The 57,671-nt window shown below is 36.2% G+C and carries 57 protein-coding genes and 1 tRNA gene (1 of these 58 running past the window's edge); 17 read left to right on the forward strand and 41 right to left on the reverse strand.

Going from position 1 to position 57,671, the window contains the following annotated elements; genetic code table 11:
- Positions 1-396: 396 nt before the first annotated feature.
- Positions 397-801 carry a helix-turn-helix domain-containing protein gene (locus DEU40_RS16340; protein WP_110010829.1) on the reverse strand — a complete coding sequence of 135 codons (405 nt, stop codon included), beginning with the start codon at positions 799-801 and terminating at the stop codon, positions 397-399.
- Positions 802-1,013: 212 nt separating this feature from the next.
- Here DEU40_RS16340 and map point away from each other — a divergent pair, with 212 nt between their 5' ends.
- From map to DEU40_RS16355, 3 genes are all read left to right on the forward strand, one after another.
- The gene (gene map / locus DEU40_RS16345; protein WP_110010830.1) at positions 1,014-1,778 is read left to right on the forward strand and encodes a type I methionyl aminopeptidase; all 765 of its coding nucleotides are present in this window, start codon (positions 1,014-1,016) and stop codon (positions 1,776-1,778) included.
- 313 nt (positions 1,779-2,091) lie between these two features.
- Positions 2,092-3,624: a M20/M25/M40 family metallo-hydrolase gene (locus tag DEU40_RS16350; protein WP_110010831.1), complete on the forward strand. Its 1,533-nt coding sequence runs from the start codon at positions 2,092-2,094 to the stop codon at positions 3,622-3,624.
- 830 nt (positions 3,625-4,454) lie between these two features.
- Positions 4,455-5,150 (forward strand): hypothetical protein, encoded by a 696-nt coding sequence (locus tag DEU40_RS16355; RefSeq protein ID WP_110010832.1) that lies wholly within the window; start codon positions 4,455-4,457, stop codon positions 5,148-5,150.
- A gap of 121 nt (positions 5,151-5,271) precedes the next feature.
- On the opposite strand, the gene DEU40_RS16360 is transcribed toward DEU40_RS16355, so the two are convergent.
- The 4 genes from DEU40_RS16360 to DEU40_RS16375 all read right to left on the reverse strand — a co-directional run bounded on the left by DEU40_RS16360 (position 5,272) and on the right by DEU40_RS16375 (position 8,235).
- Positions 5,272-6,066: a DUF2490 domain-containing protein gene (locus tag DEU40_RS16360; protein ID WP_181397986.1), complete on the reverse strand. Its 795-nt coding sequence runs from the start codon at positions 6,064-6,066 to the stop codon at positions 5,272-5,274.
- A 571-nt stretch (positions 6,067-6,637) separates the two neighbouring features.
- Positions 6,638-6,889: a hypothetical protein gene (locus DEU40_RS22675; protein WP_228406538.1), complete on the reverse strand. Its 252-nt coding sequence runs from the start codon at positions 6,887-6,889 to the stop codon at positions 6,638-6,640.
- Positions 6,890-7,076: 187 nt separating this feature from the next.
- Positions 7,077-7,163 (reverse strand) — tRNA-Ser (locus DEU40_RS16370).
- A gap of 55 nt (positions 7,164-7,218) precedes the next feature.
- Positions 7,219-8,235, reverse strand: coding sequence for an asparaginase (locus DEU40_RS16375; RefSeq protein WP_110010834.1), 1,017 nt, complete (start codon positions 8,233-8,235; stop codon positions 7,219-7,221).
- Between the two features lie 162 nt (positions 8,236-8,397).
- Here DEU40_RS16375 and DEU40_RS16380 point away from each other — a divergent pair, with 162 nt between their 5' ends.
- Entirely contained in the window at positions 8,398-9,078 is a 681-nt protein-coding gene (locus DEU40_RS16380) for a TrmH family RNA methyltransferase (RefSeq protein ID WP_110010835.1), read from the forward strand.
- A 47-nt stretch (positions 9,079-9,125) separates the two neighbouring features.
- Here the strand turns inward: DEU40_RS16380 and DEU40_RS16385 are convergent, their stop codons facing one another.
- From DEU40_RS16385 to tsaD, 3 genes are read right to left on the reverse strand one after another with little or no spacing between them, the layout of a single operon-like run.
- Positions 9,126-9,821, reverse strand: a complete 696-nt coding sequence (locus DEU40_RS16385; protein ID WP_110010836.1) for an RsmE family RNA methyltransferase — start codon at positions 9,819-9,821, stop codon at positions 9,126-9,128.
- Complete coding sequence (locus tag DEU40_RS16390) at positions 9,818-10,213, reverse strand: hypothetical protein (RefSeq protein WP_110010837.1); 396 nt, start codon at positions 10,211-10,213, stop codon at positions 9,818-9,820. The genes DEU40_RS16385 and DEU40_RS16390 overlap by 4 nt, the downstream gene beginning before the upstream one ends.
- Positions 10,210-11,226 carry a tRNA (adenosine(37)-N6)-threonylcarbamoyltransferase complex transferase subunit TsaD gene (tsaD, locus tag DEU40_RS16395; RefSeq protein ID WP_110010838.1) on the reverse strand — a complete coding sequence of 339 codons (1,017 nt, stop codon included), beginning with the start codon at positions 11,224-11,226 and terminating at the stop codon, positions 10,210-10,212. Before tsaD ends, DEU40_RS16390 begins: the two co-directional genes overlap by 4 nt.
- 4 nt (positions 11,227-11,230) lie before the next feature.
- Here tsaD and DEU40_RS16400 point away from each other — a divergent pair, with 4 nt between their 5' ends.
- The 3 genes from DEU40_RS16400 to DEU40_RS16410 all read left to right on the forward strand — a co-directional run bounded on the left by DEU40_RS16400 (position 11,231) and on the right by DEU40_RS16410 (position 17,073).
- The gene (locus tag DEU40_RS16400; RefSeq protein ID WP_110010839.1) at positions 11,231-16,021 is read left to right on the forward strand and encodes a translocation/assembly module TamB; all 4,791 of its coding nucleotides are present in this window, start codon (positions 11,231-11,233) and stop codon (positions 16,019-16,021) included.
- Positions 16,022-16,155: 134 nt separating this feature from the next.
- Entirely contained in the window at positions 16,156-16,626 is a 471-nt protein-coding gene (locus DEU40_RS16405) for an Lrp/AsnC family transcriptional regulator (RefSeq protein ID WP_002984446.1), read from the forward strand.
- Between the two features lie 69 nt (positions 16,627-16,695).
- Positions 16,696-17,073 (forward strand): hypothetical protein, encoded by a 378-nt coding sequence (locus DEU40_RS16410; protein WP_110010840.1) that lies wholly within the window; start codon positions 16,696-16,698, stop codon positions 17,071-17,073.
- An 84-nt stretch (positions 17,074-17,157) separates the two neighbouring features.
- On the opposite strand, the gene gwsS is transcribed toward DEU40_RS16410, so the two are convergent.
- The 11 genes from gwsS to DEU40_RS16480 form a co-directional block, all read right to left on the reverse strand.
- On the reverse strand, positions 17,158-18,228 hold the full coding sequence (gene gwsS, locus DEU40_RS16415) for a grasp-with-spasm system SPASM domain peptide maturase (RefSeq protein ID WP_110010841.1): 1,071 nt from the start codon (positions 18,226-18,228) through the stop codon (positions 17,158-17,160).
- Between the two features lie 172 nt (positions 18,229-18,400).
- Positions 18,401-19,303: a grasp-with-spasm system ATP-grasp peptide maturase gene (gene gwsG, locus DEU40_RS16425; protein WP_110010843.1), complete on the reverse strand. Its 903-nt coding sequence runs from the start codon at positions 19,301-19,303 to the stop codon at positions 18,401-18,403.
- Entirely contained in the window at positions 19,300-20,196 is an 897-nt protein-coding gene (locus tag DEU40_RS16430) for a hypothetical protein (RefSeq protein WP_110010844.1), read from the reverse strand. The genes gwsG (DEU40_RS16425) and DEU40_RS16430 overlap by 4 nt, the downstream gene beginning before the upstream one ends.
- 101 nt (positions 20,197-20,297) lie before the next feature.
- On the reverse strand, positions 20,298-20,510 hold the full coding sequence (locus tag DEU40_RS16435; protein ID WP_110010845.1) for a TIGR04139 family peptide modification target: 213 nt from the start codon (positions 20,508-20,510) through the stop codon (positions 20,298-20,300).
- 347 nt (positions 20,511-20,857) lie between these two features.
- Positions 20,858-21,763, reverse strand: coding sequence for a grasp-with-spasm system ATP-grasp peptide maturase (gene gwsG, locus DEU40_RS16445; RefSeq protein WP_110010846.1), 906 nt, complete (start codon positions 21,761-21,763; stop codon positions 20,858-20,860).
- On the reverse strand, positions 21,760-22,608 hold the full coding sequence (locus tag DEU40_RS16450) for a hypothetical protein (RefSeq protein ID WP_228406540.1): 849 nt from the start codon (positions 22,606-22,608) through the stop codon (positions 21,760-21,762). The genes gwsG (DEU40_RS16445) and DEU40_RS16450 overlap by 4 nt, the downstream gene beginning before the upstream one ends.
- 115 nt (positions 22,609-22,723) lie before the next feature.
- Positions 22,724-22,909, reverse strand: coding sequence for a TIGR04139 family peptide modification target (locus DEU40_RS16455; protein WP_110010848.1), 186 nt, complete (start codon positions 22,907-22,909; stop codon positions 22,724-22,726).
- Positions 22,910-23,301: 392 nt separating this feature from the next.
- Positions 23,302-24,204 (reverse strand): grasp-with-spasm system ATP-grasp peptide maturase, encoded by a 903-nt coding sequence (gene gwsG, locus DEU40_RS16465; RefSeq protein ID WP_110010850.1) that lies wholly within the window; start codon positions 24,202-24,204, stop codon positions 23,302-23,304.
- A complete protein-coding gene (locus DEU40_RS16470; protein WP_137905128.1) occupies positions 24,201-24,992 on the reverse strand; it encodes a hypothetical protein in 792 nt (263 codons plus the stop codon). The genes gwsG (DEU40_RS16465) and DEU40_RS16470 overlap by 4 nt, the downstream gene beginning before the upstream one ends.
- A gap of 136 nt (positions 24,993-25,128) precedes the next feature.
- On the reverse strand, positions 25,129-25,338 hold the full coding sequence (locus DEU40_RS16475; protein WP_110010852.1) for a TIGR04139 family peptide modification target: 210 nt from the start codon (positions 25,336-25,338) through the stop codon (positions 25,129-25,131).
- Between the two features lie 615 nt (positions 25,339-25,953).
- The gene (locus DEU40_RS16480) at positions 25,954-27,804 is read right to left on the reverse strand and encodes a helix-turn-helix transcriptional regulator (protein WP_110010853.1); all 1,851 of its coding nucleotides are present in this window, start codon (positions 27,802-27,804) and stop codon (positions 25,954-25,956) included.
- A gap of 238 nt (positions 27,805-28,042) precedes the next feature.
- On the opposite strand from DEU40_RS16480, the gene DEU40_RS16485 reads away from it, so the two are divergent.
- The 4 genes from DEU40_RS16485 to DEU40_RS16500 all read left to right on the forward strand — a co-directional run bounded on the left by DEU40_RS16485 (position 28,043) and on the right by DEU40_RS16500 (position 30,187).
- The gene (locus tag DEU40_RS16485) at positions 28,043-28,363 is read left to right on the forward strand and encodes an import component protein (protein ID WP_110010854.1); all 321 of its coding nucleotides are present in this window, start codon (positions 28,043-28,045) and stop codon (positions 28,361-28,363) included.
- A 179-nt stretch (positions 28,364-28,542) separates the two neighbouring features.
- A complete protein-coding gene (locus DEU40_RS16490) occupies positions 28,543-29,076 on the forward strand; it encodes a DUF4303 domain-containing protein (protein WP_110010855.1) in 534 nt (177 codons plus the stop codon).
- 135 nt (positions 29,077-29,211) lie between these two features.
- A complete protein-coding gene (locus DEU40_RS16495) occupies positions 29,212-29,691 on the forward strand; it encodes a hypothetical protein (protein ID WP_110010856.1) in 480 nt (159 codons plus the stop codon).
- Positions 29,669-30,187, forward strand: a complete 519-nt coding sequence (locus DEU40_RS16500; RefSeq protein ID WP_228406541.1) for a hypothetical protein — start codon at positions 29,669-29,671, stop codon at positions 30,185-30,187. Before DEU40_RS16495 ends, DEU40_RS16500 begins: the two co-directional genes overlap by 23 nt.
- A gap of 170 nt (positions 30,188-30,357) precedes the next feature.
- On the opposite strand, the gene DEU40_RS16505 is transcribed toward DEU40_RS16500, so the two are convergent.
- The 3 genes from DEU40_RS16505 to DEU40_RS16515 form a co-directional block, all read right to left on the reverse strand.
- Positions 30,358-31,302 carry a transketolase family protein gene (locus DEU40_RS16505; protein ID WP_110010857.1) on the reverse strand — a complete coding sequence of 315 codons (945 nt, stop codon included), beginning with the start codon at positions 31,300-31,302 and terminating at the stop codon, positions 30,358-30,360.
- A gap of 99 nt (positions 31,303-31,401) precedes the next feature.
- Complete coding sequence (locus DEU40_RS16510) at positions 31,402-32,286, reverse strand: transketolase (protein ID WP_228406544.1); 885 nt, start codon at positions 32,284-32,286, stop codon at positions 31,402-31,404.
- Between the two features lie 77 nt (positions 32,287-32,363).
- Entirely contained in the window at positions 32,364-32,882 is a 519-nt protein-coding gene (locus DEU40_RS16515; RefSeq protein WP_110010859.1) for a hypothetical protein, read from the reverse strand.
- 324 nt (positions 32,883-33,206) lie between these two features.
- Between DEU40_RS16515 and DEU40_RS16520 the strand changes: the two genes are divergently transcribed.
- Entirely contained in the window at positions 33,207-35,441 is a 2,235-nt protein-coding gene (locus DEU40_RS16520) for a reprolysin-like metallopeptidase (RefSeq protein ID WP_181397987.1), read from the forward strand.
- 75 nt (positions 35,442-35,516) lie between these two features.
- Here the strand turns inward: DEU40_RS16520 and DEU40_RS16525 are convergent, their stop codons facing one another.
- From DEU40_RS16525 to DEU40_RS16590, 14 genes are all read right to left on the reverse strand, one after another.
- A complete protein-coding gene (locus DEU40_RS16525; protein WP_110010861.1) occupies positions 35,517-37,076 on the reverse strand; it encodes a sodium:solute symporter in 1,560 nt (519 codons plus the stop codon).
- Between the two features lie 185 nt (positions 37,077-37,261).
- A complete protein-coding gene (locus DEU40_RS16530; RefSeq protein WP_171006298.1) occupies positions 37,262-37,549 on the reverse strand; it encodes a GNAT family N-acetyltransferase in 288 nt (95 codons plus the stop codon).
- 1 nt (position 37,550) lies between these two features.
- The gene (locus DEU40_RS16535; protein ID WP_110010862.1) at positions 37,551-37,946 is read right to left on the reverse strand and encodes an OsmC family protein; all 396 of its coding nucleotides are present in this window, start codon (positions 37,944-37,946) and stop codon (positions 37,551-37,553) included.
- Entirely contained in the window at positions 37,946-38,164 is a 219-nt protein-coding gene (locus tag DEU40_RS16540; RefSeq protein ID WP_110010863.1) for a (4Fe-4S)-binding protein, read from the reverse strand. Before DEU40_RS16540 ends, DEU40_RS16535 begins: the two co-directional genes overlap by 1 nt.
- A 1-nt stretch (position 38,165) precedes the next feature.
- Complete coding sequence (locus tag DEU40_RS16545) at positions 38,166-38,744, reverse strand: TMEM175 family protein (protein ID WP_110010864.1); 579 nt, start codon at positions 38,742-38,744, stop codon at positions 38,166-38,168.
- Positions 38,745-39,275 carry an NADPH-dependent FMN reductase gene (locus DEU40_RS16550; protein WP_110010865.1) on the reverse strand — a complete coding sequence of 177 codons (531 nt, stop codon included), beginning with the start codon at positions 39,273-39,275 and terminating at the stop codon, positions 38,745-38,747.
- Positions 39,276-39,292: 17 nt separating this feature from the next.
- Complete coding sequence (locus DEU40_RS16555) at positions 39,293-40,192, reverse strand: pirin family protein (protein WP_110010866.1); 900 nt, start codon at positions 40,190-40,192, stop codon at positions 39,293-39,295.
- A gap of 60 nt (positions 40,193-40,252) precedes the next feature.
- Positions 40,253-40,564, reverse strand: a complete 312-nt coding sequence (locus tag DEU40_RS16560) for a GNAT family N-acetyltransferase (protein WP_110010867.1) — start codon at positions 40,562-40,564, stop codon at positions 40,253-40,255.
- Between the two features lie 154 nt (positions 40,565-40,718).
- Positions 40,719-41,594 carry a pirin family protein gene (locus tag DEU40_RS16565; protein ID WP_110010868.1) on the reverse strand — a complete coding sequence of 292 codons (876 nt, stop codon included), beginning with the start codon at positions 41,592-41,594 and terminating at the stop codon, positions 40,719-40,721.
- Positions 41,595-41,754: 160 nt separating this feature from the next.
- Entirely contained in the window at positions 41,755-43,158 is a 1,404-nt protein-coding gene (locus DEU40_RS16570) for an MFS transporter (RefSeq protein ID WP_110010869.1), read from the reverse strand.
- A 138-nt stretch (positions 43,159-43,296) separates the two neighbouring features.
- On the reverse strand, positions 43,297-44,139 hold the full coding sequence (locus tag DEU40_RS16575; protein WP_227944262.1) for a hypothetical protein: 843 nt from the start codon (positions 44,137-44,139) through the stop codon (positions 43,297-43,299).
- 424 nt (positions 44,140-44,563) lie between these two features.
- Complete coding sequence (gene asnB, locus DEU40_RS16580; protein WP_110010871.1) at positions 44,564-46,231, reverse strand: asparagine synthase B; 1,668 nt, start codon at positions 46,229-46,231, stop codon at positions 44,564-44,566.
- Between the two features lie 321 nt (positions 46,232-46,552).
- Complete coding sequence (locus tag DEU40_RS16585) at positions 46,553-48,220, reverse strand: GLPGLI family protein (RefSeq protein ID WP_110010872.1); 1,668 nt, start codon at positions 48,218-48,220, stop codon at positions 46,553-46,555.
- A gap of 186 nt (positions 48,221-48,406) precedes the next feature.
- The gene (locus DEU40_RS16590) at positions 48,407-49,612 is read right to left on the reverse strand and encodes an RsmB/NOP family class I SAM-dependent RNA methyltransferase (protein WP_110010873.1); all 1,206 of its coding nucleotides are present in this window, start codon (positions 49,610-49,612) and stop codon (positions 48,407-48,409) included.
- A gap of 612 nt (positions 49,613-50,224) precedes the next feature.
- Here DEU40_RS16590 and DEU40_RS16595 point away from each other — a divergent pair.
- Positions 50,225-50,569, forward strand: coding sequence for a zinc ribbon domain-containing protein YjdM (locus tag DEU40_RS16595; protein ID WP_062675403.1), 345 nt, complete (start codon positions 50,225-50,227; stop codon positions 50,567-50,569).
- Between the two features lie 245 nt (positions 50,570-50,814).
- Here the strand turns inward: DEU40_RS16595 and DEU40_RS16600 are convergent, their stop codons facing one another.
- Positions 50,815-51,750, reverse strand: coding sequence for a sulfate/molybdate ABC transporter ATP-binding protein (locus tag DEU40_RS16600; RefSeq protein ID WP_110010874.1), 936 nt, complete (start codon positions 51,748-51,750; stop codon positions 50,815-50,817).
- Positions 51,751-51,825: 75 nt separating this feature from the next.
- Here DEU40_RS16600 and DEU40_RS16605 point away from each other — a divergent pair, with 75 nt between their 5' ends.
- Both DEU40_RS16605 and pheS read left to right on the forward strand, forming a co-directional pair.
- Entirely contained in the window at positions 51,826-52,485 is a 660-nt protein-coding gene (locus DEU40_RS16605) for a YceI family protein (protein WP_110010875.1), read from the forward strand.
- A gap of 126 nt (positions 52,486-52,611) precedes the next feature.
- A complete protein-coding gene (pheS, locus tag DEU40_RS16610; protein ID WP_110010876.1) occupies positions 52,612-53,622 on the forward strand; it encodes a phenylalanine--tRNA ligase subunit alpha in 1,011 nt (336 codons plus the stop codon).
- A 268-nt stretch (positions 53,623-53,890) separates the two neighbouring features.
- On the opposite strand, the gene DEU40_RS16615 is transcribed toward pheS, so the two are convergent.
- Positions 53,891-54,661, reverse strand: a complete 771-nt coding sequence (locus DEU40_RS16615) for a DUF3108 domain-containing protein (RefSeq protein ID WP_110010877.1) — start codon at positions 54,659-54,661, stop codon at positions 53,891-53,893.
- 153 nt (positions 54,662-54,814) lie between these two features.
- Between DEU40_RS16615 and DEU40_RS16620 the strand changes: the two genes are divergently transcribed.
- Positions 54,815-55,870: an NAD(P)/FAD-dependent oxidoreductase gene (locus tag DEU40_RS16620; RefSeq protein WP_110010878.1), complete on the forward strand. Its 1,056-nt coding sequence runs from the start codon at positions 54,815-54,817 to the stop codon at positions 55,868-55,870.
- A 12-nt stretch (positions 55,871-55,882) separates the two neighbouring features.
- Entirely contained in the window at positions 55,883-56,212 is a 330-nt protein-coding gene (locus DEU40_RS16625) for a 2Fe-2S iron-sulfur cluster-binding protein (RefSeq protein WP_034697026.1), read from the forward strand.
- A gap of 64 nt (positions 56,213-56,276) precedes the next feature.
- On the opposite strand, the gene DEU40_RS16630 is transcribed toward DEU40_RS16625, so the two are convergent.
- The 3 genes from DEU40_RS16630 to DEU40_RS16640 form a co-directional block, all read right to left on the reverse strand.
- Positions 56,277-56,645, reverse strand: coding sequence for a hypothetical protein (locus tag DEU40_RS16630; protein ID WP_110010879.1), 369 nt, complete (start codon positions 56,643-56,645; stop codon positions 56,277-56,279).
- A 17-nt stretch (positions 56,646-56,662) separates the two neighbouring features.
- Positions 56,663-57,244: a TIGR00730 family Rossman fold protein gene (locus DEU40_RS16635; protein WP_110010880.1), complete on the reverse strand. Its 582-nt coding sequence runs from the start codon at positions 57,242-57,244 to the stop codon at positions 56,663-56,665.
- A 213-nt stretch (positions 57,245-57,457) separates the two neighbouring features.
- Positions 57,458-57,671: the end of an aminoacyl-histidine dipeptidase gene (locus DEU40_RS16640; protein ID WP_110010881.1), read on the reverse strand. It continues 1,229 nt past the right edge of the window; the window shows 214 of its 1,443 coding nt (coding positions 1,230-1,443); the start codon falls outside the window, past its right edge; its stop codon occupies positions 57,458-57,460.

Below are 57,671 nucleotides of genomic sequence, written 5' to 3' on the forward strand. Positions count from 1 at the left end.
AAACACCGATGCAGACGTTTTTAGATAGTAAACCTATGGCAAAAGAGAAATTATTGGAAACTCTTGCAGAGGAACAAAAAATCCTTACTTTTGGAAGTAAGGATAATATTGGATAACTGACAATTATTTTTAACCCCTAACTGTCAGATAAAGTCGTGGCTATTACAAATAATCCTCGCTGCCGCACGATTGAATCCCTCGCTTCCGCACGATTGTATCGTGTGGCAGATAAAACAAAGGGAGTGTCCGAAAAGTCGGTAACACATTCTGATATTCAGATATTTATATACTCCTCCTGTATAAGGGTACGAATAAAATCAGCAAAAATTGAGGCTGTCCGAAAAGTTTGGACAGCCTCTTTGTTATTTATTCTAAGATGCATTTTTATAAATTCCTTTACTTCTCAAGCAGCTTTTCCAATCTGCTCATCATTTCATCCTTTTCCTTCAGCATACGTTCATACAAAGCGATTTTTTCTTCGTGAAGCTGAACAATTTTATCAATAGGATTAATATTTTGAACTTCGATTCTATTATTAAACATTGCATTATCTGAAAATGTGCAGGAAATTAGGTTCACAGCCTGCTCCTCATCAAAATTTTGAAAAGCTTCTACAGGAATTTTCAGTACTTCGGATATTTTTTCGAGCAGCTGGTTTTCAATGGTTTCTTTTTGTTCAAGTAAAGAGATCTTCTTTTGGTTCCAGTCATCACCTAAATCAAGAGCTAATGCTTCCTGCTTGATGCCCAGCATTTCTCTGAAACGTTTTACATTTCTTCCCTGATGTATTTTGTGGTCCATTCTTTAATCAATTTGTGAAGATTCAAAGATAATACATTCTGTAAAGTAAAGGTGAAAAAATGTCCGGTAAAATATTCGCATTGCGGTTACTCTTTTCTTAAAGCATTACGAGCCACACCATAAACGCTCTCTGCTACTTTATGGAAACAGGCTATCTAAGAACGTTTTAATTTCCTAACTTTGTAATATTCAATAACAATCAAAACAAAACTATGTCAATCACCAACGAAGATCAGATGCTGGGAATGCAAAAAGTAAGTGAAGCCGTTGCCTATACTTTGAAGAAAATGATGGATTACGCTGAACCCGGCATGACCACAAAAGATCTGGACGAATATGGAGCCCAAATACTGGAAGGTTTCGGAGCAAAATCAGCACCTTATCTGACGTATGGATTTCCAGGCTGGACGTGCATCAGCGTGGATAACGAGTTCTGCCATGGGATTCCAACAGATCAAAGGATTTTGAAAGAAGGCGATCTGATCAATATTGATGTTTCAGCAGAACTGGACGGATATTGGGCAGATAACGGAGGTTCCTTTGTGATTGGAAAAGATATTCACGGACATCAGAAACTGGTGGAGGCATCCAAAGATATTTTAAGAAAAGCTATCGACAATATCAAAGGCGGTGTTAAAATAGCAGACATAGGACATTTAATGGAAACAGAAGCGAAGAAAAGAGGTTTTAAAGTTATTAAGAATCTTGCAGGCCATGGAGTAGGGAGAAGCTTACACGAACAGCCTGACGAATTGCTGAACTACAAAAACCGTTATGATTCCAGACGTTTTAAGAAGAACTCTGTCGTGGCGATTGAAACATTCATCTCCACCGATTCCAATATTGCTGTAGAATTAAAAGACGGATGGACTATGATAGGCAATAAAGGCGGTTATATGGCCCAGCATGAGCATACCATTGTAATTACTGATGGAAAACCTATCATTTTAACCGAAATGAACGAAATCCTGGATTAAAAGAAACCGCAAAACGATTGCCTTAAATATATATCAGTAATAAAAAACTTTGCCCCCTTGCGTTAAAGAAAAATACAAAGTACTAGAAAGACTCAAAGCTTCATCGAATCAACTTGTTGATTACTGCTTAGCTCTCTTATATTCAGTTTTAGGAATATAAAACTTTACGTTTACTATAAAAACGATCCGTCATCTTATACCCAAAAGAATCTGTTGTAAATGTTCCATTGATGAAAAAACCAGGCTTTAAATTGTTGGGCATAAAATACTTTGTTATATTTATAGAATAAAATCACTTCACAAACTATCCGCTATGAAAAAAATTCTTTTAATCCTTTTGGGAATCGTTGTCATTCTGGCTGCTGTCGTATTGATCAAAACCTACACCTATCCATTTAAGAAAAATAATATCGGAACAGACGAGGGCTGGAAACCGGTAAAAAATGATTCTGCAGTCATGAGACTTTCAGGAGGAATAAAAGTACCCACCGTTTCTACAGGAAGTTTGGGTGAATTTGATTATGCACCGTTTGAACAGTTCAAAACCTATTTAAAAACATCTTATCCGTTAGTCTATCAGAATACAGAAAATGTTGAGGTCAACCAATATGGACTGGTGTTCAGGCTTAAAGGAAGCAATCCTGCTCTGGAACCCATTTTATTTCTTTCCCATATGGATGTTGTTCCGCCGGGAGATGCAGATATTAAAAATAATGAACAAAATGTTTTCCGTCCGGATGATAAACCATTACAGCCTGTTTCAAAAGTTGCCGAAGACTGGGATTTTGCTCCTTTTTCCGGCGCTGTTGCCAACGGAAGAATCTACGGAAGAGGTGCCATAGATATGAAGGGAATGCTTTTTTCCTTGATGGAATCCATGAATTCTATGATTAAAAACAAACAGATTCCACAGCGTGATATTTATCTGGCTTTCGGTTTTGATGAAGAAGTAGGCGGAAAGAAAGGAGCGATTCAGATTGCCGATTATTTTAAGAAAAAGGGATTGAAGTTCGATGCGGTCTATGACGAAGGGGGATTGATTATGAGAAAAGGAAATGTAGCCGGAATTGATACAGACGTTGCCGTAGTAGGATGTGCTGAAAAAGGTTTTCTTTCTGCAAAGATAAAGGTTAAAGGACTGGGTGGGCATTCATCAATGCCACCAATGGAAAGTGCTATCGGGAAAGCAGCTGTTATCATGCAGCGTCTGGAAGATCATCAGATGAAGCCTGTTATTACCCCTTTAATCAAAGAATTTTTTACGAATATCGGAGGTGAAATGCCTTTTGCCACAAGAATGGCATTGGCTAATCAATGGCTTTTAAAACCGGTACTGATTTCCCAGCTTACCAAAAACAATACAACCAATGCTTTGGTGAGAACCACAACAGCTTTAACGATGATGAAAGGAAGTGATGGTACCAATGTACTTTCTCCCGAAGTGGAATTTGTTGTTAATTTCAGATTACTTCCCGGAAATTCGGTGAAAGATGTAAAAGATCATATTGCTAAAGCGACTGAAGGCTTTGATGTAGAAGTAGAAGAAATTGATAATACAAGGGAAGCTTCTGCTATTTCCCCAACCAATACAAGAGCTTTTAAAATGATAGAAGCCGGAGTGAAAGAAATTCATCCCGGAGCTATTGTTACGCCTTATCTTACTATGGCTGGAACCGATGCCGGTAAATATGAAATTGTAAGCAAAAACGTCTACAGGTTCATGCCGATCAAGATCAACAGTGCCGAGCAGCAGAGTATTCACAGTACCAATGAATACCTTAGTATTGACAACTATCTGAAGATGATTCACTACTTTGAGTACATCATGAAGAATTATGATAAATAAGTGTCAATGGTGAATGGGCAATTCGCTGCGCTTGTGAATTTTATAAGCTCGTATATAATTAAACGTGGTGTTCGCAAAGTTTTTATGATGTTTACTTTTTTTCGACCGCAGAGGCGTTTCACTCAGCAATGATAAGGCGTATATCCTGGCTGAACGAAGTGCCTTTGCGAGCCAATAAAATCTGCATATTGATAAACCTTGCGAACTTTAGCGTTAGTAATGATTGACGATTGACTTTGCGAAGCAAAAATTGACCATTGACAAAAATCTTTTTACAAAAAAATATATTACGTCAAGTTTTTGATACACTTACATAGATTTTAACACAAAGTCCACTACGATATTTTATTATAAAAAACGATCGCGAAGGCATTTCACTCAGCAATGTACACACTAATGTCTTGGCTGAACGGAGTGCCTTTACGAACTGATAAATTCTGTATATTAATAGACCTTGCGAACTTTAGCGTTAATTATAATTGACCATTGACAAAAATCTTTTTCACAAAAAATATATTGCGTCAAGTTTTTGATACACTTACATAGATTTTAACACAAAGTCCGCTACGATATTTTATTATAAAAAACGATCGCGAAGGCGTTTCACTCAGCAATGTACACACTAATGTCTTGGCTGAACGGAGTGCCTTTACGAACTGATAAATACTGTATATTAATAGACCTTGCGAACTTTAGCGTTAGTAATGATTGACGATTGACTTTGCGAAGCAAAAATTGACCATTGACAAAAATCTTTTTACAAAAAAATATATTACGTCAAGTTTTGTCGCATTACGGCTATAGCTTTGTCATATCAAAATTACAGAGCTATGGAATTGCCATTTTACTTAAACTTTAACGACTTTGAAAGTAATTATTACGATAACCTTGAAAAATGGTTTGAAGAATATCATAATACCAGCGAAACAGATTATCTGGAAGCGCTTGCTGAGCTTTACAGGCCCTATGTGTATTATAACTTTGCAGATGACATGCTAAAGCCAGATGCTTCCATTGAAGTGAAAGACTGCTTTTTTCCTTATCATGAAAAAATAGGAATCTCTTTCTGTATTGATTGTGATAGTGAAACTTCTCCATCCAATGGAATGAATCAGGTATTTGAATTTAAAAATATTTCCATGATGGAGTATGCCCAGCATATTCTGGATAAGATCAATAAATTCTGTTCAAAAAATGCTCATGCTCTTGATGGCAGTAAAAATATTCAGGACTATATTAATAATTACAGTATTATTACTTCAATGGAAGGAGTAGGGTATTGTATCAGCTACAACCGTCATCAGAAAGCCATTCCATTTTTAAAAGCTTATCTTCCCTATTATGGACAGACCGTTAATATGGCAGTATACAGGGATTTTCTTTTTTCTGTTGTTCAGATTGCAGAGTTTATAGACCAGAAATTAAAAACTGTGCATGCTTTTAAACAGACTATTTATGCACGCTCAAGAGCGGAAGCCAAATTCAATGTGCAGCTGAGCCGTCAGTTTCTGACTTTGTGCAACTAAATTTTACACCAAACATTCATACTTAATTATATTGCGGAAAACTTATGTTTTCAACCAAAAATCCCGGTCAGTAATGATCGGGATTTTGTATTGCAATTGTATGAATACTTGCTTATGTGTATTACTTGTTTTTTTTATAAGGAATATTCCATACCAGGTCGGCTGCCAGATAATGAACGCCTCCATGATGAATACTTCTGCTGTCTCTGATCAGATCGTCCATATATCCTATGTCTACAGTAAAAGGAGAGTTCGGAATTGTAAACATATAGTACGCCGCAATACGTATTTCACGATATCCAAACGAACTCCATTCAGAATCCTGCTCATTGAGATGGCTTATAGAAAACAGGGCTTCTGCACTCAAGGCCAGTTTCTGATTGTTTTTTGGAGATAAATTATAGGTGAGCTGATTCTTGATCCGTGTTCTCAACTGAAAATCCTCTTCGACTTTATGAAAGTCTGCATCGAAAAACTTCCTGAATTCCTGCCGTACGGTACTTTTAAGTTTCCATTTGCAGTCGAGATCAAAATTATAGGCATATCTTCCGTAAATTCTGAATTCCTGTTCCGTATTTTCCATAGCATAAGGAGCCGTATTTTCATATTGTGGTTGACGTCTGTAACTTAATGCATAACTATACTGCTGGTGTGGAGCAAAGGAATGGTAAACTTCATGATTTAAAACAATGATCGCTTGCTTCGAAAACAGATTATGATCATCCGGACTGCTTTTTCTTCCGATGGCAACATAGCTCAAAGTTTGCTTTTTTCCCAGGGAATCAAGTTGTCGCTTCACCCCGAAGGCTCCCCAGAACGCATTGTTGGCATCTCCTAATCCAGGTGGACTGATCTGCGCTTTGATCGATGTTCCTATACATCCCATTAAAAATAATGCTGCAAAAAATTTCTTCATGCTCAATAATTTGGATACCTGTTTTAGGGGTAATTTTAAATAACTGCGAAACCATATGACGGATGAGAATACTGTTGATACGCAGAGAGAATCTTTCGTGATAGCAAAATTAGAGGCTTTGTTCATAGAGTGTTTATTCAAAATCTTGTAATACTGTTTAAAAACAAGACAAAGTAAAGACCTGATTTAGGATAGAATTAGGAATAAGACTTCTAATGGAAAAACTGGATGTTTCAATAATATTTTAATTGTGGATAAAATGTGAGTAACTTGTTAGTAATTTATGGAAAAGCACTGTTTATTTATTGCTTTATTATATAATTGTTTGATTTTGTATGGTATATAAAGTAAATTGCCACAATATAAATACTGTGGCAAATTGGTTTATGGACTGGTTTATTTACTGTTAATTCTGTCTTACTCCGCACATAGCATCCCATGTTGTCCAGAAATGGGCATTAATAGCTCCGATAGGCGGATTGGTACTGTCTGCAACAATTCCTACCATAGAAGCACAGTTGGAATTACAGCCTATTTCATTATGACTTCCAGCCTGAGGTGGAATCTGGCGTCATGTACCGGTTGAACCGCTTAATAATTCTACTCTGATTTCAAAGATCCCGGAAAGATTGGGCGTCTGAATCTGTTTGGTAGGATTTTCACTTGAGATGAAGTCGCTCCAGTCTCCCTGTGAAAAAGTTACACGCCATGTAGAAATCATTTTAGAGGTATCGTTTTGTGGGGAAAGATACACCCAGAATTGTGCTCCGTTTCCAAGTACTAACTGACCTGAAGAATTTGCATTTACACTTGTTGATGTCATTTTGGTTTGGTTTTTAGTTTGTTAGATTATATTTCAAAGTAACGAAGAACAAGGCACCTGCAGTAGCGTATAAATGACCAATTATTAAACTGAGTATAAATACTTATAGGAATGCATGTAAAATAATCCGGAAATCTTGATCATAAAAAAGCCTGTGCTATTCATTAGCACAGGCTTTGGTTTCTTGCAGAAAGGAAGGGATTCGAACCCTCGATACAGTTACCCGTATACTACCTTTCCAGGGTAGCTCCTTCAACCACTCGGACACCTTTCTTTTTGAGATTGCAAAAATAGTGTATTTTCTGGAATATCCAAATTATTCTTACAAATTAATCTGTAATTTCTCCACAGAGGCTTCTGGTGAAATTATCAGCAAAGCTTCCGGAGTAGTTAGGGTTATCTATTAAGTGCATGGCTTTGGTAATCGCTGTTTCCGCTGTCATGTCTCTTCCGCTGATCGCTCCGATTCTGGAGAAAATATTACTGTTTTCATACTTTCCGAATGAGATGCCTCCTGAAATACACTGACTTACCACTACAATTTCAGTTCCGTTATCCCGGATTTCCTGAAGCGTTTCCTGCGTTTTTGCACTGCTGAAAATGGTTCCCGAACCAAAAACCTGAAGAATAAGAACCTTCATTTTAGGAATTTCCCTGAAGTGACTCAGATGCATTCCCGGAAAAATTCTCCAGAATAAAATATCTTCGGAAATATGTTCATCCACATGAAATTCTACGGTCGGATCACAACGGAACAGATTATCTTTAATAATATTCAAATGAACTCCTGATTGCCCGAGAATAGGATAATTCGGGCTTGCGTAAGCATCAAAATATTCTGCGGAATATTTCAGCGTTCTGTTTCCTCTTAATAATTTGTATTCAAAATAAATAGCAACCTCCTGAATGACTGCTTCGTCATTTTCATAAAGGCTGGCATAATAAAGGCTGGTCAGAAGGTTTTCCTTGGCGTCTGTTCTCAGGTCTCCAATCGGAAGCTGGGAGCCGGTCATGATGACAGGCTTTCTTAATCCTTTCAACATGAAACTAAGCGCAGATGCCGTATAAGACATGGTATCCGTTCCATGAAGAATCAGGAAACCATCGTAGTCGTTATAATTTTTTTGAATATAATTGGCGATCACTCTCCATTCCTCAGGTCCCATATCTGAAGAGTCCAGCGGTTTGGCAAAAGGATGAACAAAGACTTCGCATTCCATAAGCCTCATTTCAGGCATCTTTTCGAATATATTTCCAAAATCAAAGGCGCGGAGACTTCCGGTTTCATAATCTTTTTCCATTCCGATGGTTCCACCGGTATAGATGAGCAGGACTTTTCGCTTCATGTACTAATTTTATTAAGAATTGTAGCCCGATTAGGGTTCATAGGTCAAAATTACGTTAATTTGCAAAGATTTGAAAATGAATGAAACGTTTATCATGAAATTTTATAAAAATAGGATGAGAAATGAAAAGGTTTCATAGGGGCTATTGAAAAAAATAACGAAATGCAGATGAGTGATTTATCGCAAACTTTTGAATATTTAAAGCAGTTTTTAACGGAAGAAAGACTGACGAAAATTGAACATTTCTCGCAGGAAAGTTCAGACTTTGTACTTCCGGTTGTAGAAGATGTCTACCAGTTCAGAAATGCAGCTGCAATTGTACGCTCTGTGGAGGCCTGCGGTTTCCATAAAGTAGTGGCATTGCAGGAAGAATACAGCTTCGAACCCAATCTTCGCGTAACAAAAGGGGCGGATACGTGGGTTGAAGTAGAAAAGCTTCCCAGAAATATGGAATCTTTTCAGAATATTAAAGACAGAGGATATAAAATAGTGGCTGTTTCATTGGAGAAAAATGCTAAAATGCTGCCTGAATATGAAGTGACAGAACCTATTGCTTTGGTTTTCGGAACTGAAATGGAAGGGGTTTCCCAGGAAATTTTAGATTTTGCCGACGAGACACTGGCTATTCCAATGTATGGATTTACGAGAAGTTTTAACGTTTCTGTCGCAGCTTCAATCTGTATGTATGAATTAAAGCAAAAACTGATAAAGTCTGATATTGATTATAAATTAAATGAGGAAAAGCTTCTGAGAATGAAAATCCTTTGGGCTGTCAATTCAATCAGAAGCGGACAGCAGATTTTTGAAAAATATCTGAGAGAAAATAATATTGACTGGAAATAGTAATCTGAAATAAAAATGAGAAGGTTTTGTGCCTTCTCGTTTTGTATTTATATCATATTGTAATAATTCCATGCGGCCACAAAAACTCCCGCCGTTTCCGTTCTCAGTCTTTGACTTCCTAGAGAAACCGCTCTTACTTTGTTTTCTGCCAGAAATGCAATCTCCTTTTCAGAAAAATCACCTTCGGGGCCTATTAAAAAAGTAAGCTGCTTCAGCTGAGGAATATTTTTAAGATCAATTCTTTGCAGATTCTGATGGCAATGCGCTACAAAGGTATGCTCCGGATCAATATTTTTTAGAAAATCCGTCAGTTTTACAGCATCATTGATAACCGGAAAATGAAATCTCAGGCTCTGCTTGGATGCTGCAACAGCCTGTTTCCTGATTTTATCGATGTTGATGTTTTTACGCTCCGTTTTTTCAGTGATAATAATGCTTATTTCTGAAATCCCCATTTCCACTGCTTTTTCCACAAAAAATTCAATTCTGTCAATATTCTTGGTGGGAGCAATCGCAATATGAAGTTGAGGATTGAATTCCGGCAGATTTTCTTTGATCTCAGAAACTTCAATCCCCGCTTTCTTGCCTTCTATAATCAGTTTTCCGGAAGCCAGTTTTCCCTTTCCATCCGTCACGTGAATCGTTTCACCATCTCTCATGCGAAGAACTTTTACAATATGCTGCTGTTCTTCGTCGTTGATTATAACTTTATTTCTGTTGATGTCTCCGTAGAATAGTTTCATATATCCTGGTTTATAAATGCTACTCCTGTTTTGATGGTTGTATATATATCTGTATCACATTCCCGGTAAGAACACATGTATATTTCTTCTATCCATACATTATTAATGAAAATCAGATTTAAATATTCCTGTTTTCTCAAATTATTTTTGATGGATAAATAATCTCCTTCTTTTGGAATATAGGGAAAACTAAAAAGATGTTCAGAATTAATTAATTTTAAAACTTCTTCTTTGATATCCTGAATATATCCAGTCTCAGAACTTTCTCCGTTAAACTCTGAAAAAGTTTCTGAGCCCTCATGTCTTCCTGTGATAGTTTCCAATACCCAGTAATATTTTGAGTTCTTTTTAGAATGTGTTCCCAGTACTTTTTCTTCTAAGAGTATTTTCATAAATCGTATTTTGCCGTTGCGGAAGTTCTCAGATCGGTAAATTCTCCACGTTCAAACTTCAGTTTTGCTACCATGGCAATCATGGCTGCATTATCTGTAGTATATTCGAATTTTGGAATATAAATACTCCATCCCAGTCTTTCTTTATTGTCTTCCATTGCCTTTCTAAGTGCAGAATTGGCAGATACACCTCCTGCAATAGCGACCTGATTTACCTTGAGATCTTTGGCTGCTTTTTCAAGTTTATTCATCAGAATTTCAATAATTGATTTTTGTACGGAAGCACAAAGGTCATTAAGATTTTCCTTAATGAAATCCGGATTTTTTCTGACTTCTTTCTGAATGAAATACAGCACGGAAGTTTTAATACCGCTGAAAGAATAATCGTAGTTTTCCAGTTTCGGTTTGTTGAATGTAAAAGCATCGGGATTTCCTTCCTTAGCCAATCTGTCGATGATGGGGCCTGCAGGGTAATCAAGGTCAAAAATCTTTCCGATTTTATCAAAAGCTTCTCCTGCTGCATCATCAATGGTTTTGCCGATGATTTCCATATCAAAATAGTCTTTTACCAATACAATCATGGTATGTCCGCCGCTTACGGTAAGGCATAAGAAAGGAAAGGTAGGCGGCACAGGATTTGCATCCTCGATGAAATGGGCCAGAATGTGGGCTTGGAGGTGATTTACTTCAATCAAAGGTACATTCAGGCTCATCGCCAAAGACTTAGCAAATGATGTTCCTACAAGAAGAGATCCTAAAAGTCCCGGTCCGCGAGTAAATCCTATAGCAGAGATAGCATTTTGTTGTATATTTGCTTTAGAAAAAGATTTTTCAACAACGGGGATAATATTTTGCTGATGGGCTCGTGAAGCCAATTCAGGGACAACGCCGCCATATTCTTTGTGGATGGCCTGGTTCGCGGCAATGTTTGAAAGAATAGAATTTCCCTTGATGATAGCTGCTGAGGTGTCGTCACAGGACGATTCAATACCTAAAATTATAGAGTCGCTCATAATAATGGCAAAGTTAGAGAATAATAACGAGAATGAGAATAAAAAATCAGTAGCTGAAAACCTAGGGGATCAGGTACAGAAAACTGTTGAAAATGTAGAGGGAAAAGTAAGGGAAACAGTAAAAGAAGCCTCTGAGCTTGCTTCGGATGCGATACATCATCCTGTAGAAACAGCTGAAGAATTTGGGAAACAGGCTGTAAAGGATGTTACCAGCTATACCTGGTGGGCAAAACTGCTCCTGATTCTCTTTTGGCTGGGTATTTTCCTTGTAGGTGGAGTCCTTATTGCCATCAACCTTCCGGTAACAAAAAGATGGGCTGCTGATCAGGCTCTGAAGCTTGTTAATAACGATTTTAAATCTGATTTTTCTACAGAAAGTGTAGATGTAAATTACTTCGGTGATGTAACCATTAAAGGCTTAAAAGTAAAAGATTATAAAGGTTTTGATTTTATTACAGCCCGTGAGTTTCGCGCAGATTCTGACTGGATATCTCTGGCAGTAAATGCCATCTCAGGAAGCAGCAATTCTCTAAGTTTTAACTCTCTGGCTCTTGTGAATGCCGATGTAAAGGTGATTACTTATAAAGGAGACAGTATATCCAATTTTGTAAGGTTTGTAGAACTCTTTGACAATGGTAAGAAAAGAGATCCCAAGAAACCTCCTTTTCAACTGAATTCCAGAATTCAGATTATTGATTCTAAGGTTTCCATCGTTAATGAAAATTCTCCCGGAGAACAGGGAAAATGGCTTACCGCAACAAAATTCAATTTAAAAGCACCGAACGTAAAAGTCAACGGACCGAATGTTTCGGCGCTGATTAATAATATGTCATTTGTAACTTCGAGGTGGGGAAAATCTCACTTTGTGGATACCTTTTCAACAGAACTGTCTCTAACGAAGCAGTTTTTGTCGTTAAAAGACCTTACCCTGAATACAGATCATACCTTACTTCAGGGAGATATCAAATTTAATCTACACGACGGATCCTGGGCAGATTTTGCAGACAAAGTACGCTGGGATATGAATATTAAACAGGGAAGCCAGCTAAGCGGATATGATATCAGTTATTTTGTAACCAACTGGGATAATATTAAACCTTTTAATCTTTCAGGGGTAATGACAGGGCCATTGAATAAATTCCACCTGGAAAACTTTCTGATCAGAAATCCTGACGTCAATATTGCTACCAAAACGATGAAGGTTGACAATCTGCTGAAAGGAAATTTTGCTATTGAAACAAAAGATCTTTCCACAGATTTTACCTACAAGGATTTAAAAGCCATGATGCCTTCATTCATCTCCAAAAAGATGAAGAACTTTGCAGATGATTTCGGAAAACTGAAATATAACGGAACCGCAAAAGTGAATCCGGATCAGATTTATGTGGATAATGGTAACTTAATGACAGGAATCGGGCAGGCGAAAATTTCCAAACTTACCTTGACTGGCTACAGTACTGCTATGCCGAAATATTCCGGTTATCTTGATGTAAAAGATCTGAATACCTCAGTCATTACAAAGAATAAAGCAGTAGGTTTAATTTCCGGTAAATTTGATCTTAACGGACAAAGTTTTGATGTCAATACCATGCGTCTGACTACGACATCTCAGATTGCCAGTATTGAAATTATGGATAAAACGATCAATAATCTGTATCTGGATGGTTTATTGGATCATAAAAAATATAACGGACTCATCACTGTTAATGATGAGCAGGCTAAAGCTACAGTCAAAGGATTGATCGATTTCAGTACTTCAAGGATTGCTATGGACGTTAATGCAGACGTTACTTACCTGAACATGAATTACTTTACCAACAAGCCCGGCACTCAGGTGGTAAGTGGTCAGGTTGAAGGGAAAATGGCCATGTCTTCTATCAACGATCTTACTTTAGATGTAAATGCCAATAACCTTCACTTTGCTTCAGCTACTCAAAAATATAATATTCCGAATGCCAGGTTAAAAACGTTTGTTGAAGCAGGAGGTCGTGTCATTGATGTAGATGCTCCGGGAGCAGCGACAGGTAAAATCTCAGGAAAATATAACCTTGCAGATCTTGCAGGAATGGTAGAAAATGGAGTAGGGAAAATATTAGTAGGACCGCCGCCAAGAAAATTATACCGTGGACAGAATTTTGCGTTGAAGTTTGATGTCCAGCAGGGCCTTGTTAATTATTTCTTACCCGAATTGAGATTACCACAGGGAGCTCTTGTAGAAGGGGAATATGATGGGAATTCCAACAACCTGATCCTGAATCTTGATGCGGCATCTTTAAAATATATAATGACCAAGGAAGAGGAGATTACAGATGCTGACCAGGCGCTGGCATCTTCAAATCCTGATTATAAAATTAATGACCGAAAAAATCTCAGCAGAGACAGTGCAATGGTGGATAGTGTTAAAGTGAGAATTAACACAGGTGACCTTAACCAGCAATTGTATGCTAAAATCAACAGGGTCATTTATAATAAAAATGTAATTAAAGATTTTGAGCTTAAAGGGAATAATGAAAATGGAAATACACTTCATTTAGCAACCGTGTTCAAGCATGGAAGTCCTGATGATGAGCTTAACGAAAAGCTTAAGGAATACGCCATCAACGTAGATCAGTCTACGGATGCAGCTGGTGATTATGTATTCAGGTTTGAACCTACCGAGGTAAAATTCAATGAAGTTACCTGGGCTATAGATACAAGTCCTGAACTGAATCACTCTATTACCTACAGAAAGAAAACCGGAGATTTTGATATCAGGAATCTGAGGGTATATTCCGATAAAAGTGCTTTGTTTATTAAGGAAGCACAGTTTAAGTCAGCAAAAGACTTTTATGTAGATGCAGACATCAACGATTTTGCGGTAGAGAAGCTTCTTGAAATGCAGTCCGGAGGAAATACTATGGATATTAAAGGTCTTGCCAACGGAAGCGTTAAGATCAAAATGGATAAAAGTACACTTCAGCCACTGGTAGATCTTAACATTGATGATATTAAGATGAATGGTGATGATATGGGAGATATCTCTATTTCTGCCACCAATGGATTCTCGCTGAATGTGTATGATATTGATGTGAAAGTTCATTCTGCCGGCGTACTTGGAAACAACAGCCTTAACCTTACAGGAACAGTTAATAATAATACTTCTTCCCCGATTATTGATCTTACTGCGGAAATGCGTGATTTTGACCTTGCATTTACCCAGCAGTTTGTGCAGACGGTTTTCGGAAATCTTCGAGGAAAAGCTACAGGAGATCTTAAAATCAATGGAAAGCTTAACAATCTTGATTATAGCGGAGATATTGCATTAAAAGATTTTGGATTAAAACTATTGTTTACCGGGGTAGATTATTCATTTGATGATACTGTGATTCAGCTTTCCAGAGGACTTGCTATCCTCAATAATATTGAAGTACACGACGGAAGAACCAATTCCAAAGGGAATATCTCCGGAGCGATTCAGTTTGAAACCCTTTCTTCCATGGGGGTATCTCTCGTAATGAGAGCAGACAACCTGTTGATGCTGAATACCACGCAAAAAGATTTTGATCTGTTCTGGGGAAGAGTGTACGGACAGGGAGATCTGTACGTGGACGGACCTGTATCCGGATTAAGTATAACCACTCCAAATATGAAGGCGCTTAACGGAAGTACCTTTACCTTTAATTCCAGCTCAACGTCCAATGTAGAAGAATTTAAAATGCTCAGGTTCCTGAAAGAAGGAAAAGATGGTCTGATTACGCTTGAAGAAAAGAAGAAAACAGGAGCCAATATGAATATTGACTTCAATCTCGCGGTAGATAAAGGAACCACCGTAAATGTGCTGGTAGGAGACGATGTGGGAAATATAACGGTAAAAGGATCAGCCGATCCGTTGAGATTCCATATGAACAGACAGGGGAATATAGCGATGAGCGGTACCTATAAAGTAGATAACGGAACATTTGTCTCTAAGGCCATTCTTAATAAAACATTCCAGATCGAAAGAAACAGCAGTATAAGGTGGGATGGTGATGCGATGAAACCGATGCTGGATATTAATGCCAACTACATCAGAATGGTTTCCAATGCGGGAGAATATCTTAGTATGGGGAAACTGCAGCCTATCAGTATTCTGCTGCAGGCCCATATCACCCAGTCGTTGGTAGACCCTCAGATTGATCTTAATGTGACGGCAATGGATGTATCCAGTCAGGTAAGAGAAACACTAGCTGCGAAAATGAGCCAGGAAGGAGAGAAGGTTCTCCAGTTCGGATCTGTATTGCTATTGAGTACCTTTAACGTATCCAATACAGGTGGGTTCGATGTAAATGTAGGAAATGTAGCGGAATCCTCAGGATATAATATACTTCTGAAGCAGTTGGGATCTGTTCTTAATACGATGAGTAACGAATTTCAGATTGACCTTAATTATGTAAAAGGAGATCAGAACTCGAATTATGGAGACAGGGCCAATGCGGGAGTAAGTGTAGCCCTTTCCCCGAGAGTCAATATCAAGACTGGTTTGGGTATTCCGTTATCAAAAACGGATGGTGCACAAAACAATTATCTTTCCACGGAAGGATCTGTAGAATATGATCTGTCTAAAAAGAATGATGGCTCATTGGTGATACGTGCGTATTCCAAGCCTACAAACATCGGAATGGTGAGTACAAACGGTTCTGCTAATCAAGCTTATGGAGGAGGGGTAGTGTGGAGTAAAAGCTTCAATTCTTTGTTTAAAAAGAAGAAAAAAGACAAAAAAACTTCAGACGCAAAAGGTGAAATAAAAACAGATTCTATAAAATCGAATGGTAAATAATTAGAATATTTTAATGATTTTTATCATCTGTGTTAATTATTGTTAATATTTGATATATATTTTTTAGTTAAATTATTTTTCGTAAATTTGCAAAAAATACATAGATTTTTTAAAGAAATTGTAATTTAACTAATATGAACTATCAACTGGACGAAATAGACAAGAAGATTCTTGATTTCTTAGTAGAAAACACAAGAATGCCTTTTACTGAAATTGCAAAGCAGATGGATGTTTCTGCTGGAACAATTCACGTAAGAGTGAAAAAGATGGAAGATGCAGGTATTATTTTGGGATCATCTCTTAACATCGATTATGGTAAGCTGGATTATCACTTTACAGCTTTCATAGGTATCCTTTTGACAAAATCAAACCGTACTCAGGAAGTATTGAAAGAATTGTCAACTATTCCTAACGTAATCGAGGCTAGCGTTATTTCAGGAAAATATAATATTTTCTGTAAAGTAAGAGCTAAGAATACTGATGATGCCAAAAGAATTATTTACCAGATCGACGACATTCAGGATGTAATGAGAACTGAAAGTATGATCTCTATGGAGGAATTCTTAAGTGACAAAAACAGACTGATCAACGCAATCTCTGTGTAAGTCAAATTTTAAACGAATAATTATAAAAGAACTTATGAAATCTCTCATAAGTTCTTTATTTTTGTAGGTATGGAAGAATACAGCTATTTTGACGAAGACCCAAAGAAAGGATGGGGATTTATACTGGCATTTGCAGCCTTGATGTTGTTTACTATTATGGGACTTGGTATTGATGTGGATGAATATCTGCAGCATGAATACCTTCAGATTCCGAGGTGGTACTTCTATGTGATTTTTTCTATTGATGTCCTGATGATGATAGGGCTTGTGCTGATGTTCTTCTATAAAAAGGCAGGAATCTTTATGTTTCCGGCTTTACTGGTGCTGCATTTCTTTATGCACAATTACTATCTGTCTACATTTTTGTATACGGATGTCACCAATCTTTTTCTGTTTACAGGATTCGGAATGCTTGCCATTATCCCAAAATGGAAGTTTTTTAAATAAAATTTAATCAATACGATAAGATAATAAACCGCTTTTAAATCTAATTTAAAAGCGGTTTTCAATTAACAGGGATTATGAAAAAAATTATCTGAGTACCAGGGAATTAAAAATTTCTTGTTTTAAAGGGTTTTTTGACCAGTCATCCCAGATGCCTGTATAAGGATTATAGCCACATTTCAGAGGTTTTGATATATTCAGGCCTTCTTTGTTTTTTAACGTGTTTTCAGTATATGCCCTGCAGTCTGTGCAGACATAACGGAACTCACAGTCTTTGCATATTTCAATTTGATCTTTGGTGAGGTTCCAGTATTTTGTGAATTCAGGTTGATTGATAGCTTCTTCAAGACTTTTGTTATCAACGTTCCCAAAACTTTCATTCATCAGTGGACAATTTTTGATGTCACCTTTTCTATCGATACCTATCTTTTTATACAGGCAGGAATTGTGGTTCACTGCTTCTATAACTTTAGTAATATTGGTATTGAAGTATTTGAGTTCTACTTTTCCACAGGCAGATATTTTCAGGTCTTCTTTCAGAAAACGGAGCGAGAATCTGTATTCATCTTTAGCTTTGAAAGGAGGCTTCGGACAATTATAAAAAATAAGACTGTATATTCTGACTGTATTTTTTTGAAGAGCCTGTATAAAAGATAGGTTGACTTCCTGGTGAAACGGTGAGAAAATTTCTATTCCTGACAACACTGAGGTTTTAAAAATTTCATCAATTTCTATACAATCTTTTAAGGGTAAAGGTTTCAAGCTGTAAATAACCAAATGCTTAATCCCAAGATTTTCTATTGACGGATATATCTTCTTTATGATCCCGATATCTTCCATTTCAATAAAGAGATTGGTGATAGCGCTGGGCTCATGATGTTCAAAAGAAAGGGGAGGAAAATTTCTGTCCCAATCATTCTTTGTAATAAATCCATATTCTTTTTCCAACAGAAGATTGATGTATTCCTGAATAATTTCTCTGGATTCTTCATCATAACTTGTCATCAGGTCTTCAACGGATTTGTTTTTCAGCTCTTCTATAATTTCATACAACTCCAGCGGATACAGTTCCGATACATTTCTCTGTAGATCTGAAATGAGAATTCTGGTGGCTCCTTTGGTGATAAGGATGTTTGAGAATAAATTGAAGTGTTTCATAGTAGCCGGTTCAATGATTTGATAGGTCTTTCTCTTATATAATAATTTGTCTGATATTTTTTGCACTCTAAAACATAGACGACATCATTAGGCTTTTTAAGCTTTTGATCATTGAACGGCTCTATATGTTTGAAGGTAAGCGGAAGTTTGTTTTTTTCTTTAACTTTAATTTTCATAAATAATCTGCTATTTTTTTAAATAGGGGGTAATTACAATGATAATCTACATTAGCAAATTGTCCCACAGGATTAATTTCTAAGAAATAATATTTATCATCACTTTTAATAAAGTCAAGTGAACCACAATTTAGATCCAATATTTGCATAAGCTTATGAATTTTTAATTCAATATCCTGAGGAAGTTTATATGGTATGTTCCTATTAGGCTTTTTTGTGTTATATTTTCTGAAATCAGTTTTTGTTTGTTCATCATTTTGAGAAAAAATAGCCATTGAAAAGCATTCACCATTGATATAAAATGTCCTTATTTCGAAATCCTTTTCTATTTTCTCTTGGAAAAAAGAAACGAAAAAACTTTGTCTCTCCATTTTCTTTACTATAGTTGTATACATGATACCATTCTGGTTATCAAATATATTATCTAATATTACATTTCCCGTAATTGCTTTTGTAATTGTTTGGTTTAATGGGATTTCGTCCGTAGTTTCAGCTAAGAAATAAAAGGGTACATCAAAACCTGTTTTTTGGGCATACTCCAATACTAAAAGCTTATTAATGTGAGCTCTGGTTTGTTTATTCACATGGTTTTTAGATTCTAAAGTACGAAGTACATAGTCTTCAAGCCAATGTTGGGCTTCATTCATATGAATATTTATAGAGGTATTATTGTATTGTAGACGTTTAAATTGTAATCCACCTCTTCTATACCACACACTATAAATATCATCAAGAAAAAAACTATTTTTCTGACTTTGTAATAAAAATCTCTTTTTTATAATTTTTATTTCAAAAACTTCATCTTCATGAATATGAATAAAGTCTTTATTCATTGAAGTGAGATAACGCATAACTTCAATCGCTGTTCTGTCATTATCATTTGAGAAAATCAGTATCATTTGGTTTTTAAACTATCGGCTAAATCTTTTGCTAATTTATTTCGGTATGCTAAACTTGGAAGTCCAATATCTTTTCGGTTATGGTTTACTTTTGATGAATCTTTTATATTTTCATATCCCTGATAAACTCCATAGGTATAAGGGACTTTGTGATGTAAGTTATTTCGATCTATCATAGCAGCATAGTCTCGAGGTCTGCATTTACCTGATTTTACATATTGTAATATTTTAGTTTTGAAATAAGTATAATATTCATCATAATCTGCCATATGTAGTAATAATACCCCCATAGGCATAAAAACATTTCCATTCCATAAACCTATTTTTTGCATCGTTGGGAAGTCATGGTTTTCAAATGTCCATTTAAGAAGCTCAGCATTCTTTTTATCATTCTTAAAAATATCCAATTTGTTTGTTCGTTCTCCATATTGGTCGCGCTTAAATGCAACAGTAAAGGAATCCACCAATTTTCTATCAAGACTTTTTTCCCATTTTGCGACTTGTTTTTCTATTTTAAGACTATCAATATTATATTTCTTATAAAGTTTGATGAAATGCACATCTTGTTTTTTATATCTCCAATAAGGAGCTACTAAAGGAATTAGTTTGTAAAGACTTTTTTTTCCTCCGAATTTTTTATGGTATTTGTCGGCAAGTCTGATGTAGGTTTCATATTCTTCAATACGTTCCTGATTCAAAGGGTGATATCTTCTAAACAATTTCTTATATAAGCCTACAGCTTTTTCAGGTTGTTTTCCTATCCTGTAGGTACTATCAATCTCGTTTACTTTATTATAATATTGAATATAATTTCGATTTTTGCAGGAACTAGAGAATAAACAAAGAATCAAATAGCTTATATATTTTAAATGAATATTTTGATTTTGTTTCATATTGCATTATTATTGGGAGCAGAAGGATTTATTAATTTGGAAGTAACTTATAAAGACAGGACTGTAGATTGATTATACAGTCCTGTTGATTTTACTTCCTGTTAATAAGGAGTGGTTGTACTAGGACCTTCAATCGTTAAAGTCATTGTCTTAACACCATCTTTGTAATAAGCTGTATCAGAACAATTATTGCCACATTGACTAGGCTCTGAAGTTCTTGCTGTATCATCTCCCCCGTGAATGTTTTGCAGGTTTTTCAATTTCTTGTTTTCCAAAGAAGAGAAATCTCTCTTCATTCCATTTAATTTTTTCATGTGTGTAATTTTTAATTGTTTTTATATAAATCATTTGTGTCAAATTAACCCTTGACTTTGGGTGAATAATTCTTCCTGTTTATTATACACTGTACACTTGTATTGTAATCCGAAATGAGAATTCTGGTAGTTCCCTTGATGATGAGGATGTTTGAGAATAATTGAAGTGTTTCATAGTAGCCGATTCAATGATTTGATAGGTCTTTCTCTTATATAATAATTGGTCTGATATTTTTTGCACTCTAAAACATAGACGACATCATTAGGCTTTTTAAGTTTCTGATCATTGAACGGCTCTATATGTTTGAAGGTAAGCGGAAGCTTATTTTTTTCCTTAACTTTAATTTTCATAAATAATCTGCTATTTCTTTGTCCAATGAATAGTTACAGGTATGAGACAATCCCAGAAACTGCCCAATAGTATTGACTTCTAAAAAATAAAATTCACCATCTTTTCCTTTGATAAAATCTAATGATCCGCAATTAAGATCTAATGCCTGCATCAGAAGGTGTATTTTTTCTTCAATGTCAAATGTTAATTTATAAGGAACATTTCTATTGGGTTTTTCTAAATTATATTTTCTGAAATCTGTTTGGGTTTGTTTATCATTTTGAGAAAAAATAGCCATCGAATAGCATTTTCCATTGAGATAAAATGTTCTGATTTCAAATTCTTTATCAATCTTATCCTGAAAGAATGTAATGAAGAACTTTGCTTTCTCTCTTTTGTGTACCGTTGAGGTATACATGATACCATTTAAATCTTTATCAATGTCATCCAAAATAGGATTTCCGCCAATGGTTTTTATAATAGTCCTATCCAGGGAAACCTGATCAGTATTATCTGCCAGAAAATATTCCGGAATTTTTAAACCTATTTTTTTAGCTTCTTCCAATACCAGGAGTTTATTAACATCATTATTACTTTCTTTGTTGATATATTTTTTGGACTCCAGTATCGCTCTTACATAATCTTCCAGCCAATGCTGTACTTCATTCATATGAGCATTTACAGAAGGGTTTTCATACCTTAAGCGTTTGATTTTTAATCTGCCTCTCCTGTACCACACACTTGCGATCTCATCCAGAAAAAAAGAACTTCTGCTACTCCTTAACAGTATTTTTTTGTTCTCCACTGTAATTTCAAAAATTTCATCTTCATGGATACGGATGAATTCCTTTTCCATTTCAAGAAGCCATTTTATAATTTTATTAGTGGTTCTTTCATTGTTGTTGGAAATAATAAGAATCATTTTTTAAAGTAATCTTTTGTAATTTTAGAAGAATGTTTAATACTAGGTATACCTATTTTTTTTCTTTCCTGATTGGCTTTTATTGTGTCTACAATAGCATCATAGCTTAGATAAACACCATATATGATTCCTTCTTTACTTATTTGCAGATTGTGACGGTCTACCATATTGGCATAGTCTTTTGGGATACAGTCTCCTGATTTTATATATTCCAGCATTTTTGCTTTGAAATATGGATATTCTTTTTCATCTACCATATGGCTGAACAAGGGATGCATGGGCATAAACACACCGTCATTTCCAATGAGTCCTATTTTTTGTACTGAAGGATAGCCATAGTTTTCAAAGGTCCATTTCAAAAGTTGTGCATTTATTCTGTCATTTTTTTCCATAAGCTGAGGGTTTCTCCTGCCTTCCGCCTGATCACGGACAAAAGCAATGCTAAAAGAATCTACCAGTCGCTTATTTAAACCTTTTTTCCAGTCTGCAATTCTTTGTTTTACTTCGGTGCTATCTATGCCATACTTTTTAAACAATCCGAAATAACTTCCATATGACCCTTCGTAAGGAGCAATCAGAGGAATAAGCTTGTATAAACTTTTCCTTCCTCCGAAATTCTGTTGATGTTGATCTGCCAGTTTAATATATGTCTCATATTCTTTAATACGTTCCTGATTTTTAGGAGTGTATTTTTTGAACAACTTTCGGTATTGCTTTATAGCTTTTTCGGGTTGGTTAGCTATCCGGTATAGACTATCAATTTCATTCACTTTGTTATAATAAACAATATAATCATTGCTTTTACAGGAAAGAGCAATGAAAATAATAATGAGTAGGTATATCAAAATTGAATTTTGTTTCATTAGGTAACCATTATTTATTGGATTGATGATGCTCTTATTTGTAAAGGGAGGAATTATGTTCCTCCCTTACATTACATATTAACACTTTTTATTGATCTTAGCAGACAAATAAGGTTGATTTGTGTTCATGATCTATCCACGTTTCTTTATCATAACAATCTCCCTGGTTGGTAGGGACGTAGTTGACAGCACTTCCTTCTCCACCTTTGATGTCCTGTAGACTTTTCATTTTCTTGTTTTCCAAAGAAGAGAAGTCTCTCTTCATTCCATTTAATTTTTTCATGTGTGTAATTTTTAATTGTTTTTATATAAATCATTTGTGTCAAATTAACCCTTGACTTTGGGTGAATAATTCTTCCTATTTATTATACACTGTACACTTGTATTGTAATCCGAAATGAGAATTCTGGTGGCTCCATTGGTGATGAGGATATTGGCAAATAGGTTGAAATAGTTCATAGGTTAGTAAGACCATATATTTTTATACTAAAACATTTCATAATAATCTAACAAGAGGTTTCACAGTTTTTATGCTCATTAAAAAGTCAGTTTGATATTGTATACAGACAACATAATTCTGTTGATAGGTATCTTGTATCTCAGCTGAATCATTTCTGAAATTTTCTATATATTTCAGAGTAAGAGGTAACTTATTTTTTTCTTTGAATTTCTTTTTCATAAATATTCTGCTATTTCTTTTTCAAGTGCATAATTACAAATTGCGGATAATCCTAAAAACTGACCAACCGGGTTGATTTCTAAGAAATAAAAATCATTTTTGGCTTTTATCAAATCAAGTGAACCACAGTTGATATCCAGTTCCTGCATAAGGATATGTATTTTTTCTTCAATCTCTCTTGGAAGATTATATCTAACATTCCGATTCGGAACTTCGTGATTATATTTTCTATGATCAAGCTGAGTCTTCTTATCATTTTGAGAAAAAATAGCAGTAGCCCAGATTTTGCCATGAAGATAAAAGGCCCGCACTTCAAAATCTTTTTCAATCATTTCCTGAAAAAAGGTAATAAAGAAATTTTCCCTTTCCTTTTCTGTAACAAGTGAAGTATACAAAATACCTTCAGAAAAGCCACCAACTGATTTCAATATTATGTTCTCAGCAATAGATTTCGTAATAGTTTTATTCACAATTAGCTGCTCTGTGTTTTCTGCCAAGTAATAGCTCGGGACTTTCAAATCTACTTTTTTAGCCTTTTCAAGTACCAGAAGCTTGTTTAAATGGCTGTTGCTTTGTTTATTAATATGCTTTTTCATTTCAAGCATTTTTATTACATAATCTTCAAGCCAATATTGAGTTTCATTCATATGAGCATTAATGGAAGGATTCTTATATTCTTTTCTCCTAAATTGTAACCCTCCTCTGCGATACCAGACACTGCTGATATCTTCAATATAAAAACTATTTCTTTGGCTTTGCAAAAAGATTCTGTTTTGATGTGCTGTTATTTCAAAAATTTCATCTTCATGGATACGGATAAATGGCTTACCTAAAGCTTTAAGCCATTTAATAACTTCATTTGTGGTTGTTTCCTGATTAGCGGAAAGGATGAGAATCATTTTTTCTTAACTTTATCTTTTCTGATTTTAGATGAATGTTTTATACTGGGAAGGCCAATACTTTTTCGGTTACGATTAATCCGTACAGAATCCTGACTATTATTTCGTAAGCTGTATCGTACCGCAGTATTTCTATAGTAATCATACGTATCGGACATTAAGGCATATTCCTGAGGAGAACAATGGCCTGATTGTACATATTCGAACAATCTTTTCCTGAATTCAGGATATTTTTTAGAGCCAATCATATGGCTTAGCAATGTAGGCATGGCTATAAAAACATCGTTGTTTCCTAATCTTCCTATTTTTTGCCCATCAGGAAATCCATAATGTTCAAATGTCCAGAAAAAAAGGTCTGCATTTTTTTCAATATTCCTGTATACAAGAGGTATATTATCCGGTCTTCCATCCTGGTCACGGATCATGGCTATAGTAAAGGAGTCCACAAGCCTTTTATTCAGGTTTTTTTTCCAATCTGCTACTTTTTGATCGACTTCCAGACTGTCTATCCCATATTTCCTGCAGAGCGGGTAAAGTTTTTTATAGTCATTACCATAGGGAGCGGCCAGTGTAATAAGTTTGTATAGACTTTTCTTTCCACCAAAATCTTTATGATAATGATCTGCAAGTTGAATATAATTTTTATATTCTTCAGTAAGCTCCTGATTTTTGGGTTCATACTTCTGAAACAATCTTTTGAATTTTCTTATCGCTTTTTCAGGTTGATTAGCCATTCTGTAAATACTGTCAACTTCATTCACTTTGCTGTAATATGTAATGTAGTTCAATTTCCTGTTTTTGCATGATAAGAAAGAAACTAAAATAATTAAAAGAATATAATACGTATATGGTTTCATAAGCCTGTAAGGACGTTATTTATATGGTAACTTTGAAAGGAAAAAAAGGAGGGTTGCCCCTCCTTCATTAGTTTAATGTTGCTGTTGGGCTACATACAGTAATTCTGCCTATATAAGTTCCTCCCGGTGCTGTATAGGTGTCGTATTCTTCACAGCCTTCTCCAGCGGGAACATTAGATTTAACATTATAGCTGCCTCCCTGAATTGATTTAAGATCTTTCAGTTTTTTGTTTTCCAAAGAAGAGAAGTCTCTCTTCATTCCATTTAATTTTTTCATGTGTGTAATTTTTAATTGTTTTTATATAAATCATTTGTGTCAAATTAACCCTTGACTTTGGGTGAATAATTCTTCCTATTTATTATACACTGTACACTTGTATTGTCAATCTGAAGAATACATTTTGTCAACGTTGATGGGATAAAACTATAAATATTTAGATCACTTTATAGGGATAAAATGTGTAAATGATTTGTATTTTGCTTTGTGTACAAATGCAAATTTTACTCTGAATGGGAGCTGGGCTTTGGTGAAATATTTGAAATTCGAAAAAGTATAAATTACATACCGGCTATAAAAAGAAAGCTAATGACTCTAACAATAGTTTGTACGGTAATATTTTCTATTGTACAATACCAGAAAATAAGGGATGTAAGCCTGGAAATAAGATGTTGAATAACTTGTTTTGGGTACTATTTGTATGCTTCTTGTGATTTGTTTTATTTAAAATCAACTTTTTTAGCACCAAAAACCACGTAAGTATCCCCTCAGTTTTTATAAAAAACCTCTGGTTTTAAAACTTTGGATATTAACAAATGAATTTTAAGTATAAAAAAAGCTTTTCAATCTCAAGATGAAAAGCTTTCAGTTTAGTATAAAGTAAAATATTTATTGTTACTCAGAAAACACCCCCTGGAAAAAAGATTCTAAAGCGGTATCATGATCCAGACCGAACTTCTTTTTCAGACGGTATTTGGTCATTCTTACACTTTTGGGTTCTACATTGAGGAGGTTGGCAATTTGTTTGGTGTCCATTCCCAGATAGAGGTAAGCACAGTATTTCAAATCCAGAGCAGTAAGTTTTTGTTTAGCTTTTTCATTGATATTTTTGAAGAAATCAGGATGCAGTTCCTGAATGGTGAATCTGATTTTTTCAAAATCATTGTCAACCCGATTTTCTCCTTTTACCACCTGATGAATATTAATATCAGTATCGGAAAGCTGGGTCTGAAGCTGCTGCAGAACCTCATTCTTATGCTGAATATGAAGCTGGCTCGCCAGTACCTCACTTTGAAGTTTTTGCTGCTGAAGGGTAAGTAGTTCCTGTTCTGCCCTTAATCTGGCCTGCTCTTCCTCCTGAAGTTTGACCTGCATCTCTGCTTCATGCTTTTCTGTATCAAGCTTATTTTCCCTTTCTATAGAATATCGCAGTTTAAAATGATAAGATCGGAACATAAAGAAGGCTCCAATCAATCCTATGATTCCCAGTATAATATAAAGAAGTTTTTCCTTTTTCAGACTGGCCGTTTTTTCGGTGAGAGATCTGAGTTCAGATTCTTTTTTCTGCGATTGATACTGAGCTTCCAATCTTTTTGCAGTTTCAGCCTGGCCTTCATCAAAGAGAAGATTGCTGTATTCTGTTACTTTTGTCTCATACTCATAAGCTTTCCGGTAATTTTTCTGTTTTGCATAAAGCTCTGCAAGGTTTTTTACCACATTGATCATCACGTGATAATAAACCGGTTGCTGGGTAAGCAGAATCTGTTCAGCTTTCAAAAGGTATTGCTCTGATAAAGCATCATTCTGATCCCGTGAAGCGAGATTGCTTAAAATACCAAGCGCACCTGCCTGCATACTCTGATTAAGAGTGGTGTGCTGTGTAAGGGATAGGATTTCGTGGGCATTATTCTGAATTTCCTTACGGATTTCGGGAGTCATAACCGGATAGCTCAGATAATAGTTGGTAAGATTCAGCAATGCCATTGCATGCACATGGGCTGAGACATGACCGGGAAATTGATGGTACAGGCCAACAGCTTTCTTACACATCTCTATGACGGGTTTCAGATCTTTTAAGTTTTCGCTTTTCTCATATTGAAAGGAGTAGCAGACAGCCAGCGCTGAATAGGTAGAGCTGAGTAAATTTTTGTTTCCCGCCTTTTCAGCAAGCTCTATGGATTTTTTGGCATATCTGGTGGCATTGTCAGCATCGTTCCATTCCGTATAAATTCCATACAGGAGATAATTGAGCTTTGCATTTAATAAGATTTCAGAAGGTTGTTTTTCAACGGTGGGAAGAACTTTCTGAACAAGCCTGATTGTACTTTCAAGTTCGCCAAGTGCATTTCTATAATAGATATTCAGATAGCTGGCATATAATTCAGCCGTTTTGTTATGACTCTTTTGAACAATTGTATTTGCAGCATCCAGAATAGGTGGAATCTTATCATATTCAGACTGATTAAGCTTGATGATTCCCTTTTGAGTAAGCGCTTTTACTTCTTCAGCATAATCATTTTCTTTTTTAGCAAGATCAATTTGCTGCTGAACATATTTCTCAGCTGTAGCATATTGATCGCTGACTCTGTAATATTCGGTAAGTTCATTGTAAATTCTGAATTTTTCTGCGGTAGAAATATGACCTTCATTCAACTGGTTCTTAAGACCATCAATAAATGTATTCTGTGCGGGATATAAAGTGCAGATAAAAAGTATACAGTATAAAAGTAAGTACTTTAATTTCATAAGGTGAAAGTACAAAAATTGTAGACACCTGTCAATTTCCTGTCTGAAAAAGTAGAACTATGTTTCGATTTTAATTTGTTGGATATTAGTTGTTTAATTGTTTTTGTAGACATTTTGTAGTCATCTGTAATCAGCATTGAAGATGTTTTGTAGTTGCTGAAAAGAAGCCTGATATCTTTTTCTTCTGCAATTTTGGGCCAGAAAAAATCAAAGAGTATTAATTAAAAATTTTACAGCTATGGACAACAAAACCTTATCAATTGTTTCTTACATTACGCTTTTCGGATGGCTGATATCCTTCTTTATCGGAAAAGAAAAGTCGAACAGCCTTTTAAAATACCATCTGAAACAATCATTGGGATTAATTCTTTTTTCTATTTTTTTATCTGTCATTCTCAATATTGTATTGATGGTTACTAAAATCGGAATTCTGGGAATATTAGGTTTGATTCCTTTGGTGTTAATGATTATCGGGATTATTAATGCAGCCAACGATGTTGAAAAACCTTTACCCTTGATCGGAAAAATGTTTGAAGATAAGTTTTCTTTCATTAGATAATATCTGATGATTAACAGGGTAAAAAAGACCATTTTGAAAATAATAAAATCAGACAGCCAAAAAATGGTAAAAATAGGATAGCTATAATCATGAAACTGGCTGGTCTTATAACGAATATAATGTGCTGATTTGACAGGATAAAGGTAATTTTAACGCCCATTTTAAAAAAGAAAGGAAGTATGGATTTTGAAATTTTGAAACAGCAAATTGAAGACGCTGCAAGGAAAGCTTTTTTAGAAGTGTATGAAAAGCATGGAGCAGAAGGTATTTACAGTTTTGCTTTGTACAGTGATGAGGGAGCAATGACGATTTGCCCTGCTGCCAATACATTGAAAGCTATGGAGAATACGGATGACGAAGATGCTCTTTATTATAAATATGAACCGGCAGAATGGACCTATGAAATGGAAGGAGCCAATAAAGAATTTGATGAGATCTGTACCCAATTGAGGGCAGAGCTTACTAAACATGATGACGATGGTCATTGGTTTGAAGGTTTTCAGATGAAGTTGTACTCTACCTGTATCGAAGTGCTGGAAAAACTTAAAAAAGAGAACTTTTTCACAAAGATCACGGGCAAAGAGATTTTCCTGATTTTCACAGTCTCAGACTATGAGTTTGAGAAGGAAAAGCTAAAAGATCTTATCGTCAGACTTAACGATAATGAATACAAAATTGAATATCTGAACTGGATGGCTGCCTGGGGCAATTAAAAATATGATGCATAAAAAAACACTTTAAATATATACCTATGAAGCCCGATAAAAATAATTGTCTCAGAAGCCCTCTTATACAGTAATAATAACAGAAGAATCTCATCCAAAATACAAAGAACAATTACATTACTTATGAACAACTACCAATTTTATAAACAGGAAGGAAACCAATATATTTTTAAAAACCAGCCGGTATTTGTATCCGTGCTCTGTATTATTTTCCTGATTGTAGCAGCATTACTCTTTAATAGCGTAAGAACTTTCAGTTATGTTATTATTGCTGTAGTAGTACTTATTATGATCAATTTCTTTACCAAGAAATTCGTTATTGATATGGACCGGAAAACGATTACCGGAAAACACTCCATTTTTGTTCCGGTAAAAACCTATCCCATAGAGAATTTCAGAAATTTTCATGTTTTGGCCACAAAATATATGGGTTTTATCACCACAAATGTAATGCTGTCTATGTATTTTGAAGTAGATGGAAAAGAAAAGCAGCTTACCATAGGTCAGGCTCTTACTCAGAAAGGAATCCAGAAAATGGTGAATGAGACGGAAGATATAATGAATCTAAATAATCCTGAGAATGGATATCAGAGACCGCTATAGATTTGAAGAAAACGGAAGTGAAATAAGCTTTATGCCGAATTACAGTTTCCTGCGCACTCTGGTATGGTGGCTGGGATTGGGAGTGATTGCACTTCCTGTTATTGTGTATTATTTTAGGGATAAGATGTCTGGCGACCAGTTTAAAATAGCAATGGGGTTATGGGCTATTTATATGATTTATTTCCTGTTTGACCTTCTTTTCATAATTCCTGTGAAATATATTTTTGATAAATCAGAAAAGTGTATTTACAGAAAACTGTTACTTTCCAAAAAGCTGATGAACTTTGATGAAATGACCTATTTTATTAACGATGAAAGAGGTGGGTATTACTATTCCATCGGAAAGAAAAGAAATCAGTTTGTAAAAAACTACAGAATCAGCAATTACTTTTCCGGATCTAAAGCTTCTGAAAGAAGAGAAGATGAATACATCAAAGAAATATTATGTCCTGTTCTCATCGCTGTTGGAATTCCTTTGAATCAACCGGAACAATAATAATCAGGGTAAAAACTAATACAATGAAGAGTGGGTGTATAACCATTCCCCTCCGCTGGAGGGGTGGCGGAAATTCAAAGAATTTTTGACGGGGTGGTTTTATACACAATAACAAAAAACTCCGGCGGTTTCGAAGAAACCGCCGGAGTTTGTCTATATAATACCTTATTTTAAGCTAAAATTCTCTTTACAGCTTCTTTTACTGCAGCCGCATCAATTTGATACTTTTTCATCAATTCTGCTGGTGTTGCAGACTCTCCGAAAGTATCATTTACCGCTACAAATTCCTGTTTTGTAGGTCTTCTTCTTGCAAGCATACCTGCAACAGATTCTCCTAAACCGCCAAGATAGTTGTGCTCTTCAGCCGTTACAATTTTACCTGTTTTTTCTACAGATTTTAAAATGATCTCTTCATCAAGAGGCTTGATCGTGTGAATGTTGATCACCTCACAAGAAATACCTTCTTTCTCAAGTTCATCAGCCGCCACAAGAGATTCCCATACAAGATGTCCTGTTGCAACAATCGTTACATCAGTACCTTCCTGAAGCATGATTCCTTTTCCGATTTCGAAAGGCATATCTTCAGGGATGAATACAGGAACCACAGGTCTTCCGAATCTTAAATATACAGGACCTTCAAAATCTGCAATCGCTAGGGTAGCAGCTTTAGTCTGGTTGTAATCACAAGTGTTGATCACGGTCATTCCGGGAAGCATTTTCATCATACCGATATCTTCAAGAACCTGGTGAGTAGCCCCATCTTCTCCTAAAGTAAGACCTGCGTGAGATGCACAGATTTTTACATTTTTGTCAGAATAAGCAATAGACTGACGGATCTGATCATATACTCTTGAAGTAGAGAAGTTCGCGAAAGTTCCTGTAAAAGGAATTTTTCCTGTAATACTAAGACCTGCAGCAATTCCCATCATGTTCGCTTCTGCAATACCGATCTGAAAGAATCTTTCAGGAGCCTTTTCAATGAATTTCTCCATCTTCAAAGAACCGATAAGGTCTGCACAAAGTGCTACTACATTAGGATTTTTGTCCGCTAATTCTGCTAATCCTGCTCCGAATCCTGAACGGGTGTCCTTTTTTTCTGTATATGTATATTTCATTTTTTACTAAAGTTTTTGATCATTGATAAATGATGAGTGATTAATCATATTATAAAGTTCCAGAAGCATCATTTATCAATAATAATTTATCATTTATAATTAATAATCAGCCGGAGCTTCCAGATACAATTGCTTGAATGCCGTGTCTAACTGCTCATCATTAGGAGCTTTACCATGCCAAGCATGAGATCCCATCATGTAATCAACTCCGTATCCCATTTCTGTATGAAGAAGGATGGCTACAGGTTTTCCTTTTCCGGTTTCTGTTTTTGCTTTCTCAAGGATTGCAATGACTGCTTCAAGATCATTACCGTTCTTTTCTTCCAAAACAGTCCATCCGAATGCTTCTAGTTTTGCATGAAGATTTCCTAAGCTTAATACATCATCGGTATCTCCGTCAATCTGGCGCCCGTTGTAATCAATAGTAGAAATGATGTTATCTACTTTTTTAGCAGAAGCATACATCAATGCCTCCCAGATCTGACCTTCCTGAAGCTCACCATCCCCGTGAAGAGAGTAAACAAGAGACTGATCACCATCTAATTTTTTACCCTGAGCTACTCCAAGTGCTACAGAAAGCCCCTGTCCAAGAGAACCTGAAGCGATTCTGATTCCCGGAAGACCTTCGTGAGTAGTTGGGTGTCCCTGTAATCTTGAATCTAATTTTCTGAAAGTGCTCAGTTCTTCAACAGGGAAGAAACCAAATCTTGCTAAAGTAGAATAGAATACCGGAGAAATATGTCCGTTTGATAGATAAAAATGATCTTCATTTTTGCCTTCCATTGTGAAAGGAAGTTTATAGTTCATCACTTTACCATAAAGGGCTGTAAAGAATTCTGTACAACCTAAGCTTCCACCCGGGTGTCCTGAATTAACAGCGTGAACCATTCTTAAAATGTCTCTTCTGATCTGCGTAGTAAGAGTCTTTAACTCCTCAATACTTTTACTCATTATATCTGATTTATTTGTATGCGAATTTACAATTTTTTACCGGCTTACGGAAATGCAAAAGCCCGGAGATAAAACCCCGATCTTTGTATGATTTTAATATTTTTCCGCTTTTAACAACCTTCATTAAGGTAAACGGAGATTTCGGTCACTATATTATTAACAAATTTAAAGCTTAACAGCGTTCCTGCCTGACTGTCTTCAAGATTAAAATAACCGGTGTCTTTAATCGGTTTTCCATTAGAGTCCCAATCCGGGCGCACACTAAAGTTAGGGTAATTTCTGTAGGCATTGATCAGGTCGTCGCGGGTGCTTCCAACTCCGATTCCGCTTTTGGTTTTGAACTTTTTACTAGTTGTTGTCATATAGGTAATCGAAGGAACACTTGGATTGGCCTCATTAATGTAATTATCAAAAAGATCAATCTGTATGGTTTCTCCATTATACTTTACCATGTTTTTTTTCTCTCCACCCGTGTTAACCAGCTTTGTTCCTGCAATTTTTTCAGCTTCAGCCTTCGGCATAAAGACTTTAAACGGCCCGATTCTTAATGTTGATAGTTCAAAATTGTCCTGAGCACTCATAAAGCTGAATGTTAATAGGAAAGCGAAAAATGAGATAATTTTTTTCATAGTTTTTAGGTTTGTATTTTTTTTTTATTTTTATTAATTTTTAATTCTGTTTATTTTATACATTTCAAAGATATTAAAATCGTAAAAGTATCTGTGTAAATAAAAGAAAAAATTATAATTAATTTATTTTAGTTTAATGCCTTTATACAGGCATATTTTTACATTCTCTACAGATTTATATTCAATTTTCTGTTTTTGTATGCAATAATCTGATTAATTTAATTAATTTTATAATTCCAGATTATTTGAATTATTATTCCTTGCTTAATTATTTTTTAGCTTGGTCTTATTATTTGAATGAATAAAAATTACAAACCATTATATATGAAAATTAAACAATTATTTTATCTGGGGATATTTATAATATCCGTTTCCTCCGGGAAAGCACAGGATTTTTTTACAGTAATTAGTGAAAGATCCATTAAAGCAGATCCTAAAAACAGAACAGTACAGCCGGAAAAGGCACTGACATACACACTGGATGTAACCGGAATGAAAAGCTATTTTAATTCCGTTCCGGAGTTAAAAGACAGCGATCGTAAAGACAATGCACCTATTATTGTTCTGCCAATGCCTGACGGCACCAAAGCAAAATTCAGAATCTGGAAATCTTCAGTGATGGCTCCCGGGTTAGCCAGCCAGTTTCCTCAGATTGTTACTTTTACAGGACAGGGAATTGATGACAAGTACGCCACCATAAAACTGGATTTTACAGAACTGGGATTCCATGCACAGATAAAATCTATAGTAGCCGGAGATTCTTATATTGATCCCTATGCAAAACAGGATATCAGCAATTATATCATTTATAAAAAAAGTGATTTGATTGATAAAAATCCAAGGTCTTGTGGAGTAAAGGATGAGGACGAGTCTCCCCTGGGAAAAAAAAACGCTCAAAAGACCATAGCACCAAGCGTAGGAAATCAAATTAGAGTTTTCAGGCTTGCGGTGGCTTGTACGGGAGAATATGCTGTAGCAGCAACGGGTACCGCCACACCTACTGTAGCACAGACACTTTCAGCCATAGTAACCTCCGTAAACAGGGTGAATGGAGTTTACGAACAGGAAGTTGCTTCAAGATTGGTGCTGGTGGATAATGAAGCCAATGTGGTCTTTACAAATGCCGCTACAGATCCGTTTAACGGAAATAACAATGCCAGCACGTTAATTAATGAAAGCCAGACTCAGATTGATTTATTGATAGGAAATGCAAATTATGATATCGGACACACCTTCAGTACGGGTGGCGGAGGGTTAGCCGGATTAGGAGTAATCTGTAATGCAACCAATAAAGGTAGAGGGATCACCGGTTCACCTAATCCTGTTGGAGATCCTTATGATATTGATTATGTAGCCCATGAAGTAGGGCATCAGTTTGGTGGTCCGCATACATTTAATGCTATTACAGGGAGTTGTAATGGTAACCGTATTGCATCTAATGCTGTAGAACCTGGAAGCGGAATTACCATAATGGCTTACGCAGGAATTTGTGGAAGTACCAATAACCTGGCTCCTAACAGTATTCCGACTTTCCATACCAAATCATATCAGTCTATCACAACAAAAGTTCAGTCAACAACATGTCAGGTTACGCTTCCTGTTAGTAATTTTGCTCCAACAGTAAACGCCGGAGGTGATTATACCATCCCGAAGAGTACACCATTCAGATTGGAAGGTTCTGCGACAGATATCGATAATAATCCGCTTACGTACAGCTGGGAGCAGAATGATGTAGGCCCGGCAGGCGACTGGAATGCTCCTACAGGAAATGCACCTCTGTTCAGATCATACGTACCTGTAACCGTTCCTTACCGATATTTCCCAAAACTTACAGATGTAATCAATGGTACGGTTTCCAAAGGAGAAGTTAGACCATCTTATGCAAGAACGATGGAGTTCAGACTGACCGTAAGAGATAATAATGCGGGTTGCGCCGGGGTAGCCAATGATGATGCTGTTATTACCGTTGATGGAAATTCCGGACCTTTCAATGTAACTGCACCTGCTACAGCGGTAAGCTGGGCTGGTAATTCCACTCAGACGGTAACATGGGATGTCGCCAATACAACGGCATTTCCTGTGAATGCTGCTACTGTCAATATTTATCTTTCAACAGACGGCGGTCTTACCTATCCTACACTGATCCTGGCTTCTACTCCGAATGATGGTTCTGAAGCTGTTACTATTCCTAACGTAAATACCACACAGGCAAGAATTATGGTGGCTGCAGAAACGAACGTATTTTACAACATTAACCCTGTCAACTTCACCATTACTCAGACATTGGGTGTGAACGAGACTGCTGCCAATAAAGATGTATTTGTAGTATATCCTAATCCAAGTAAAGGACTTCTGAATGTGAAATTTACCAATTCAAATGAAGTATATGATATTACAGTATACGACGTAAGCGGAAAATTAGTGTTCACTCAGGCAAATAACAAATTGAATCATGATAAAACAGGGTCTTTTGACTTGTCACATCTTGTTCAGGGAGACTATCTGATCAAAGTTAAATCTAAGAACTTAGAGAAAACAATCAAGTGGATTAAAGAATAATCTATTTCATTGATTCCAATAAAAAGAAAAAGGCTGTCTCCATTGAAAACAGCCTTTTTTATGTTTTTATAAGTGTTAAACGACTTTTAAGTGCTGCTTGTTTTTTACCAGCCACAGACCAATGAAAGTCAGCAATCCGTTAAGCACAATCAGTTCTACACCGATTCTGTAATCTGTATACGTGGTAACAGCAAGATTGATTAAATAGGTAAGGATAGGGGCAAAAATAGTTACCGCAAGAATTGAATATTTTCTTGAAATCTGGAACCTGGTGAAAATTCCAAAAGCAAAAAGTCCTAAAAGCGGTCCATACGTATAACCTGCAATTTCCATGATCAGGTACACAATGGATTTATCATTTAATGCCTTGAAAACCATGATCAGGATAAAGAAAACGACAGTGAAAGTTAAATGCACTTTCATACGAAGACGTTTCTTCTCATTTTCAGTTTTGGTTTTATCCTCATTAAGGTTTAATAAATCTACACAATATGAGCTTGTTACAGCTGTTAAAGCACCGTCTGCGGAAGGAAATAAGGCTGAAATTAATCCGATGATGAAAATAACAGAAATAGCCATAGGAAAATATCCCTGAAGCGATAAAGCCGGGAAAAGATCGTCTCCCATTACGTTTTTAATGTTTCCTGCCGGATCTTTAAATCCGAAAATATTCGTTACCGTTTCACCGTTTATAGTCCCATATTCCGCTCCATGCTGCAGCGCAAAAAGGTATAACAACCCTCCCAGGAACAGGAATGCAAGGTTCACGATAAGAAGTGTTCCAGCGAAGGTCAGCATGTTTTTCTTTGAATTCTTAAGGTTGTCTACAGAAATATTTTTCTGCATCATTTCCTGATCCAGGCCTGTCATGGCAATGGTAATGAAAATTCCTCCCAGAATGGTTTTCAGGAAAAAGGTTTTGGAATTAGGATCAAAATTGATGAAATGAGTATAGTTTTTCTGTTCCAGAATCGTATAAGCTTCACCGAATGATAAATCCAGGTTGGATAAAATATAAACAATACAAGCTACAAGGCTGATGATCATAAATGAAGTCTGCAGGGTATCTGTAATAACAATCGTTTTTACACCGCCTTCAAAAGTGTACAGAAGTACCATCAGCAGAAGTACAAGGGAAGTTACCCAAAACGGAACTCCCAACCCTTCAAGTAAAAATATCTGTAAAACATTTACTACCAGGTATAATCTTGCGGTAGCTCCAATTGCTCTTGAAATAATAAAAAAGATAGAACCAATTTTATGTGCCTCCACATTGAATCTTTTCCCCAGATAGGTATATATAGAGGTCAGATTCATCTTGTAATAAAGTGGTAAAAGTATCGCTGCTACAATAAAATATCCGATGAAGAAACCGATCACCATCATATAGTACTCAAAACCTCCGTAAATATATTCGGAGCCGGTCATTTTTCCGACGGTTCCCGGAACTGAAATAAAAGTAACCCCACTTAAACTGGTTCCTATCATCCCGAATGCTACGAGCCACCATTTACTCTTTTTGTTACCGATAAAAAAAGACTGGTTATCAGAATTCCGGCTGGTGAAATAAGAAATCACCAAAAGACCGATAAAATAGACGAAAACAAATAACAAAAGGATAGTTCCTGGATTCATTCTTGATTTTTAAATTTTAGCAAATATATAAAAAAGATCAGTCGTGAATCATGAATTTAAAAACCTGTTCATTTCCTGGCAGATTACAATTGTTAATTTACTTTCAGCCAATGTTTTTCATTAAAAATAAAAACCCTTCCAGAGACTGTCCGGAAGGGTTGTATCGTAAGGGTGTAATACAGTGACTAATTCACTAAAACATCCTGAAGTTCCTCACTTTTCTGGAAACTTGCTTTAGCAAAAGGACAGAGGGGAATAATCTTTTTATCATTTTTTCTGGCAAAATCTACGGCTGCCAGAAGCATTTCCTTACCTACACCTTTTCCGTTGTAAGCTTCTTCCACCTCGGTGTGGTCTATAATAAATCTTTCTTCTCCTGCCCAGGTATACGTCATCATTCCTGCGCGTCTTCCATCTATGAAAGCTTCAAAACTTCCGTGTTTTTCGTCGTTGTTTTGTTTTACTTCGATCATATTATGAGAATTTAGTTAGTATTTCTATGTCGTTGGTTAATATTTTGTGAACAGGGCATGCGTCTGCAATAGTGTGCAGCCTTTTACGCTGCTCATCATCCAGAATACCTTCAAAGCTGATCTCTCTTTTGAAAACTGCTCTTTTTGTTAATGGGAAATTTTCAAGCTCTACTTCTACATTGATGCTTTCCACATCCCATTCTTTTCTTTCAATATACATTCTCAATGTAGCTGCGGTACAGCTTGCCAATGACGTAGCCAGAATTTCCAGCGGATTGAAACCCTTGTTCTGTCCGCCTTTATCAATCGGTTCATCCGTAATGATTGTGTTTTCGCCGGCTGTTACTTCTGTATAATATTTTGTTTTTCCTAAACTTGCTTTTACCGTTACCGCCATTATTTTTCTGTATTGAATTTATAACTTAATGCACCCGAAGGGCATAAGTCTATTTGATTTTTAAGTTCTTCAGGACTTGCGTTTTCTGCTTTTATCCAGGGTCTTTCTTTAGGATTATAGACTTTTGGAAGTGTTTTTACACATATGGCAGAGTGGATGCATTTCTTAGGCTGCCAGATGACAGTAATGTTTCCATTAGGATATTCGTGTGTTTCCATATCAATTTTCTTTTAATGTTTTTTCGATTCTTCTGTCCGGAATCAGCCATATAAGAGCCACGATATAATAAAAACCTATGGCAATATAAGGATAAAAAAATGAAGTAGCGATTCCCAGGACATAAAATACAATTGAGATATACTCTTTATATTTCGAATGGATGGCTTCTTTCAGTTTTGAATCTTCTCCTTCACAACGGATAATAACATGTTCCAGAATAGTGTAGGCAATGGCCGACATAATGAGCCCTATACCATATACTGCAACGGGGTTTTTTGCAAAATTTGTCTTCCCGATCCATTCCGTAGCAATTGGCATCAGAGAAAGCCAGAACAGAAGGTGAAGGTTGGCCCAAAGAATGCTGCCATTTACTTTCTTTACTGTCTGAAACAAATGATGATGATTGTTCCAGTAGATTCCTACATAAATAAAACTGAAAATATAAGCCAGAAACTTAGGAAGAAGAGGTTTGACACTGGCCCAGCTATTTCCTTCAGGTACTTTCAATTCAAGTACCATAATGGTGATAATAATAGCAAGAACACCATCACTGAATGCCTCCAGTCTTCCTTTGTTCATTTACTTTATCTGATTTTTAAAGTTTTGTATTTTACCTTTCAGATCATTCAGCATATCAGGATTGATGACCCCGCTTTCCAGATCAAAATTTTCATAGAATTTGGGCAATGAAAAAGTACCCTTAATGTCTGCCGCAAACTGTGGGAAAAATGTTTTTGCCGTATTCATCACATTTCCGCCGCCATAGCCTCCGGGAGAAGTGCTCATCAGAAGCATGGGTTTATTCTGAAATACTTTTACATTGATCCTTGAAGACCAGTCAAAAAGATTCTTAAACGCCGAGCTGTAAGAACGGTTGTGCTCAGCAAGTGAGCAGATGATTACATCACATTCCTCAATCGCTTTTAAAAACTTGTGGGCTTCATCCGGAAAACCTTTCTTTTCAAGATCTACAGAGAATACAGGCATCGTAAAATCGTTGAGGTCAATCAGATTGATTTCCTCATCCTGAAAATCTTTCAGAACAAATTTTACCAGTTCCCTGTTGATAGAAGTGGAAGATGTACTTCCGGCAAATGCTAATATTTTCATGTTAATCTGAACTGAAATTATTTTCTGTTTAAAATAGCCTTTGGAAGCGGAACATATTCATTTTCATCGCCGGGAACCAAAGGAAATGCTTCGTGATTCTGGTCATTCCAGTTGACTTTTGCCTGATCAATTAATTCTTTTTCAGAGTTAACGAAATTCCAGAAGATAAAGCGTTCTTCATCGAATGGTTCGCCACCGAAAAGATAAACCGTTCCGTTTTCACTCATCTCGAATTCGCAAAGCTTGGTATCCTTAGCGATCATCAGTTGTTTTGAACCATAAGAGTTTCCGTCTGTAGTCACTGTTCCATCCAGAACATACATGGCCGCTTCTCCATAAAGATCTTTCCCGATGCTTATTTTCTTAGCTTCTTTTGTTTTGATCTCAATGAAAAATAATTTGCTGTGTACCGGAACTGCAGATGTTCTTCCGAATGCTTCACCAGCAATTAATTTATACTGAATGCCATCTTCCTCCCAAACCGGAATTTCATCTGCCTCAATATGATGAAAAGTAGGCTCAGACTGCTCAAGATGCTTTGGAAGACCTACCCAGATCTGAAATCCATGAAGTCTTTTATCACTGTGTCTTAAATATTCAGGTGTTCTTTCTGAATGTACCACTCCTTTTCCGGCAGTCATCCAGTTAACGGCACCCGGTTTTATTTCTATAGCACTTCCAATGCTGTCTCTGTGAAAGATAGACCCTTCCAACAGATAAGTCAATGTAGATAAGCCGATATGCGGATGTGGCGGAACATCGAGATTCTGATAATCTTTTAATTCTGAAGGTCCCATGTGGTCAATAAAAACAAAAGGTCCAACGGCTCTCTTCTCACGGAAAGGAAGAAGTCTTCCTACCAGAAAATTTCCGATATCTGCTGCTTTTTCTTCAATAATAAGTCCAATATTTGACATAATGATGTGATACTTTTAAGATATTGTTATTTAAAATAAATGATGAGTTCTGATAAAGATTTACAGTTTGTCATAGCCTTCAAATCTCTCATCTACGATACGTTTCCATTCAGGATGTTTCTTAATAAAGGCGAAAACATAAGGACAGAAGGGAAGAAGTTTTTTTCCGCTTTCCTCAATAAAATTCAATGTTTTCTCTACTACTGCAGCAGCTGCGCCGGTTCCTGCCAGTTCCGGTTCTGCCTCTGTATGTATCAAAGAAATCTGGTGCATGGTTTCACGGTAATCGATGAACGCATAATGTCCGTTGAACTCTATTTCAAATCTTTTTTCAGCTTTTACAAGAGGTATATTTTCAAATTCTGGTTTCATAATATTTGTACTAAGGGTACTGCATTTCCTATAAATGCAGGAAATTGCTTGTTAAGACAATTAAACCTTATAGGTTCATAAAACCTATAAGGTTTGCCATTATATAAAGTTAATAAAAAAGGAATAATCAAAGATTAAGATAAATTTAAATCTTTTAATCTTCCAGGTATCCGAATTTTCCGGTATTAAAATCCTCAAAAGCCTGCATGATTTCTTCTCTGGAATTCATTACGAAAGGACCATGAGGGTAAATAGGCTCATTGATAGGTTCACCGCTGATGATTAAAACAACAGCATCTTCCTTTGCTTCGATGGTAAATGTTTCACCTTCATCTTTAAACAATACAAAATGATCGGGTTTAACGTTCTCTTCTCCATTAATAATAATACTTCCTTCAATAACCAAAGCCGCAGTATTGAAATGGGCAGGGAAATTAAATTCTGCTTTTCCTCCTGCTTTAAGTTTTGCGTTCATCATGTGAACCGGAGTGAAAGTGCTTGCAGGTCCTTTATGACCATCATAGTCTCCGGCAATTACTTCAATAAAACCATTATCACCGAGATCAACTCTTTCCATTTTGGAGTTTTCAATAGCCTGGTATTTTGGGCAGCTCATTTTATCTTTTGCAGGGAGATTCACCCAAAGCTGTACCATCTGGAAAATTCCTCCTTCTTTTGCCCACTCTGTTTCATGATATTCTTTGTGAAGAACTCCTTTGGCTGCTGTCATCCACTGAACATCACCTTCTCCGATAACACCGCCGCCGCCGGCACTGTCATGGTGTTCTACTTTTCCGCTATATGCTATGGTTACGGTTTCAAAACCCCTGTGCGGATGCACCCCGACACCTCTCGGTCTGTCTGATCCGTTGAAATGAAATTTTGAATTATAATCCAGCATAATGAACGGATCCATTCTTTTCATATCCAATCCAGGAACTCCCGGAATGAAATTGTGAACCCTGAATCCATCGCCTACAAAGTGCGCAGGTTTTGGAGATACTACGATTTCTATTTTTTTAGTTGCCATCACATTGTTGATTTATGTAAACAAAATTACCATACATATATGCGAAAAGCATTGATCTGTGTTAAGTTCGTAGAAGGGTAGAATACAGAATATAAATTGGCGGAACCGCTTAGTAATCCGCCATAGATGCATTATTTTTATAATTTTACTTTTTTCCTGATTAATCCTCCTTAGACTGCATGTTCTTCCCATCCGAAATATGGAGTCTTCTGAACACCAATCCGGATAAAATTGTTAATATTCCTACCGTGAGAAAGGTTAACCGGAAGGCATTATGGATTTCTCCTTTAATCAGATCTGTATTTTCGAACAGTTTTAAAACAATCAGTCCGAAAGCAATTCCGAAACCGATGGCTAACTGTTGATTGACAGAGAGTAATGAGTTTCCGCTGCTGGTCTGGAAATTTCGGAGATCAGCAATGGAAATAGTGTTCATGGAAGTGAACTGTATAGAGTTGAAAAAGCCCAGTACCGCAATAATGGGAATAAACCAATATAAGGAAGTATGGATATCAGGAATAGCAAGCAGGCAGATCAGCGTTCCGATAATGAATGTATTCACCATTAAGGTCTGACGATAGCCGTATTTATCTAAAATTTTTATAACCGAGGATTTTCCGAATATAGCTGTTAAAGCCATAGGAGCAATGATCCAGCCCGAAGTGACTGCAGACTGTTTATAGGCAATCTGGATCATCAGTGGCAGCAATAGCGGAACAGAGCTGATTCCCAATCTGGTCGCCAGATTGCCCACAATACCCACACGGAAAGTTCTTACCTGAAACAGATTTAATGGGAAAATAGGATTTCCGCCTCTTTTTGCATGTTTATAATAATAGTACAGGAACAAAAATCCCATGATAAATACCAATAAGACAGGTGTGATATTCTGAATGTCTCCGAAAAGTTCCAGTGAAACAGAAAGCAGGAGAGAGGCTGCTGCAAAAATCAGGAAACCTTTTAAATCAAAATCTACATCATCGGATTTATAATTGGGCATGAATTTTAATCCTAAAAGAATTCCAAGCACCCCAATCGGAATATTGATCAGGAATATCCAGTGCCATGAAAGATAGTCTACCATATAACCTCCCACTAAAGGCCCGAGTACAGGTCCGATAAGTGCCGGGATAATGGCAAAGTTCATGGCTTTGAGCAGTTCGTTTTTGTCAAATGTTTTGATGAGTGCCAGTTTTCCGACAGGAGTCATCAGGCTTCCTCCAACTCCCTGAACGACCCTTGAAATAACAAGATGGGTAAGGTTTTGAGACAAAGAACAAAATAGCGAGCCCAGACTGAATAATAACAGAGAAAATATAAATATTTTTTTTGTTCCAAACCGGTCGGCAAGAAATCCGCTGGCGGGCATAAAAACAGCAAGGGTCAGAACATAACTGATGATAGCGTTCTGCATATTGAGGGGAGACTCATTCAGATCTTTTGCAATTGCAGGCAGGGAAGTATTCAGGATTGTGGAATCCAGCATTTGCATGAAAATAGCAGTGGCCAGAATTAAGGGAAGTATTTTTTTTACGGAGGTTTGTTGTGTATTTGCTTCTGTCATTTTGTACCGGCTGGGTTATAAAAAATTCCCAGACTTATTTGATTTGAAGAACCGCTTACTCTAAGCGTTTTGATTCTTAGATAAAGAAATCCATATAAAATTAAAAAAGTCCTGTGAAATTTCACAGGACTTTTTGATTTATTTTCTAGGTTTTTCTACTCCTTTCCATTCATCTCCGGCTTTTCTGTACTGGCTTAAAGTGAAAGTTTTGAAATCCTTGGTTTTGTATTCGATGTTATCGGTATTCTGTTCAAAAGGCATGATATAATAATATTCAATATCCGTTTTGTCAGACTTGTTCCCTTTTTTTACAGTAGGAACATATTTTGAGAATTTATAGCTTGGAAGATATTGTCTTAATCTGGTATAAAAAGCTTTGTCTTCTTTTTCGCTAGGAATGATATCTACAATATTAAGATCATCTTTTTTCTTGTCAATCCAGAGATAATAGGTTTTTTCTTCTCCTATATTTCTGTTGAACGAGTTGAAAGCAAATAATTCCTTTGGTACAAGCTCTTTGATTTTTTCCGGATCAACCTTAGTATAATATTGCCCTTTTGAAGGATCTACATACGTTTCCAGATTGTACATTAATACAGAATTGTTTTCAAATTTTTTATTTTTAAAATATTGATTTAATGATAATTCTGCAGTTGCTCTCAGTTCTTTGCCTCTTGCATCCAGTTTTTTGGTCGGATTCTGAGGGTTTACGTATTTTACAAATTCATATAAAACGACAGGTTTTATATCTTTAAGGTGAGGATAAGTTTTCAGTTGCTCTGCTTTTACCAGCCAGTAGAATTGTTGATAGTAGTCGTCCTTATCCTGGTCTTTCACACTCTTGTAAGCCAAAGCAAGCTTCTTTGAATTCAGATATTTGCCGTATTTCCCTTGTCCAAAAGCAAAACTAATCGCTAATAAGGCAAATAAAACAGTAAGGTTTCTTCTCATTTTTTTATAATTGATATTTTCGTTTTCCAAATATAATTATTTATTAGATATTATTTTGGATTGTGAGTTAAATTATGCCATATTGTTATTGTTAATTCAAGAAAAAATCCTGTATTGCTACAGGATTGATAAATTATAACAGAGAGAGTTATATGTTTGAATAAAAAAATATATATTTTAATTAGTGAATTAATATTATTGGCAAGGTTAAATAAACGCTATGGTCGCAAGGTTTATATTTTAATCCCATATATTTCGTTCGCAAGGGCACTTCGTTCAGCGAGGATATCAGTTTGTCTGTTGCTAAGTGAAACGCCTTTGCGATCGTTCTTAAACACTAATGGAAATATCTTAGCGTACTCTGCGTTAAAATATCCCGAAACCCGAAACCCGAATCCCGCAACAAATTCACAAGCGCAGCGAATTGACCATTGACGATTCATCAATCGATTCTCTAATATGACGTTTCATGCACTTTCACTGCTCTTCCGCTTGGATCGTTCATTTTTTTGAAGGCTTCATCCCATTCCAAAGCAATAGGAGTGGAGCATGCCACCGATGGAACCGATGGAACAGTAGCTGCAGCGGTTTCACTTGGGAAATGTTCTTCAAAAATCGTTCTGTATCGGTATTCTTCTTTGTTCTGAGGGGTGTTTAGCGGGAATCTGAATCTTGCATTCGCCATCATTTCATCCGTTACTTCTTTTTCTGCTACTTCTTTTAATGTGTCGATCCATGAATAGCCTACACCATCCGAGAACTGTTCTTTTTGTCTCCATGCAATAGAATCAGGAAGCAGATCCTCGAAAGCTTTTCTCAATACCCATTTTTCAATTTTTCCTTCAGCGGTATTGATCATTTTATCTTTAGGGTTAAGCGTCATCGCAATATCCATAAATTCTTTATCAAGGAAAGGTACTCTTCCTTCAATTCCCCAGCTCATCAACGCTTTGTTGGCTCTTAAACAATCATAAAGGTGAAGTTTGCCCAGTTTTCTCACTGTTTCATCGTGGAATTCTTTTGCATCAGGAGCTTTGTGGAAGTATAAATAACCTCCGAACAATTCATCGGAACCTTCTCCTGAAAGAACCATTTTAATCCCCATAGATTTGATCACTCTTGCTAAAAGATACATTGGGGTGGATGCCCTGATGGTGGTTACATCATAGGTTTCAAGGTGGTAAATAACGTCACGTACAGCGTCCAGTCCTTCCTGTACGGTAAAGTTAACCTCATGGTGTACAGATCCGATGTGTTCTGCAGCTTTCTGAGCTGCTGCCAGATCCGGAGAACCAACCAATCCTACGGCGAAACTGTGAAGTCTCGGATACCATGCTTCCTGTGTATCGCCGCTTTCAATTCTCTGGCGGGCAAATTTTGCAGTAATAGCGGAAATGACCGATGAATCTAAACCTCCTGATAGAAGTACTCCATAAGGAACATCACTCATCAGTTGTCTGTGAACGGCATCTTCTAGACCTTTTCTCAGTTTTGAAATATCCGTTTCATTGTCTTTTACATGATCAAAGCTGTCCCAGTCTCTTGTGTACCATTGCTGAAGCTCAGCACCATCTTTGCTGTAAACGAAATGACCGGGCAGGAATGTTTCTATTTTTTTACATACCCCTTCAAGAGCTTTTAATTCTGAAGCGACATAATAGTTTCCGTTTTTGTCCCAACCCTGATAAAGCGGGCAGATTCCCATATGATCGCGGGCAATAAGATAAACATCATTTTCAGTATCATATAAAGCGAAGGCAAAAATTCCGTTGAGTTTCTCTACGAAATCTTTTCCGTATTTTCTGTACAGTGCAAGGATGACCTCACAGTCCGACTGAGTCTGAAACTCATAATCAGGAAATTCTTCTTTTAATTCTCTATGGTTGTAGATTTCACCGTTTACGGCTAATACTACTTTTCCGTCTTTCGTAAATAAAGGTTGTTTTCCGGAAGTTGGATCTACAATGGCAAGTCTTTCATGAGAAAAAATGACTTTCTCATCCTGGAAAACTCCACTCCAATCCGGTCCTCTGTGACGGATTTTTTTTGACATTTCCAATACCTGAGGTCTTAATACTTCGGTTTTTTGCTTGGCGTCAAATAAACATACAATTCCACACATAATTTTTTATTATTTATGAGACAAAAGTAGAAGTGATGTTTATAAATAACAATTAAAAATGTTTAAATGAGAAAATTTTTAATCAATTTGTGTTTTGAAGTTAAAAATTTTAACTATTTATTTGAATTATGATGTTTTTGATTAATTTTTTTCGTCGCGACTAAAATTGCATAATCCCCATACGAAATAAAAATGACATATTTATTAATCTATGGTAAGTAATTATATGAATTTTACCCCTTACTTTGTGGCTCGAAATAATTTTTTTTCATCATTTGTGTTTTTACCTTCTTGCAATTCTCATGCAAGAAGGTTTTGTTTTTATTGAACCCCCAGTAATACTCCGGAAACATTCCATGAACTGAAGCTTGTTCCTTCAGTAGGACCTTGTGGAATTTTTACCTGAATCGTATGCTTTCCTGCTTTCAGATCTCCAAGAGGAATGAAATCAGGATTGGTAACCGTTCCCGGGCACCAGTTTGATCTGCTGAGGTCTGATGACGAAAGACCATCCTGGAAATTTCCGGAGGCCGGATTGTATAAACGATATGAGCCACAGTCTGTTCTCCAGGGTACAAATGAAAATACAGGTTTTCCATCCACCAATATAGAATTGGTTTTTGGAACAAATTCATCACCGTTTTCCCATCCGCCATGACCCGTTGTGGTATATCTTAGCTGAGCGTTTTTAAGATCTTTATCCAAAGTGAAATCAACAAGAAGACCTTTGTCCTGACTGAACATGGTAGAATAGTCCTGTCCTGCCATTTCCATAATGTTTAAAGTGTTGAATAACGGGATGGCTACATTATTTTTATTAACGTTTTGATCGCTTTTATGAATCGTAATATCAAGACTTACTTTGTGTCCACCTTTATCATAATTTCCAATAAAAGTTCCTATCCAAAGCTCTTTTCCGGATAGAGCAGGCTTCAATTCTGTAATATCCTGCCGGTAAGGGCTGATGGTCTGCCAGTCTTTTCCCTTAAGCTGAATATGATTAAATTTCTGAATGCCAAAAGCGGTAAAGAACCGCATCATTTCCATGGCAGGGCTATAATTGTTGGTAGTGGCTACTCCGTAATATTGCTTCCCATTTCCGTTTTCGTAAAGAGGAAGTGTTTTTGCTCCCTTTTCCAGGCCGTCAAAAAAAGACTTTTCTTTATCCTGCGGAATAAAAAATACAGTTCCGGTTCTGTCATACGCATCTCCGTTCGACTGCTGTTTTAGTTCTGCAAAAATAGTCTCTCCCTCTGTAATAGCAGGAAATTTTACTTTTTTTAGGATAATAGTTCCCTTGGCGTATCTTTTTATCTGGCCGTCAGATTTTGAGGCATCAGAGAAATTGATGATTTCGTTTTCAAAAACATTCAGCGTGGTAAATCTGCTTTTCCAAAGAAGGTCTTTATATCCCAGCTGATCAGTTGTCTGTATTTCTCCTTTTATGATACTTTCAATTCCGGTATTCTTTATTTTTTTGATTGAAGCGGCAGTCGTTAAAGAGTTCTTATTTCTTTCCACTTCCAGAACCAATCCTAAATTCTGCCCCAATACAGATGGGCCGCCTTTCAGCTTCAAGTCATTCGTATACCAGACTTCAATGGTATTCGAATTGACTTTCGTAACGGCTTTTTTGCAGTTGTATCCCAGGATTTTTTTCGTTTCATTGGCCAGTTCAAAATCCTGTTTTCCTACAGATTCAGCATCTGAGGTTGAGATGATTGAGCCGGGTTTTAAAAAGGCATAAGAAACTATAGTATTGGATGGCTTTTCCACCTTAGTGATTTCATAAGGATAGCTGCTTTTTTGTTCTCTGATTGTACTGTTAAGAATGAAATTTTCTTTTTCATTGACCCAGATAATTGTAGAAGGCTGATCAGTTAATGCTTTTCCGTTATAAGAACTGGAGTACTGAATTTCATAGGTCTGTGCAGAAAACAGACAGTATAAAAAAACAGCCAGAAAATTGAAAACAATTCTTGTATGCATAAATAAATGAGTTTGCTGCAAAGTTACTCTTAACTTCTCACAGCGTCAAACCGGTTTAATCTATACAGTTAGTAGAAAACGTACTGTAAATGTTACAAAAAATGTTACATTTTTTTTGAAAGATTTTAAATAAAAAAAACTACTCCAAAAAATAGAGTAGTCTAATATATTGTTATTAGGATCAGATTAAGAAACTCTCTCAATCAAAGCCATGTAGAACCCGTCATATCCTTCGCTAGGCATTACTTTTTCATCTTTAATCATCTTGAATCCCGGATTGTTTTTGATAAATTCTTCTACCTGAAGATTGTTTTCAGATGGAAGGATAGAACATGTTGCATACACCATTTTTCCTCCTTTTTTAAGCATTTTAGAATAATCCTGAAGGATCTGTTGCTGTTCCTTTTTTATTCTGTCAATAAAATCCTGATCAATTTTCCATTTACTGTCCGGGTTTCTTTTTAAAACCCCAAGACCTGAACATGGAGCATCAATAAGAAGTCTGTCAGCCTTTTCATGAAGTCTTTTGATCACCTTGTTATCGGAAATCATACGGGTTTCAATGTTGTGGGCTCCGGCTCTTTTGGCACGACGCTTCAGTTCAGCAAGCTTCCATTCAAAGATGTCTAATGCTACGATCTGACCTTTGTTTTTCATTAATGCAGCTAAGTGCAATGTTTTTCCTCCCGCACCTGCACAGGCGTCTACTACCCTTTGTCCTTCTTTTACATCAAGAAAATACCCGATTTTCTGAGAAGAAGCATCCTGAACTTCAAATAATCCTTCTTTGAAAGCTGTGGTAAGGAAAACATTTTTCTTTTCTTCCAGCTGAACAGCGTCAGGATAACCTTTAACAGGATAAGAAATAACACCCTCATCTGAAAGATCAGAGATAAGCTCTTTGGTGGTTGTTCTTAAAGAATTGGCTCTTAAAACCGTAGGAGCCTGCTCGTTTAAAGCAATCATTTCTCTTTCCCAGCTGGCACCCAGTTCTTTTTCAAGAGTTTCAGCAAGCCATTCAGGAATAGAGTGTTCTATCGCTTTTGTAGGAACAGTGTTCTTTTTAAGTTTGGTAAGAATATCGGCGATTTTGATTCCGTCAAATTCTTCGAATTTTTTATAATTGGTTTTACTCCAAAGTAAATACGCAATAATCAGTTTGTAGATATTGTTGGGTTTTACACCTTCACCCATATAGTATTCAAGGCGTTTTTTCCAACGGATAATATTGTAAAAAATTTCAGAAACAACGGCTCTGTCCTGGCTTCCCCATTTTCTGTTGGCTTTCAAAAGTCTTTCAATAACTTTATCGGCATATTTGTTTTTCTCAAAAAATGTCTCCTGTAAGGCATCGTGAATTCCGATTGCCAAGTTTCTGTGAATAAGTTCCATAAATTTGCTTCGCTGTTTGAATCTGCAAAAATACGACTTTTAATTGAGAGTTTGGAATTTGGGTGGGGAGAGTTGATGAAGGGTTGTGAATTGTGAATGATCAATCCGCTTCGCTTGTAAATTTTCGGGTTATGGTTGCGAGGTTTGGAGTTCGGGTTTCCAGTTGCGAGGTTATGAGTAATTATATATTATACAGATCAGTTTTCTAATGGAAGGTTGCGCATTCACGATTCACTTTTCAAAGCAAAAATTGACTATTGACAATCTGAGATTCAGTAGTGAATGGTCTGTGTGTTTATTAATTTTTTGTATAGTGGAAATAAATTTTAATGCTGAATTTGTAAAGATTTTCTGATTATTTATATTTTTTATTTGTTGACGATAGCCTTTCTCTAAGACGGATAAACCTGTGTTTTTTGCTTAATGAAAAATATTTGCTGACAAAATATACACTGTTTATTACTATACTTTATTTTCTTTGCAGCAAGTTTATTTAATTTGTGTTAATTCACCTACCTGTGTAAAATTAACAGGGGCTTATGATCTACTATACTGAGCTTTATCTATTGACTTCAACCTCTAAAAAGTTCTACCTTTGCAAAAAATAAAAATATGAGTGACACAGTAATTTGTCCAAAATGCAGCTCTGAGTTTACATACCCGAGCGATAATATGATGGTATGTTCCCAGTGTTTCTACGAATGGGATCCGGCAGAAGCCGCTGCAGAAGCCGCAAATGAAGGAAAAATCTTGGATTCCAATGGAAATGAACTTCAGGATGGTGATTCTGTAGTGGTAATCAAAGATTTACCTGTAAAGGGAGCGCCAAAACCGGTAAAGGCAGGAACTAAAGTGAAAAATATTCGTTTAAGACCGGGAAGTGATCACAATATTGACTGTAAAATTGATGGTTTCGGAGCAATGGCTCTTAAGTCAGAATTTGTAAAGAAAGCATAAGAAAACGTTTTTCTATTCCCTGAAAATAAAGAAAAGGAAAAAATTGGACAGTGTAATCTTTCAACAGACTTAATTGCAAGATTGCTAATGTCCGTCTGGAAGGCAGAAAGAGAATTAACCAAAAATTTCCTTATACTTTAGAGGTACAAATGTAAGAAAAAGTTTTAAAACAGCTTCTTGCGTTTGTGCTTTTTTTATTGATAAGTATAAGTGAATGTATAAGTTATGTGTAATTTGTATTTCCCCTATATAAACGAAATACAGATCGTTCCTGATATTTTCTCATCCGTATACACAACAAGCTCCTTTTCTTTTGCTTTTAACTTATTCCAATAATAATTTCCTGCAAATCTGCTTTCAAGTACTTCAGCTTCCAGACCGGTTTCTGTGATCCTGATTTCTTTGGGATAATAAGAGAATTTGGTAAGCTGGAAATCTTCTGCTTCTGCTTCACTGAAAATATTCACTTCCCCGAATAGCTTAGCAACATAAGAATTGTAAGGGTGTCTGTAGGTTTCCTCCGGACTGTCATTCTGAATCAATCTTCCATCCTGCAGAATGACAATCTGGTCCAGCCATGGCATAATATCCTGAAGCTCATGCGTGGAAATTATTAAAGAAACTCCATGCTGTTTTACATATCTGAAAAGTCTTTCCCTCAGTTCAATTTTTCTAGGAAAATCCAGATTACTGAAGGGTTCATCTAAAATAAGAAGTTTGGGAAGTACAGATAATGCTCTTGCAATAGCCACTCTCTGCTGTTGTCCGCCACTTAAGAATTTAGGTAGTACGTTGGCAAATTCCTGAAGTCCCACCACCTCCAGAAGCTCCGTTACGGTTTCTTTTTTCTGTTTTAAATTGATATTAGAAATAAATTTTCCTACGTTTTCGGCAACCGTAGCGTAAGGCATAAGATCAAAATTCTGGGCTACGAATTTCATTTCAGGTTCTCCGGGAACAAGATTTCCTTTCGGTCCCAAAAGTTTTGTTCCGTTAAAAATTATTTCTCCTTTTTCCCAATCCAAAAGACCATAGATAAGGTTGAGAAGAGTAGATTTTCCACATCCGCTTTCACCGGCCAGCGCTATAATCCTGTTTTCTTCAAACCTTAGATTAAGGTTCTGAAACAGGGGATTTTCTTTGTTATGAGAGAAAAATAAATTGTTTATTTCTAATAGCATATTACAAATGTAAGGTTTTTATGAAAACATAATTTTTTTTATTATATTAGCGGAACTAATAAAAATAAATCAAAAATGAGAAAAAAACTGTTTTCGTTAGCTATTCCTGCATTATTTATTGCTGCTGTAGTGGTTTCTTGTAAAAAAGACAAACCACTTACGAGTGAAAGTAATGAAGTGACGACTACCAAAGAAGGTAGCCAGTTCACTTTGGATACCCTAAACAGTAAGGTTGAATGGAAGGGATATAAAGTATTTAAATCTGAGAATACAAGCCATTTTGGAACCATCAGGTTTGAAAGCGGAGATGTGACGGTGAAAGACGGAAAACTGGAAAGCGGAAAATTCGTTGCTGATATGAACTCTTTAACTTCTGTGGACCTGAAAGACAGCCCGGAAGATTTAGGGAAATTAAATGGCCACCTGAAAAGCGGAGATTTCTTTGAAGTTGAAAAATTCCCAACAGCTTCTTATGAGATTACAAAGGTTACTCCGGCTACAGAAGGGGATTATAATACTCTTCTTGATGGTAATTTAACCATTAAAGGAATTACAAAACCTGTTCAGTTTAAAGCTAATGTTTCTGTGAAAGATGGAGAAGTAAGTGTAGCTACTGAGCCGAAAGATATCAAGAGGGAAGAGTTTGGAGTAAAGTTCCAGGCTCCTGCTGAAAACGGTGTAATCAAAGACGAGGTAACTCTTCAGATCAGCGTTAAAGCTTTAGAAAAGAAATAATTTTTTTATTTAAGTGAAATAAGTGATTGAAGTCTGCCTCCCGAAAAAGAGGCAGATTTTTTTTTGACGGACTTATTATTCAACTTAAAATCGTATTTTTGCAAAACATTTTGAAAGGGTAAAATAATGATAGAAAAGATAGAAGAACTACTGGTCGAAGTAAACGGCTTCAATGCTACCTCTAAGGAAGAGATCGAAAACTTCCGAATCAAGTACAACGGTAAAAAAGGGGTTCTGAATGATTTTTTTGAAAAATTTAAAGAAGTTCCTAACGACCAAAAGAAAGAATTCGGACAGAAAATCAATACTTTGAAGCAGGCAGTGGCTGTAAAACTGGAGGATTTGAAAAATGCTTCCGCATCTTCTGTTGTGATTGAAAAGGAAGATCTTACAAGACCTGCTTTTCCATTGGAATTGGGTTCAAGACATCCGATCAATCTGGTAAAAAACAGAATTATTGAAATCTTCAAATCTATCGGTTTTGCAGTGGCAGACGGACCAGAGATTGAAGATGACTGGCATAACTTTACCGCGCTTAACCTTCCGGAATATCACCCGGCAAGAGATATGCAGGATACATTCTTCATTGAGCAGAATCCTGATATTCTTTTGAGAACGCATACTTCTTCCGTACAAACGCGTTATATGGAAGAAAACCAGCCGCCTATCAGAATTTTATCTCCGGGAAGAGTATTCAGAAACGAAGCAATCTCTTCACGTTCTCACTGTATTTTCCATCAGATTGAAGGACTGTATATTGACGAAAATGTAAGCTTTGCAGACCTGAAGCAAACAATCCAGTTCTTTACTACTGAGCTTTTCGGAAAATCTAAAATCAGAATGAGACCTTCTTTCTTCCCTTTCACAGAGCCAAGTGCTGAAATTGATGTGTATTGGGGATTAAACTCAGAAACAGATTACAGGATTACAAAAGGTACAGGATGGCTGGAAATTATGGGATGCGGAATGGTAGACCCTGCCGTACTGAAAAATGTGAATATCGATGCTGAGAAATATTCAGGATATGCATTCGGAATGGGTATTGAAAGAATCACGATGCTTCTTTACCAGATGAGTGACATCAGAATGTTCTTCGAAAATGATATCAGAACACTTGAACAATTCAAAACGCTATAAAAAATCAAACCTCCGGAGCTCCGGAGGTTTTTTGTTTTTAATTACTGACCTAAGAAACAAAACGTAATTAAAAACTGATCTTATTGAAGAATTTACACGTGTCTGTTTCTTATGCCCATACTTCGGATCTGTTGAATTGAAGTATTGACATGCTGCGGCTCTTTAGCCTGCCTCTATTATAAAGACAATCTGTGTTAAGAATATATTACATAAGAAATGAAAAAAAGCCTGTAAAATTTACAGGCTATATCTTTAAAAATAAGGATTGTTATTTAGTGAACTTTAAAGGGTACTTCACATTTTTGTAATCATCAATGCTGGCTTTCAGTGATCCTACTGCAAGTTCAGCCTTCAACAGCATAGGAATGTGGTTGGAATCATTGGAAACCCACATGGTTACGCCTTCTTTTTCCTTAAACACTCTTCCGCTTTTTACAGAAGGAATAATTTTTAAACAGTTAATAGTTCCAAATTTGGTTTTTAAATTTTCTGTTCCTGTTACTTTCAGCTGGAAAGGAAACATTTCATCATCAATCCACACATTCATATTGATAACCGTTCCTACTTTCAATTCATCGGGACTTTTACTTCTTAAATAATAAAAGCAGGAAAGCATATCCTGAACCCCTTTTACTGATTTCAGAACTTTAGAACCATTGGCCGGTGTCTTTTTATCTGTTAAAATTAAAGTGTTGTTATCGTGATTAAAAACGGTTTCAAAATGCTGGCGGTAACTTCCTTCACGTACATTTCTTACATAAAAGCTTGGTAATCCCGTCTGTGTATTGATGAAACTTTCATATAAATCTTCTACTTTGAAGAATGCTTTTACGGCACCTGTAGTTTGTCCTGTTCCTTTCACATAGAGATGTGGTACTCCTTTGTAGGTGGTTTGCTTGGTAGTAAGATTGGCAGTTCCCGCATTAAGGAAACCATAGTGAATTCTAAGAGTAATAGATTCGCCATCTGCGATATTATCAATCTGGGCCGAGCCTAAAAAGAATATAAATACAGCAAAAAGGTTCAAAAGTTTATTCATAACAAGACTTTTACAAAAATATTGCCAAATTTAAAATCTTAAAAGATAGATATTTGACAAATCTCAGGTTTTTATTTAGAATCAATTAAATATGCTTCGCATTAAAATTAGTAAATTTGCAGTTACATGTATAATTAAATTATCTTAAAGATTATGATAACCACTGATATATTGATCATAGGTGCGGGACCTACAGGACTTTTTGCAGTTTTTGAAGCTGGTTTATTAAAAATGAAGTGTCATATTATTGATGCACTTCCACAGCCGGGAGGGCAATTGGCTGAACTTTATCCTAAAAAACCTATTTTCGATATCCCTGGTTATCCTTCTGTGAATGCCGGAGAATTGGTGGATAATCTGATGGAGCAGATCAAGCAGTTCCAGCCTGGATTTACTTTAGGGGAGACCGCTGTTTCTTATACAAAAATAGACGATGAATGGTTTGAGGTAATTACCAACAAAGGAACCGTTCACAGATGTAAAGCGATTGCCATTGCAGGAGGTTTAGGGACTTTTGAGCCAAGAAAACCTACTTTTGAAAATATTGCTGACTATGAAGAAAAAGGTCTTGAATATTTCGTTAAAGAACCTGAACACTTCAGAAATAAAAAAGTGGTGATTGCTGGTGGAGGTGACTCTGCGTTAGACTGGAGCATCTTCCTTTCCAATGTTGCCAGTGAAGTAACTTTGATCCACAGAAGAAATGAATTCAGAGGAGCTTTGGATTCTGTAGAGAAAGTTCAGGATCTGAAAAACCAGGGAAAAATCAAATTAATTACGCCTGCTGAAGTTACCGGTATTAAAGGTGACGGAAAAGTAGAAGCCATCACGGTAGAAGTGGAAGGACAGGATGCTTATGATATTGAAACTGATTATTTCATTCCTTTATTCGGATTGACACCAAAATTGGGTGAGATCGGAAACTGGGGATTAAATATCGAAAAAAATGCAATCGTTGTAAACAATGCTCTTGATTATCAAACTAACATTGATGGTATCTACGCTATCGGGGATATCAACACCTATCCAGGTAAATTAAAGTTGATCCTTTGTGGTTTCCACGAGGCTACTTTAATGTGTCAGAGTGTTTACAACAGATTAAATCCTGGTAAAAAATTCGTATTAAAATATACAACGGTAAGTGGTGTAGACGGATTTGACGGAAGCCGTAAAGAAGCAGAGAAGGCAGTTGTGAAAAAAATTGACTAATTTTGCAGAATTATGTCAGACGTTAATATTAAAATCACCGACAGAGAAGGGGTAACCCACGATGTCGTAGCGCCTACGGATATGTCCATGAATTTAATGGAAATTATCCGTTCCTATGAATTGGCAGAAGAAGGTACTATTGGGGTATGCGGAGGAATGGCGATGTGTGCTTCATGCCAGGTATATGTAATCAATGATCCGGGTCTGGAACCAATGGGAGATGAAGAAGATGCCATGCTGGCTGAAGCTTTCCACGTGAAAGACAACAGCAGATTAGGATGTCAGTTACATATTGCCGATGCCATGGAAGGGCTCGAAGTGGAAATTGCTCCTTATCCTTAGAAAATATTTTTTAATCTTAATAAGAAACCCGTCCGGATTTTCCGGACGGGTTTTGTTTTTATATTTATTTCTGAGAACATATATACTCGTGTCTGATTAGAGTGTCTTCTTTAATGATTTCTAAGTAACTTTCACCTTCATTCTTTATAAAGTAATCTCCCAGTTCTATTTCATCTTTATAGGAAATCCACCATTGGCCGTTGTCATAGCATTCACAAGGTAGAATGCTTTCAGGAATAGTTCCCTTTAATTTAATAGATTTTATACCTTCAATGCTTTCGACTCTAATTTTACATTTTTGCTTCTTAACTCTTTCCATAGAAGCCTTGCAATCTTCCATAAAATAAGAAGAAAGAGCAGGAACAATAACGAATATAGTTACAAATACTGTGGCAACTCCGAGCATTTCTTTATTAACGTTGTAGTTATTCATGTGAAAGACTATAAAACTTAAATTTTCTCCTTAGAAATCCATTTCCCAACCATAGGGGCCTGGTAATTTCTCATCTTTTCCAGCAGGCCACCAATGGTATCGCTGATCAGCAGCATATCTCTGTTTATTTGCTTTAAAAATCCTTTATCCACCATGGTTTGAACCAGATTGATCAGATCATCATAAAATCCGTCAATATTCAGAATTCCGATTGGTTTTTTGTGAAGCCCGAGCTGTGCCCAGGTGACCATCTCAAAAAACTCTTCCAATGTACCATAGCCGCCGGGAAGAACGATAACTCCATCACAAAGTTCATTCATTTTGGTTTTTCTTTCGTGCATGGTTTCCACGATGATAAGTTCTGTCAGGTTCTTGTGGGCAATTTCTTTGGATTGTAAAAAGTGGGGAAGGACTCCAATAACCTTGCCTCCTTCGGTTAATGCTCCGTCTGCTATTGTTCCCATCAAACCCACATCAGCACCGCCATAAATAAGCTGTATCCCTTGTTGAGCTAAAGTTTGTCCCAATAAAAATGCCTGTTCTTTGTAAATGTCGTGCGAGCCAAAACTTGAGCCGCAGAATACGGTGATACTTTTCATTGTATATGATTTGTTTTTTTATTCTATTGCTGGGGTGCTTCGACAAGCTCAGCATGACATCTCTAATACTAACTGCTTTTTTTAGAGATAAATTTTTAGCCGCGTCATGCTGAGCCTGTCGAAGCATTTTTATAATTAATTAAATATATTCATTAAAACTAAAAATATCCAAAATCATAAGACTTTGGATATTAATATCGTTATTTTAATGTTCTATTTCTGAGGGATATTCGCTAAAATATCTTTCAGGAAACTCCAGAATTTCTGAGTTGAAGGAATATTCGCTCTTTCATCAGGAGAGTGCGCTCCTCTGATGGTTGGTCCAAAGCTTACCATTTCCATTTCAGGATAGTTGGCACCGATGATTCCACATTCAAGTCCAGCATGACAAGCTACTACATGAGGTTTTTCAGTGAACTTTTCAATA

Origin of the sequence: Chryseobacterium sp. AG844 (assembly GCF_003182335.1) — a bacterium.
Taxonomy (GTDB): Bacteria; Bacteroidota; Bacteroidia; order Flavobacteriales; family Weeksellaceae; genus Chryseobacterium; species Chryseobacterium cupriresistens.

Coding starts and splice junctions, on each gene's coding strand:
- DEU40_RS16545 (WP_110010864.1), bottom strand. CDS start 38,744: ATGAACAAAGGAAGACTGGAGGCATTCAGTGATGGTGTTCTTGCTATT.
- DEU40_RS16625 (WP_034697026.1), top strand. CDS start 55,883: ATGTCAGACGTTAATATTAAAATCACCGACAGAGAAGGGGTAACCCAC.
- DEU40_RS16485 (WP_110010854.1), top strand. CDS start 28,043: ATGGACAACAAAACCTTATCAATTGTTTCTTACATTACGCTTTTCGGA.
- DEU40_RS16605 (WP_110010875.1), top strand. CDS start 51,826: ATGAGAAAAAAACTGTTTTCGTTAGCTATTCCTGCATTATTTATTGCT.
- DEU40_RS16405 (WP_002984446.1), top strand. CDS start 16,156: ATGAACTATCAACTGGACGAAATAGACAAGAAGATTCTTGATTTCTTA.
- gwsG (WP_110010850.1), bottom strand. CDS start 24,204: ATGATTCTCATCCTTTCCGCTAATCAGGAAACAACCACAAATGAAGTT.
- pheS (WP_110010876.1), top strand. CDS start 52,612: ATGATAGAAAAGATAGAAGAACTACTGGTCGAAGTAAACGGCTTCAAT.
- tsaD (WP_110010838.1), bottom strand. CDS start 11,226: ATGAGCGACTCTATAATTTTAGGTATTGAATCGTCCTGTGACGACACC.
- DEU40_RS16400 (WP_110010839.1), top strand. CDS start 11,231: ATGGCAAAGTTAGAGAATAATAACGAGAATGAGAATAAAAAATCAGTA.
- DEU40_RS16595 (WP_062675403.1), top strand. CDS start 50,225: ATGAGTGACACAGTAATTTGTCCAAAATGCAGCTCTGAGTTTACATAC.
- asnB (WP_110010871.1), bottom strand. CDS start 46,231: ATGTGTGGAATTGTATGTTTATTTGACGCCAAGCAAAAAACCGAAGTA.
- DEU40_RS16490 (WP_110010855.1), top strand. CDS start 28,543: ATGGATTTTGAAATTTTGAAACAGCAAATTGAAGACGCTGCAAGGAAA.
- DEU40_RS16360 (WP_181397986.1), bottom strand. CDS start 6,066: ATGAAGAAATTTTTTGCAGCATTATTTTTAATGGGATGTATAGGAACA.
- DEU40_RS16495 (WP_110010856.1), top strand. CDS start 29,212: ATGAACAACTACCAATTTTATAAACAGGAAGGAAACCAATATATTTTT.
- DEU40_RS16525 (WP_110010861.1), bottom strand. CDS start 37,076: ATGAATCCAGGAACTATCCTTTTGTTATTTGTTTTCGTCTATTTTATC.
- DEU40_RS16585 (WP_110010872.1), bottom strand. CDS start 48,220: ATGCATACAAGAATTGTTTTCAATTTTCTGGCTGTTTTTTTATACTGT.
- DEU40_RS16560 (WP_110010867.1), bottom strand. CDS start 40,564: ATGAAACCAGAATTTGAAAATATACCTCTTGTAAAAGCTGAAAAAAGA.
- DEU40_RS16615 (WP_110010877.1), bottom strand. CDS start 54,661: ATGAATAAACTTTTGAACCTTTTTGCTGTATTTATATTCTTTTTAGGC.
- gwsG (WP_110010846.1), bottom strand. CDS start 21,763: ATGATTCTTATTATTTCCAACAACAATGAAAGAACCACTAATAAAATT.
- DEU40_RS16390 (WP_110010837.1), bottom strand. CDS start 10,213: ATGAAAATACTCTTAGAAGAAAAAGTACTGGGAACACATTCTAAAAAG.
- DEU40_RS16480 (WP_110010853.1), bottom strand. CDS start 27,804: ATGAAATTAAAGTACTTACTTTTATACTGTATACTTTTTATCTGCACT.
- map (WP_110010830.1), top strand. CDS start 1,014: ATGTCAATCACCAACGAAGATCAGATGCTGGGAATGCAAAAAGTAAGT.
- DEU40_RS16380 (WP_110010835.1), top strand. CDS start 8,398: ATGCAGATGAGTGATTTATCGCAAACTTTTGAATATTTAAAGCAGTTT.
- DEU40_RS16570 (WP_110010869.1), bottom strand. CDS start 43,158: ATGACAGAAGCAAATACACAACAAACCTCCGTAAAAAAAATACTTCCC.
- DEU40_RS16455 (WP_110010848.1), bottom strand. CDS start 22,909: ATGAAAAAATTAAATGGAATGAAGAGAGACTTCTCTTCTTTGGAAAAC.
- DEU40_RS16620 (WP_110010878.1), top strand. CDS start 54,815: ATGATAACCACTGATATATTGATCATAGGTGCGGGACCTACAGGACTT.
- DEU40_RS16505 (WP_110010857.1), bottom strand. CDS start 31,302: ATGAAATATACATATACAGAAAAAAAGGACACCCGTTCAGGATTCGGA.
- DEU40_RS22675 (WP_228406538.1), bottom strand. CDS start 6,889: ATGACATCAACAAGTGTAAATGCAAATTCTTCAGGTCAGTTAGTACTT.
- DEU40_RS16355 (WP_110010832.1), top strand. CDS start 4,455: ATGGAATTGCCATTTTACTTAAACTTTAACGACTTTGAAAGTAATTAT.
- DEU40_RS16565 (WP_110010868.1), bottom strand. CDS start 41,594: ATGGCAACTAAAAAAATAGAAATCGTAGTATCTCCAAAACCTGCGCAC.
- DEU40_RS16600 (WP_110010874.1), bottom strand. CDS start 51,750: ATGCTATTAGAAATAAACAATTTATTTTTCTCTCATAACAAAGAAAAT.
- DEU40_RS16535 (WP_110010862.1), bottom strand. CDS start 37,946: ATGGCGGTAACGGTAAAAGCAAGTTTAGGAAAAACAAAATATTATACA.
- DEU40_RS16385 (WP_110010836.1), bottom strand. CDS start 9,821: ATGAAACTATTCTACGGAGACATCAACAGAAATAAAGTTATAATCAAC.
- DEU40_RS16340 (WP_110010829.1), bottom strand. CDS start 801: ATGGACCACAAAATACATCAGGGAAGAAATGTAAAACGTTTCAGAGAA.
- DEU40_RS16435 (WP_110010845.1), bottom strand. CDS start 20,510: ATGAAAAAATTAAATGGAATGAAGAGAGATTTCTCTTCTTTGGAAAAC.
- DEU40_RS16530 (WP_171006298.1), bottom strand. CDS start 37,549: ATGATCGAAGTAAAACAAAACAACGACGAAAAACACGGAAGTTTTGAA.
- DEU40_RS16630 (WP_110010879.1), bottom strand. CDS start 56,645: ATGAATAACTACAACGTTAATAAAGAAATGCTCGGAGTTGCCACAGTA.
- DEU40_RS16515 (WP_110010859.1), bottom strand. CDS start 32,882: ATGAAAAAAATTATCTCATTTTTCGCTTTCCTATTAACATTCAGCTTT.
- gwsG (WP_110010843.1), bottom strand. CDS start 19,303: ATGATACTGATTTTCTCAAATGATAATGACAGAACAGCGATTGAAGTT.
- DEU40_RS16555 (WP_110010866.1), bottom strand. CDS start 40,192: ATGTCAAATATTGGACTTATTATTGAAGAAAAAGCAGCAGATATCGGA.
- DEU40_RS16500 (WP_228406541.1), top strand. CDS start 29,669: ATGGATATCAGAGACCGCTATAGATTTGAAGAAAACGGAAGTGAAATA.
- DEU40_RS16375 (WP_110010834.1), bottom strand. CDS start 8,235: ATGAAGCGAAAAGTCCTGCTCATCTATACCGGTGGAACCATCGGAATG.
- DEU40_RS16475 (WP_110010852.1), bottom strand. CDS start 25,338: ATGAAAAAATTAAATGGAATGAAGAGAGACTTCTCTTCTTTGGAAAAC.
- gwsS (WP_110010841.1), bottom strand. CDS start 18,228: ATGAAACACTTCAATTTATTCTCAAACATCCTTATCACCAAAGGAGCC.
- DEU40_RS16635 (WP_110010880.1), bottom strand. CDS start 57,244: ATGAAAAGTATCACCGTATTCTGCGGCTCAAGTTTTGGCTCGCACGAC.
- DEU40_RS16540 (WP_110010863.1), bottom strand. CDS start 38,164: ATGGAAACACACGAATATCCTAATGGAAACATTACTGTCATCTGGCAG.
- DEU40_RS16550 (WP_110010865.1), bottom strand. CDS start 39,275: ATGAAAATATTAGCATTTGCCGGAAGTACATCTTCCACTTCTATCAAC.
- DEU40_RS16410 (WP_110010840.1), top strand. CDS start 16,696: ATGGAAGAATACAGCTATTTTGACGAAGACCCAAAGAAAGGATGGGGA.
- DEU40_RS16590 (WP_110010873.1), bottom strand. CDS start 49,612: ATGGAACTTATTCACAGAAACTTGGCAATCGGAATTCACGATGCCTTA.
- DEU40_RS16350 (WP_110010831.1), top strand. CDS start 2,092: ATGAAAAAAATTCTTTTAATCCTTTTGGGAATCGTTGTCATTCTGGCT.
- DEU40_RS16430 (WP_110010844.1), bottom strand. CDS start 20,196: ATGAAACAAAATCAAAATATTCATTTAAAATATATAAGCTATTTGATT.
- DEU40_RS16520 (WP_181397987.1), top strand. CDS start 33,207: ATGAAAATTAAACAATTATTTTATCTGGGGATATTTATAATATCCGTT.